The sequence below is a fragment of the Microcoleus sp. A006_D1 genome (assembly GCF_036702805.1).
Taxonomy (GTDB): Bacteria; Cyanobacteriota; Cyanobacteriia; order Cyanobacteriales; family Microcoleaceae; genus Microcoleus.
The window spans coordinates 1-42,658 of record NZ_JAUBVZ010000001.1 but is presented as its reverse complement, the minus strand read 5'-3'; the positions used below and the strand labels follow the sequence as shown (position 1 = coordinate 42,658).

General features: G+C 47.7%; 33 protein-coding genes. 14 read left to right on the top strand and 19 right to left on the bottom strand.

Annotated elements, in window-relative coordinates; translation table 11 throughout:
* Positions 1–1,018 precede the first annotated feature (1,018 nt).
* Positions 1,019–1,801 carry an SDR family oxidoreductase gene (locus QUB68_RS00165; protein ID WP_332988233.1) on the bottom strand — a complete coding sequence of 261 codons (783 nt, stop codon included), beginning with the start codon at positions 1,799–1,801 and terminating at the stop codon, positions 1,019–1,021.
* A gap of 195 nt (positions 1,802–1,996) precedes the next feature.
* Positions 1,997–2,938, bottom strand: coding sequence for a nuclear transport factor 2 family protein (locus QUB68_RS00160; RefSeq protein WP_332988231.1), 942 nt, complete (start codon positions 2,936–2,938; stop codon positions 1,997–1,999).
* A 186-nt stretch (positions 2,939–3,124) separates the two neighbouring features.
* Here QUB68_RS00160 and murG point away from each other — a divergent pair, with 186 nt between their 5' ends.
* Positions 3,125–4,216 (top strand): undecaprenyldiphospho-muramoylpentapeptide beta-N-acetylglucosaminyltransferase, encoded by a 1,092-nt coding sequence (gene murG / locus QUB68_RS00155; protein WP_442923025.1) that lies wholly within the window; start codon positions 3,125–3,127, stop codon positions 4,214–4,216.
* Between the two features lie 38 nt (positions 4,217–4,254).
* On the opposite strand, the gene QUB68_RS00150 is transcribed toward murG, so the two are convergent.
* The 6 genes from QUB68_RS00150 to QUB68_RS00125 form a co-directional block, all read right to left on the bottom strand.
* Positions 4,255–4,668: a hypothetical protein gene (locus QUB68_RS00150; protein WP_332988230.1), complete on the bottom strand. Its 414-nt coding sequence runs from the start codon at positions 4,666–4,668 to the stop codon at positions 4,255–4,257.
* Complete coding sequence (locus tag QUB68_RS00145; protein WP_332988229.1) at positions 4,652–5,101, bottom strand: Panacea domain-containing protein; 450 nt, start codon at positions 5,099–5,101, stop codon at positions 4,652–4,654. The genes QUB68_RS00150 and QUB68_RS00145 overlap by 17 nt, the downstream gene beginning before the upstream one ends.
* A 114-nt stretch (positions 5,102–5,215) precedes the next feature.
* Complete coding sequence (ureG, locus tag QUB68_RS00140) at positions 5,216–5,812, bottom strand: urease accessory protein UreG (protein WP_332988228.1); 597 nt, start codon at positions 5,810–5,812, stop codon at positions 5,216–5,218.
* A 133-nt stretch (positions 5,813–5,945) separates the two neighbouring features.
* Positions 5,946–6,635: an urease accessory protein UreF gene (locus QUB68_RS00135; protein ID WP_332988227.1), complete on the bottom strand. Its 690-nt coding sequence runs from the start codon at positions 6,633–6,635 to the stop codon at positions 5,946–5,948.
* A gap of 139 nt (positions 6,636–6,774) precedes the next feature.
* Positions 6,775–7,212: an urease accessory protein UreE gene (gene ureE, locus QUB68_RS00130; protein ID WP_332988226.1), complete on the bottom strand. Its 438-nt coding sequence runs from the start codon at positions 7,210–7,212 to the stop codon at positions 6,775–6,777.
* A 260-nt stretch (positions 7,213–7,472) separates the two neighbouring features.
* On the bottom strand, positions 7,473–7,964 hold the full coding sequence (locus QUB68_RS00125) for a DUF4168 domain-containing protein (protein ID WP_332988225.1): 492 nt from the start codon (positions 7,962–7,964) through the stop codon (positions 7,473–7,475).
* A gap of 1,160 nt (positions 7,965–9,124) precedes the next feature.
* Here QUB68_RS00125 and QUB68_RS00120 point away from each other — a divergent pair.
* Together QUB68_RS00120 and QUB68_RS00115 are read left to right on the top strand one after the other, a co-directional pair.
* Complete coding sequence (locus tag QUB68_RS00120) at positions 9,125–9,550, top strand: DoxX family protein (RefSeq protein WP_332988224.1); 426 nt, start codon at positions 9,125–9,127, stop codon at positions 9,548–9,550.
* The gene (locus QUB68_RS00115; protein ID WP_332988222.1) at positions 9,547–10,062 is read left to right on the top strand and encodes a DUF4385 domain-containing protein; all 516 of its coding nucleotides are present in this window, start codon (positions 9,547–9,549) and stop codon (positions 10,060–10,062) included. The genes QUB68_RS00120 and QUB68_RS00115 overlap by 4 nt, the downstream gene beginning before the upstream one ends.
* A 228-nt stretch (positions 10,063–10,290) precedes the next feature.
* Here the strand turns inward: QUB68_RS00115 and QUB68_RS00110 are convergent, their stop codons facing one another.
* From QUB68_RS00110 to QUB68_RS00100, 3 genes are all read right to left on the bottom strand, one after another.
* Positions 10,291–10,758, bottom strand: a complete 468-nt coding sequence (locus tag QUB68_RS00110; RefSeq protein WP_332988220.1) for a regulatory protein RecX — start codon at positions 10,756–10,758, stop codon at positions 10,291–10,293.
* A 90-nt stretch (positions 10,759–10,848) separates the two neighbouring features.
* Complete coding sequence (locus QUB68_RS00105; protein WP_332988219.1) at positions 10,849–11,259, bottom strand: AbrB family transcriptional regulator; 411 nt, start codon at positions 11,257–11,259, stop codon at positions 10,849–10,851.
* Between the two features lie 1,415 nt (positions 11,260–12,674).
* Positions 12,675–14,354, bottom strand: a complete 1,680-nt coding sequence (locus tag QUB68_RS00100; RefSeq protein WP_332988217.1) for a CHAT domain-containing protein — start codon at positions 14,352–14,354, stop codon at positions 12,675–12,677.
* Positions 14,355–16,793: 2,439 nt separating this feature from the next.
* On the opposite strand from QUB68_RS00100, the gene QUB68_RS00095 reads away from it, so the two are divergent.
* From QUB68_RS00095 to QUB68_RS00075, 5 genes are all read left to right on the top strand, one after another.
* On the top strand, positions 16,794–22,604 hold the full coding sequence (locus tag QUB68_RS00095) for a calcium-binding protein (RefSeq protein ID WP_332988215.1): 5,811 nt from the start codon (positions 16,794–16,796) through the stop codon (positions 22,602–22,604).
* A 338-nt stretch (positions 22,605–22,942) separates the two neighbouring features.
* A complete protein-coding gene (locus QUB68_RS00090) occupies positions 22,943–24,973 on the top strand; it encodes an ATP-binding protein (RefSeq protein WP_332988212.1) in 2,031 nt (676 codons plus the stop codon).
* Entirely contained in the window at positions 24,966–27,176 is a 2,211-nt protein-coding gene (locus tag QUB68_RS00085) for a beta-propeller domain-containing protein (protein WP_332988211.1), read from the top strand. Before QUB68_RS00090 ends, QUB68_RS00085 begins: the two co-directional genes overlap by 8 nt.
* Positions 27,177–27,833: 657 nt before the next feature.
* Complete coding sequence (locus QUB68_RS00080; protein ID WP_332988210.1) at positions 27,834–28,073, top strand: hypothetical protein; 240 nt, start codon at positions 27,834–27,836, stop codon at positions 28,071–28,073.
* Positions 28,070–28,417, top strand: a complete 348-nt coding sequence (locus QUB68_RS00075; protein ID WP_332988209.1) for a type II toxin-antitoxin system PemK/MazF family toxin — start codon at positions 28,070–28,072, stop codon at positions 28,415–28,417. Before QUB68_RS00080 ends, QUB68_RS00075 begins: the two co-directional genes overlap by 4 nt.
* Before the next feature lie 233 nt (positions 28,418–28,650).
* On the opposite strand, the gene phnE is transcribed toward QUB68_RS00075, so the two are convergent.
* The 3 genes from phnE to QUB68_RS00060 all read right to left on the bottom strand — a co-directional run bounded on the left by phnE (position 28,651) and on the right by QUB68_RS00060 (position 31,632).
* The gene (gene phnE, locus QUB68_RS00070; RefSeq protein WP_332988208.1) at positions 28,651–29,445 is read right to left on the bottom strand and encodes a phosphonate ABC transporter, permease protein PhnE; all 795 of its coding nucleotides are present in this window, start codon (positions 29,443–29,445) and stop codon (positions 28,651–28,653) included.
* A 72-nt stretch (positions 29,446–29,517) separates the two neighbouring features.
* The gene (locus QUB68_RS00065) at positions 29,518–30,258 is read right to left on the bottom strand and encodes a phosphonate ABC transporter ATP-binding protein (protein WP_332988206.1); all 741 of its coding nucleotides are present in this window, start codon (positions 30,256–30,258) and stop codon (positions 29,518–29,520) included.
* A 399-nt stretch (positions 30,259–30,657) separates the two neighbouring features.
* Positions 30,658–31,632 carry a phosphate/phosphite/phosphonate ABC transporter substrate-binding protein gene (locus QUB68_RS00060; protein ID WP_332988204.1) on the bottom strand — a complete coding sequence of 325 codons (975 nt, stop codon included), beginning with the start codon at positions 31,630–31,632 and terminating at the stop codon, positions 30,658–30,660.
* Between the two features lie 193 nt (positions 31,633–31,825).
* Here QUB68_RS00060 and QUB68_RS00055 point away from each other — a divergent pair, with 193 nt between their 5' ends.
* Positions 31,826–32,809: a threo-3-hydroxy-L-aspartate ammonia-lyase gene (locus tag QUB68_RS00055; RefSeq protein WP_332988202.1), complete on the top strand. Its 984-nt coding sequence runs from the start codon at positions 31,826–31,828 to the stop codon at positions 32,807–32,809.
* Between the two features lie 56 nt (positions 32,810–32,865).
* The gene (locus QUB68_RS00050; RefSeq protein WP_332988200.1) at positions 32,866–33,171 is read left to right on the top strand and encodes a small RNA NsiR4-regulated ssr1528 family protein; all 306 of its coding nucleotides are present in this window, start codon (positions 32,866–32,868) and stop codon (positions 33,169–33,171) included.
* A 163-nt stretch (positions 33,172–33,334) separates the two neighbouring features.
* Here QUB68_RS00050 and QUB68_RS00045 read toward each other — a convergent pair whose 3' ends face one another.
* Both QUB68_RS00045 and QUB68_RS00040 read right to left on the bottom strand, forming a co-directional pair.
* On the bottom strand, positions 33,335–34,249 hold the full coding sequence (locus QUB68_RS00045; RefSeq protein WP_332988198.1) for an NAD(P)H-dependent glycerol-3-phosphate dehydrogenase: 915 nt from the start codon (positions 34,247–34,249) through the stop codon (positions 33,335–33,337).
* A gap of 90 nt (positions 34,250–34,339) precedes the next feature.
* The gene (locus QUB68_RS00040) at positions 34,340–34,768 is read right to left on the bottom strand and encodes an NUDIX hydrolase (protein WP_332988196.1); all 429 of its coding nucleotides are present in this window, start codon (positions 34,766–34,768) and stop codon (positions 34,340–34,342) included.
* 134 nt (positions 34,769–34,902) lie between these two features.
* On the opposite strand from QUB68_RS00040, the gene QUB68_RS00035 reads away from it, so the two are divergent.
* The 4 genes from QUB68_RS00035 to QUB68_RS00020 all read left to right on the top strand — a co-directional run bounded on the left by QUB68_RS00035 (position 34,903) and on the right by QUB68_RS00020 (position 38,160).
* Positions 34,903–35,823: an alpha/beta hydrolase gene (locus tag QUB68_RS00035; RefSeq protein WP_332988194.1), complete on the top strand. Its 921-nt coding sequence runs from the start codon at positions 34,903–34,905 to the stop codon at positions 35,821–35,823.
* 11 nt (positions 35,824–35,834) lie between these two features.
* A complete protein-coding gene (locus tag QUB68_RS00030) occupies positions 35,835–37,535 on the top strand; it encodes a phosphatidylglycerol lysyltransferase domain-containing protein (RefSeq protein WP_332988192.1) in 1,701 nt (566 codons plus the stop codon).
* Between the two features lie 63 nt (positions 37,536–37,598).
* Complete coding sequence (locus QUB68_RS00025) at positions 37,599–37,850, top strand: hypothetical protein (protein ID WP_332988189.1); 252 nt, start codon at positions 37,599–37,601, stop codon at positions 37,848–37,850.
* A gap of 136 nt (positions 37,851–37,986) precedes the next feature.
* Positions 37,987–38,160: a hypothetical protein gene (locus tag QUB68_RS00020; RefSeq protein ID WP_332988187.1), complete on the top strand. Its 174-nt coding sequence runs from the start codon at positions 37,987–37,989 to the stop codon at positions 38,158–38,160.
* A gap of 415 nt (positions 38,161–38,575) precedes the next feature.
* Here QUB68_RS00020 and QUB68_RS00015 read toward each other — a convergent pair whose 3' ends face one another.
* From QUB68_RS00015 to recO, 3 genes are all read right to left on the bottom strand, one after another.
* On the bottom strand, positions 38,576–39,802 hold the full coding sequence (locus QUB68_RS00015; RefSeq protein ID WP_332988185.1) for a glycosyltransferase family 4 protein: 1,227 nt from the start codon (positions 39,800–39,802) through the stop codon (positions 38,576–38,578).
* 26 nt (positions 39,803–39,828) lie between these two features.
* Entirely contained in the window at positions 39,829–41,397 is a 1,569-nt protein-coding gene (locus tag QUB68_RS00010; RefSeq protein ID WP_332988183.1) for an MFS transporter, read from the bottom strand.
* A gap of 199 nt (positions 41,398–41,596) precedes the next feature.
* The gene (gene recO, locus QUB68_RS00005; RefSeq protein WP_332988181.1) at positions 41,597–42,472 is read right to left on the bottom strand and encodes a DNA repair protein RecO; all 876 of its coding nucleotides are present in this window, start codon (positions 42,470–42,472) and stop codon (positions 41,597–41,599) included.
* Positions 42,473–42,658 lie beyond the last annotated feature (186 nt).

Below are 42,658 nucleotides of genomic sequence, written 5' to 3'. Positions count from 1 at the left end.
CCAAAATTGGTCGGGAGTTAATTAATCAGGGTGCATCTACTAATTTAATCTCCGCCTCCACAGCACCACTTTCAGGACAATTTCGCAAAATCGGCGATTTGAGAAACCCGGTTTCTTGGTAGATTTCTCGGAACTTCACACCAAACTCGAAGAAACCGGGTTTCTCGGCCCCTGCGCGCGAACTCTCCAACTGTCGCTACCTGTTGTGATACGTTTGTTCTACAAAAAAAAACTCTCAACCAAAATTGGTCGGGAGTTAATTAATCAGGGTGCATCTACTAATTTAATCTCCGCCTCCACAGCACCACTTTCAGGATAGTTTCGCAAAATTTACGAGAATTTGTGGCATCAGCCTCGCTACCGCACAAAAAACCCGGCCAAAATTGGTCGGGAGTTAATTAATCAGGGTGCATCTACTAATTTAATCTCCGCCTCCACAGCACCACTTTCAGGATAGTTTCGCAAAATTTACGAGAATTTGTGGCATCAGCCTCGCTACCGCACAAAAAACCCGGCCAAAATTGGTCGGGAGTTAATTAATCAGGGTGCATCTACTAATTTAATCTCCGGCGCGACAGCACCACATTCAGGACAATTTCCCAGAATTTGCCAGAATTTATTGCTCAGCCTCGATCGCTCAAAAAAAAACTCCAAACCAAAATTGGTGGGGAGTTAATTAATCAGGGTGCATCTACTAATTTAATCTCCGCCTCGACAGCACCACATTCAGGACTGTTTCGCAAAATTTGCGATAATTTGTGGCAAAAGCTCGATCGCACACAAAAAACCCGGCCAAAATTGGTCGGGAGTTAATTAATCAGGGTGCATCTACCAATTAAGCTTCCTAAGCATTCCATCGCAATCCGGACAAACTCAAACTTTTTCAGCATCAGCCTCAATACCGCAAAAAAAAACCCGGCCAAAATTGGTCGGGAGTTAATTAATCAGGGTGCATCTACCAATTAAGCTTCCTGAGAATTTCATCGCAATCCGGAAACTTACCACTAAAAACTCAAAACTATTTTCGGTGAACCAGAGTTGCGGTAGCTTGGTCTGTCGGAACTAGCAAGACTTCGCTAATATTGACGTGGGGCGATCGCGTCGCGCAGAAATACACGACATCCGCTACATCGTCAGCCGTCAGCGGTGTCAATCCTTGATAGACATTTTTGGCTTTTTCTGCATCGCCGTGAAACCGGACATTACTAAATTCTGTTTCCACCAAACCCGGCTCTATTTCCGTCACCCGCACCGCTGTCCCCAAAAGATCTTGTTTTAACCCATCAGAAATCGCTCTCACCGCTGCTTTGGAAGCACAATAAACATTACCTTTCGGATAAGCTTGACGGCCTGCTATTGAGCCGATATTCACTACGTGGCCGCGGTTTCGGCTGACCATTCCCGGCACGATCGCGCGAGTCACGTACAGCAAGCCTTTGACATTGGTATCAATCATTTCTTCCCAATCTTCAATGTTGCCTTCGTGCAGTTTGTCTAAACCGCGGCTCAATCCGGCATTGTTAATCAGAATATCGATGTTTTTCCACGCATCGGGAAGCGCGGTTATGACAGATTCGACTTGCGGGCGATCGCGCACGTCCAATTCTAGCAAATGAATCTCGTTCGCTGAGCCGACCAATTTTGCCTCTACAAGTTCGCTTGCCAGTTGATCGAGCTTGGACAAGCGGCGGGCTGCTAAAATTAGTTTGGCTCCACCTGTGGCGAATATCTTGGCACAGGCGGCTCCGATACCGCTACTGGCGCCCGTAATCAACACAATTTGATTTTGGATAGGAATCATTTTTGGTTATTGGTTATTGGTTATTGGTTATTGGTTATTGGTTATTCGTTATTGGTTATTGGTTATTCGTTATTGGTTATTCGTTATAATAGCCAACAAGTAAAAACTAAGCAACAAACAAACAATCAATCAATCAATAACAACTAACCAATAACAAGTAACCAATAACCAATAACCAATAACAAGTAACATCTATTACTTGACAACCCGCAATCGCACACTAACCATTGCAATTCCGCCTTGTCGCATCAACACTGCTGAAATCCAGCGATTCTCAGGCGTAGCCGGAGCTTTCCCTACTTTAAAAATCCCCCCGGAATTCAGTAACTCCAGCTCGACTTCTGCGGACTTGAAAAAACTTTTTTCAGTTACGGGTTCTTCTATAATAGTTCCGATTAAAATGTCATTGCCGATCGGCTCTCGCACAATGGCATCAAAATGGTACTCTTGCCCCACCTTAACTTGCTCCGGCAAATTCACTTGAATTGTGGGAGGATTTTTGCCAGAAGTAAGCTGAGTTTGTTCTGCTAAAATCTCTTGCTTAACTATTTTTTCACCTTCAAAGCGCTGCTGAGAGCGGATGGTAGCTTTGAGATTTAAGTCTATCCCATCCTTTTTCTGAGTGCCGGTAATTGTAGTTACGGTTTCAGCGACGATCGCACTACCTTCGGTTTTCCAAGATTTGAGCTCGGTGCGGTAATTTAAACTCGGATATCGCCCCCAGAGTTGGATAAGAGCTTTTTCCATGCTTTGGCTGTTTAATCCGTCAGAATGAGTGAAATTCTGGCTGTAAAATGCCATGACTGCTTTGATATCGCGTCGGTTGCCTGCTGCATCAATTTCTGTTAGCAGTTTTGTGAGTGGGGCTGGCGCATTGGCCTTTGTTTGGGCGATCGCCGTTTGGGGAGTCGCCACCATCGCCCTGACAGCACTCGGATGCAGCACGCCAGCACTTACCACTGTTAAACATAACAACATTTGAGCGATCGACTGCCCGCAGTTCCAGCCAAAAACGATCGCCCGTTGGCGCAGCCCGCCCCTACGGGGGCTACGCCAACGAAGAGGATCGGCTTTTTCGTCCCGACGGCTGAAAAAATACTGAGATACACTTGGCACTAAATTCAAAAAATTACGCATTAGATGATACTTTGGTTATTTGTCAGGAGTCGCGGCGCGGGCAACAGTTCGCCTGCAACGAAAAACTGACAACGGAAGGAGGGACACGGCACAATCTAATTTTAGATGGCTGATTGAAAATTGGCTGAAACTGCCGGAACAATAAGCATAATAATCTAAAACCTCTAATCTAAAATCTATCGACCTGTGGAACTTCTAAAAGAGACAAATACCTTGACAAAAGCCCCCCTGCGGTTGTTGATTGCAGCTAGCGGCACGGGAGGACATTTATTTCCGGCGATCGCCACCGCTGCGGAGTTGCACGACTGTCAGATCGAATGGCTGGGAGTCCCCGACCGCATGGAAACGCAGTTAGTTTCATCCCTTTACCCCCTCCACACGATCGCCGTCGAAGGATTTCAGCAGCGATTTGGACTCGGTACAGTGCGGATTTTGGGCGGACTCCTCGGCTCGATCCTTCAGGTGCGGAAGTTGCTCAAAGCGGGAAATTTTCAGGGAGTGTTTACTACCGGCGGTTACATCGCAGCACCGGCAATTTTGGCGGCTCGCTCTTTGGGTTTGCCGGTAATTCTCCACGAATCTAATGCAATTCCGGGAAAGGTGACGCGGTGGTTTAGTCCTTTTTGCACTGCTGTGGCGATCGGATTTGCAGCAGCAGCCAAGCATTTACCCCGTGCAAAAACGGTGGTTGCGGGTACGCCAGTGCGATCGCAATTCCTCACCCGCCAGCCTCTAAAGTTACCAATTCCTGACAGCGTACCTGTAATTTTAGTGATGGGTGGCTCCCAAGGCGCTGTCGCAGTCAATCAATTAGTGCGCGAGTGTGCTCCGGCTTGGTTTGAGGCGGGTGCTTGGGTAGTTCACCTCACCGGAAATAATGACCCGGATGCTGAAAGTTTGAAGCACGAACAGTATCTGTCAATGCCATTTTATGATAATGTGGCGAGTTTGTTGCAGCGTGCAAATATAGCAATTAGTCGATCGGGCGCCAGTGCCCTAACAGAATTAGCCGTAACCGGAGTACCTTCTATTTTAATTCCATTTCCTCACGCCGCTGACGACCACCAAAGATTTAACGCCGAAGTATTTGCCGCATCCGGCGCCGCCGTGGTATTCCGTCAAAGCGAACTCACAGCAGAGGTATTGCAAAGCAAAGTGCTGTATTTGTTAAAAGATACCGAATATTTAGCAAAAATGTCTCAAGCAGCTTCTAAATTAGCAGTGACAGACAGTACAGAACGTTTGGCAAATTTGGTCAGGGAATTGTTGAGTCGGTAGCGCCAATTTGACAGCGCTGCTAATTGAACGAGATATTTTTAATGAGGGTAAAGCGTAAAATCTCTATCCAACCAAATAACATAAAACACAGCCCCATCCCGATAACCAACCATCGGAGCCATCCCGAAAAACCTAAAAGCAATAAAATTTACATCATCCTTAAGATGGCTAGGAATAGCCACTCTAATAGAACTTTTGGCAATCTTCTCATAGCCAGATCCGTGACGGGGAGAAGCATTAATCTGACTCCAGGTAAGCTGACTTAACTTGTACAATGTATCCGCAAAAGCAGCCTTTTCATCTTTAGTGCATTGAGAAAGAGAGTAATCTTTATTCATGTACCCCAAAGAAAATAGAGGTGACTGCTGCTCGGGCGGTAAATCAACAGTTTCCCTAGCTGAAATTCTTGTCCCTTTTTCTTGGCGTTGATTTGCCTTAAACTGCTTTTTCACAATTGAGTTGAGTCTTGAAGTATTCCTTCAGGGATTGATGAGTAATTCTACCGCTATTTTGAGCAGCAATTTTCCAGGGATATTCTTCTTGCGTCATGTTACGCAACTTCCATGCAGCAAACTGCCCAAACACACAGTAAACTTCATCAAGCAGGCTCTTAGTTTCTTCGTCGTAAATCGAAAAGTCTATATCTTCAGGATATGGAATTGCACCAGCACCATACTTTTTATAATGAGGGTACAAATCAGGAACAACTGGCCCGTGAGCCCATGCTTCTATCGCTTCAGGAAATAGCGGTTCATCGTACAAAGCTAAATGAAAGCCTTGAGCATAATAAAGCAATTTCTGAAGCTTGAGATTAGATATCAGATCGCCAGCATCTTCACTTGCCTGAGCCAAAAAGTATTTGGCTGCATCATCACAACTCAGCATAACTTATACCAATTCTGAAAAGTAGGGTAATATATAGATTCTACGAGATATCTGTAGGGAAACGGCATTGCCGTGTCCTGGCCGGGGGCTGCGACTTTCAATAATTCGATCGCCCTATACGACATTCAACTTCACAAAATCCACCACCGATGCTAAGCCATCCTTCGTTTTCAAATTAGTAAAAACAAAAGGTTTCTCCCCGCGCATCTTTTTCGCATCCCGTTCCATCACACCCAAATCAGCTCCCACAAAAGGCGCGAGGTCTATTTTATTAATTACCAATAAATCTGATTTAGTAATTCCCGGCCCGCCCTTGCGCGGAATTTTATCACCCGCAGCCACATCGATCACATAAATTGTCAAATCTACCAACTCCGGGCTAAAAGTTGCAGCCAAATTGTCGCCGCCACTTTCGACAAAGACTAAATCTAAATTAGTAAATTTGTGTTCCAACTCTTCTATCGCTACCAAGTTGATCGAAGCATCTTCCCGGATGGCAGTGTGGGGACAGCCGCCCGTTTCTACTCCCAAAATACGATCGCTCTCCAAAGCTTGACTCCGCACCAAAAACTGTGCATCTTCCTGAGTATAGATATCATTAGTCACCACAGCAATCTGGTACTGTTGGCGCAGCGACTTGCACAAAGCATCAAGCAAAGCAGTTTTCCCCGAACCAACCGGGCCAGCAATTCCTACACGAAAAGCACTCATAATTATTTTGGGCATGGGGCATAGGGCATGGGGCATTGAAAGCATATCCTGGAAGGTTATTAGTAACAACTGACTGCTTCCTTACATCCGTTAAATCCGTTACATAATCCGTTGCCGAACTTCCTTCAGATTTTCAACTGCGAAACAACCGAGTATACTGAGTTTCATGAGCCATACTAGCCAGTCCCAATCCCCAACTACAACTACCAAGGTCATCATCTTCTAATTGTAAAACTTCCCGCGCCGTAGAGTTAATTTGAGACTGTAAATCTAACAGCAATTGCTGGCCCGCAGTTTGACCAAGAGGAATCAGTTTTACACCCGCACTCGCCAAATTTGCAGCCCAACTGTACAAATATCCTACCACAGCCGCTTCCTCTTCAATCTGCCAGCAAGCAGCCGCAATCCCAAAGCCGATCGCAAAATTGCACTGATTGCCGCCAACTTCCACCAAATCTTTTACACTTGTGGTTAACGCAGAAACAACGGGCGATCGCAAATCCAGCAACAACCGCGTCAAAGTCCGTCCCATCTGCCAACTTTGCAACCGCAACTCTTCAGTTTCCTTAGCAGCAGTCGCCCAAGCATTCCAATAACTCAAAGCCCTCAAATCCCCAATCTTCGCCGCCCTCAAAGCCCGTACCGCCACAGCAGCTTCTACTCGCACCGCCCCAAATTCCAGGGAATTTTCCAACCAATTCCTCAAACTAATCTCGCTGTCGATCGCACCCGCTTCTACCAGACTCTCAATTCCCTCAGAATAACTATAAGCTCCCACAGGTGCAAAAGCTAACTGCAACAAGTATAAAAGTTGATTGTTCACTGTTGACGGTTGACTGTTGTCAGTTGTCAGTTGACTGTTGTTATTTGTTGGTTCCAATTCCCCATGCCCAATGCCCAATGCCCTGTTTGGCCCATGCCCCATGCCCCATGCCCCATGCCCCATGCCCCATGCCCAATTCCTAGTGACTATGCCCGTAAGCACCCATATCCGGCTGAAACGGCGCAATTTCCTCTATTACTTCCAAACCCATCTTTTCCAGCATTCCCTGCAAAACAGAGTCAGGAGAAAGCCTTAAATAATTATCATCCACTTCTAAAGCTACGTGGCGGTTTCCCAAATGATAAGCCGCGCGCATCAGCAGCAGCCCAGTCGAGGCCCGCGCTGTCAGCACCGGTTCGGGCTTTGCACTTACCAGTACCAAACAGCTACCGTCTTCCGACTGCAATAAATCTCGATCGCGCAACACCGTACCTCTAGGCAAACGCAAGTTTAGCACTTCTCCGGCATCTGTCTCGAATCTGTGGCGGCTGCGAGTGCGATCGTCCGCTGTCATCGCTAAACTAAAGCTGACAACAGCATCGGGATTTGCCGGCAAATGTTTTGTGAAAGTTAGCATTTTCCTATTCTATTGCGAGATAGTAATTCACTTTACCTCTACTTTTTGAGGAAGATCTTTCAATCTCAAATTGCGATTTACAGCGAGTTGCAAAATTGTCATCTCTCTGAACCGCTCCCGTTCTTGTTTGCACACTACATTTAGGTCATTTTGTCAAGCACTTCTTTACAGACGATCGCCCTTTTCTCAAAAATTATTGCATAACGTCCAGTAACTCGAACCATAGAACGGGAGAGGAAGAAAGACTCAAACCCTCGATTTTATTGATTCCCAGTTTGTTGCAGCCGCAGCAATTCGGCTTGAATTTGCTGTTTTACTGCCGGATTCGCTTGCTGGAGCAAAGTGAGCTCGTTGAAGCGCCTAACTGTCAAGCCATTGCTTTCTATAATCTTTTTAGCTTGGTCGCAGTAATTCACCGCCACGCCGCGCACACCTCCAGAAAGCCTGTTAATTTCCTGAGTTTCGTTGCACACTACTCTGGGAACCGAGCCTCCAGCCATTCCTTTAATTTCCTTATAAGCTTCCACCCGTCTGGGTTCTATTGACAAGACAGCGCGAGCGTAGTTAGTAATTTCGGTGTTGCTAATTGGTTGAGCTTGGGCGGCAGCTCCGAAAACGAGGCTTGGGGATTGTGCATACAAACCGGGCGCCCATCCGCTAGCCAAAGCAGCAGCGGAAATCATGCCTGCGAACAGCGATTGCCGCAGCACCCGGTTGAGGCGAAATTGAGAGTTGTTGGTTGAGATGTTCATGGGCGTCGGTGATTGCTTGCGTGTAGAAAAAAATGACACAGCACTGAGCGGCTTAATCTTTTTGAATAATGTGGCGGCAAGAAAGTTCCTGCCCTTGGTAACAATCTTTCTATTCAAGCAGGAAGATTTGCTAGTTGTTACGGCGATTCATGCTCGTGATAGCTGCTACAGCGCGCACTTTTTAGCAAATTCCCTAATCAGATCCATCGTAACATCTTTGATAAGTTGACCTGTGACAGTTGACCTGTGACAGTTGACAGTTGCATAACGGGACTCAAACCATTGATGCAGTACGGGTATCGGCTCTATTCATTCCGGTTATTTATGTTTTCACCGATGTGGCGGTTGACATAACACAAAACTTAGACAGTAACTTTCTTTACAGAACGTTCCCGAATTGCCTCTACAAATAATTTTTAAACCCAAAATATTAAAACATTCTAAAATTACTTGACAAATTACTCGCATTTAGGTGAGTCGCGTGCAAGTAAAAATCCGATTATTTGAGATTTTCGCATTGAAGATTTGAGAGTAAAAAATTGGGAATTACTTACTAACTAAGGGTTTGAACCGCGGGCTGGCAGTTGGATTCTTTTTTTCGGGTTTCAAATTTAGCAGCAATCGCACTCATCAATTCCCTTGATGATTTAATGTTAAGCTGCGACGCAGAATGTCGATCGAGAAAACCTCCGGCCCGTTTGTCTGCTGAGTGCGCCAGCACCCGAACCAACCCCAATTTTACTACCCGAAGACAGATGCAGCATTCGGGAATTAGACATTAAAATCTGGGTATCAAAAGAGCCACTATCTGTTGGCAGCAATCAACGCACCAGCCTGCGATTCCAGTCCGACTTCCTCAAGTCTGGGACTGCAAAAACTGGTTCGGGACTTATAGCGCATTGAAGATTGAATAATTGGGAATGACTGATGACTGCCAGAGTTTCGAGCGCCAACCTCCAAAGGGATGCTTTTGGAAACTGGTATTACTGAGAAACCTGATTTTTACACGAAAAATGTATCCTTACAAGCACCAGTAAGACAAGAAAAACCCGGAAGGCAGGAATTTTTATGCCTCAGTCCTCTTGTCATCAAGATCGCATATCGCGAATTTTAGCAAGGGTTTTCGCAGCAACTTAACAATTATTAATTACCGATTGCCCATGAAAGCTCAAAAAGAAATTTGGCGGGTTATCCTCGCAGTAGCTATTAGTATTGTAGGCGTGCTGCACTTTGTAGTACCCGTACCCTTTATCAGAATCGTGCCGCCTCAGCTTCCTTACCCGGAAGCATTGGTTTATATCAGCGGTTTTTTCGAGATTTTGGGGGGAATTGGGCTGTTAATTCCTGCCGTTAGCAGAGCCGCGGCGTGGGGCTTAATTGCCCTGTTTATTGCCGTGTTTCCAGCTAATATCAATCAAGCCGTCAACAGCATTGCGATCGAAGGGATTCCGCACAACCCATTATTGTATTGGTTCAGGCTGCCTTTTCAAGCTGTCTTGATTGCTTGGGCCTGGGTTTATACCCAACCAGACGAAGGTAAACCGCGGGCTTCTCTAGTTTCAGATACAACCGAAAACGCCCAATGAAGCAGTTTGACTACTCTTTGGATTTTAAGAATATTGACTTTCGAGAGCACCCGGAATTTTATCGGGTGGGAAAAGGAGAACAGGGAGTGCTGTTGGTGGAACCGTATAAAGGTGAAATTCTGCCTTTTTGGAGATTTAAGACTCCTGAAATTGCCAGGGAGTCCAGCAGCAAAATTTACTCCTTGTTTTTAGAGTATCTCGATGCCGATGATTTTGTGGGAGCCGACATGGCCCGCAAGTTCTTGCAGATGGGGTATACTCGATCGCGCCGCTACGCCAACCACAAAAGCGGCAGAAAATACCAGCAGAATCCTCAGAAGCTGGAGTCTGTTGCAGAGCAAACCGCAGCTCGAAAAGATATTTTGCCGCTAGAAGCAGATCCCCAGAAAGCAGAATCCGCTGCTATTTTTCAAGAGAAATGGATGCTGGCTAAAATCAACGATAAATATCTCCAGCTTTTAGCCAGACACCGACAGATGTACGAATCTTCTTCAAGCAAGTCTGAGGCTTGACAGACAGTTATAGCAGTTGACCTGGGACAGTGGACAGTTGACAGTTGCATAACCCGAATCAAACCATTGATTCCGTACGGGTATCGGCTCTATTCATGAAGTTATTTATGTCCTCACCGATGTGGCGGTTGCTATACAACAACTCAGAAGTGACAATTTAGCCCCCGGGTAGGAATGCAGTTGTGCTTGCCTATCTGGGGGCCGAATTGATTTGACAGCTCCTACAATTTACTCATCATCTTCTTCTGTTTGCCACTGCTGCCAAATTTCAAAGCCATTAAAGCCCCTGTATTGCAGGTAATTCAAGACTTTACCCTTGGTTGTCCGATCTGCATTAGCCCAAGCATCGATCTTGTATTTCCGCATGACTTTGGCTTTTAATTCTGCCAGTTTTTCGGCTTCCGAGTCCTGATTTTCGGCAAATTCTTCTTCCCAGACTTGCTCGAACAAATCGCTGCTAATTCCTTTTTGCAGGCACTTGCGCTTGATGGCCGACTTCCCGTATTTGCCCGCAGCGCTGGCGATCGAGTTTGCCACCAAGCGAGTGTCAGACTGATAGCCCCGGTCTTGAATTTGCGCGATCGCCTCCAATATTTCCTCATTGCCAAAACCTTTCTCCTGCCCCTTTTTGCGAAGTTCAGAGGCACTGTAGTCTTTGCGGGACAAGAGAAAATAGAAATAGTCAAGACAGTTCATCGGTTAAATCGAAGGGTGACGCGCAAATATTCGTGTAGCGAATGCCAAATCCAGTCGCCTTGCCAGAGGCTGACTGCACCGCGATCGCCTCTATTCTTCTGTATCCTCCTCTTGATCTTCCACTTCCACATCCGGTCTGTCCACATCGATCTGAATCAAGCGAATGTGCTTGTATCCGAGTTTAATTTCAAACTCGTCTCCCGGCTTTAATCCCATTTCTTGGGTATAATTTGCCCCGATCACGATCGAGCCATTCTTGTGAACGCTAGCGCGATAACTCGCTTCTCGTCCGCGTCCGTCTGCCTTCGACTTCTCTAGCTCAATTCCCTTAGCAGCTAATACTGCATCGTAAAACTCAGCCAAGTTAATCCGCGTTTCTCCACTTTTGCTGACGGTGAAGTAGCCGCAAAGCTTTGCAAGTTCTCTGCGCGGCAAATCGCTGCCTTTGATTTTTTGAAGGAGACCTTTTCCTGTTAAGGGTGCTGTAGCTGTTTCTGCCATTGACCTTACCTCGGTTATTGGAGTTTACGTATATCAATTACAACACATTAGATGAACTTTGTTTCACTGTCAATACTAAGAATTAGGAATATTAAGATTCTGGATAAATTTCTGCGGTCTCAAAACCGGGGGTGCAAGTAAGAAGGATGCTCAAAGCGATCGATTTGCTACTCCGGGCCAAAATGCTTCGCTCGCCCTTCGAGCGATCGCCCGGGGAATTATTGCCGCAAATTAAATGCTTTACTTTTTTACAGTAAAGTCTGTTCCCTACATTCACCAATCCCCGCTCCTGTCTGCGGTCAACGTAAAAATCAAGACAGCCATGAATGGAAATACCTAGAGCGCAACCGCTGCAAATCTGCCGAAAGCATTTACCCGCGGTGGGTGAAATTTTACCTCAACAACGCGAGGCAGCACTTGTTCTAGATGCCGCTGCCAGCTACTTGTAAACCCAGTTTACAAAAAGAATCCAACTGTAGGCCCGTGTTCCAAACCCTTATGGAATAAGTCATTCCCAATTCTTGAATCAAAAATATAAAATCTCAAATCTAAAATAGTATAAACCCTGTTTTTCGGGCTGCCAATCCCCTCAAAACGCCAAACACCCAGGCGCAATCTTCTATTAAGGTGCTCGGCATATATAGCAGTTGACAGTTGACAGTTGACCGCTCGACAGTTGCATAACCCGAATCAAACCATTGATTCCGTACGGGTATCGGCTCTATTCATTCCGGTTATTTATGTCCTCACCGATGTGGCGGTTGCTATAACTGGCACAGAACGCAGTTCCCGGAGGGCAATCCGGTAAAAATTGCAGCAAATTTCACCTGTTCGTTGAACGGGTGTTATAGCAGTGGACAGTTGACAGTGGACAGTTGACAGTTGCAGAATCAGGAAATCAAACCGTTTAGGCTATGGGTTAGGAGGCTCTATTCATGAGGTTATTTATGTCCTCACCGCTGTGGCGATTGCTATAGCTTAAATCCGACAAGCACCCGCACCGCAGCAGAAACATCCTGCCGCCGCATTCAGGGGCATAAGCTGCGGCGCCAGCCAAAGATTGTCTGTGATGTTCTGCCGATGGGACGCTCCGATGCTCAGAAGAAGTGAGGGGGATTAACAGTTGACAGTTGACAGTTGACAGTTGGCAGTTGGCAGTTGACAGTTGACAGTTGACCTGTGACAGTTGACAGCTTGCCCCCCAAGCCGGTCGTTGGGTTGACAGCTTGCCCCCCAAGCCGATCGTTGGGTTGACTGCTTGAGGGCGACCTCTACCTGGAAGTCCGAGGATTGGAGCAATGAATAGTCTGCTTTTAATTTCTCCCTACAAGGGACAGGCTTTAAACCAATTCTTTCTCGTAAGTCCTCCTGGCGATCGAGCAACATACTTTTGATAACTTTTTGGGCGATCGCTTTTAGTGGCGCTGTTGCAAGTAATTTTGCGACAGGGGAGTGCGTACCGCCGGCAGTAACTCTTCCGGTTTCGTGCCTCGGTGTTGCCAGTGCCGCCACCCAAAAAAGCCAGCACTAGCAACAGGTAACAAGCAAAGCGTCAGGGCTAGATATTTTTTTAATCCCGGTTTTGTTAACGATTTCTGAGTCGGTGCAGCGGCGCGAGTTGCTTGGATCGCCGAAGACTGACTATCGGGAATAGAGTTCGGTGAATTAGCAGTACAAGGTCGATCGCTCTGGTTCACCCAATCCCTGCGATTTTTTAATTGGTCGGGAAAATATTCCCAGACTTCGCCGTCATCGCTGTCTGACTCCTGGGGTCGATTGGCCCGGATGGGCGGGTAGGGGGCGATCGCCGAGAGCGAAGACGGCGCCTTCCATTCTGTACCCGAGCCTGTAGGCGGCGTTCCCGGCACGATTAAATTTTGCACCCCTAGCCCGGATGGCGCGCTTTGAGCTGGGGCGCCAGTCAGATAGCCGTCAAAGTCCGGGTGCTGGTAGAGAATGGGCAAAGCCCAGTACAACTGGTGAGAACCGTAGGCAGAAATTAGTCCGGCCCTGGCGCGACTCAGGCTGAGATCGACTGGATAGCCTTGATTCAGGTTGCGGTAAAACAGTCGCGTCAGAGTTAGGGCTACATCGTCGGGAATGCTTTCTGCCATTGCCAGCACTACCGGAATGCCCCGCTTGACTAGAGCTTCGGTTAAGTTGCGTTCCGCGCTGTCGTCCCCGATGTCTGAGGGGTCGCCGTAGGCGCCGCGGCAGGAGTTGAACACTGCCATCTGAATGCCGTTGTTGACCAGCAATCCTGCTAAATCGTCACCGCTCAAGGTTTCGGTTAAGCCGGTGCGCCTGCTGACTAGGTAGAGCTCGCCGCCTCTGGAACCTAAGTTGCTGTGGCCTGCGTAGTGCAGGACTTGGTAGTGTCCTTGTTCTAGGGCTTGGGTAAGCTGTTCTCGATCGGGCTGTTCGAGAATTGTCAGTTGAATTTCTGGAGCATGGGGGCTGTTTTTGAGGGGGTTGGCGGTGCGGTTTTGCAGTTCTTGTTGCAGGTGCAGCACTTCTCGCGAAAGCTGCAAGCTATCTCGATCGCTCGGAGAGGCGATCGCCATTAAAATTTTTAGTGGGCCACCGCTGGGCAGTATCCGGGTTTGTTTGAACAAACTTGTACCTGGTTGGTAGCGGGAAAACACGACATCGGTGCCGGTTGCCAAAGGGCGATCGCCCGCGTGCAGAACTTCCCACGGCAGCCGCGGCAAGCGCCGACCTTTGAGCCCGATGCGAAGTTGCAGCACTTCTCGGCGGTGCTGGGCAATGCCTTGAGCGCAAGTCCAGCTATCGCGCAAGTTTCCTTGAAACAGTCCGCCGTACAATTGTTGTCCGAGAGCTACTAAAGAAGGCGCACAATTGTTTCGAGAGCGCGAGAGTCCGCCACCTGCTGCATTGGTTCCCTGTAATGCTTTTCCCTGGATCGCGCCCACCAGCGGGTCGTTCATCAGTTGAGCAGACAGTGCCAGCCATTCATCGATCGGCCAGCGGACTTGTTGTTCTGCTAGGGGTACACCGGGTGCAACCCTTTCTGTCCGCACTAGATATTCGTCGTCCCCAACTGGGGTGACTGAGAGTTTAAATTCCTGGCTCACCGATTTAGCGCCCTCCCGCTTCAATTCTGAATTTGCCTGCGTTTTTGCAGCTAGCAATAGCGACCGACAAACTGTTTTTTACTCTTTGAATGAAAGTTTCTGAATGCGCTTCCCCCGATCGGGCGAGCGCCGGACTCAAATATATTAGTTCAAACACTTTGAGGGTATAAAAATTGTACTTTAATAACAGTTTATTAGTTTTGATTGCTCTCTGGCTTAGTGAAAGCCGAATTTTGTCCAATCTTGCTATGTTTAACATTTTGCACCTCTACCGCAGACCCCTTTACGTTCATCGCGAACTTGAGTTGATCGTTGCTGAGTAAAGTTTAATAGGAGGCACTTTACCAGGCGGATCTCTAGTTCTTATTAAAATTACTTCGGCTCTCCCCAAGCGATTTCAGGGCAATATCGAAAGCAAAGTTGAGTAAAATTTTTCCGAGGCCGATCCGTAGCTCTCTCCTGGCGCTTATCCTTTACCACCACCCCCCCCAACAGCAATCTGGAGTTTGTGTCAATTAATTAATTGGTCAGGGCCCGCTCCTCATCCGTAAGCCATCTACCCTGATCAGTCAGTCGATTTGGCATTTTTGATTTTCAATTTTCGATTTACTCCACAGATCTAAACTGGGAACTCCAACCAGACTCTAAAATTTTTAGATATCCACTCTCTGAGTCTCGGAAACTTGTATCCGTTTTTGGGCGGGGTCATCCGTCAGCGGCGATCGGCAATCATCGTTGTATAGCAGTTGACAGTTGACAGTGGACAGTGGACAGTGGACAGCTCGCCCTGAGCGCAGTCGAAGGGTTGACAGTTGCATAACCCGAATCAAACCATTGATGCAGTACGGGTATTGACCGCTCGACAGTTGACCGCTCGACAGTTGACCGCTCGACAGTTACATAACCCGAATCAAACCATTGATGCTTGACCATAAAGAATTGGTTTAAAGCCGGAACCCTGATCGGGATAAATTAAAAAAAAACTATTCATTACTCCAATCCTCCGACTTCTAGGTCAAGTGCTGTCAACTGTCCACTGTCGAGCGGTCAACTGAATGAAGGGTATCGGCTCTATTAATTCCGGTTATTTATAGCAATCGCCACAGCGTTGAGGACATAAATAACCTCATGAATAGAGCTTCCTAACCCATAGCCTAAACGGTTTAATTTCCTGATTCTGCAACTGTCAACTGTCCACTGGTCAACTGTCCACTGCTATATGTCCTCACCGATGTTGCGGTTGCTATATTTTTGATAAATACTCTGATTCGCGACTAAACCTAACCTTTATTGTGTCTGCTAGACCAACATAAAATCATCAGGATATTTCTCTAGTTTCTGGGTGTAAATTTAGTTCAAATTCCGCCCGAATAATCGAGTGAATCTGCCAATATTGGCGACAATACAACGGCAAGCGCGCCAGTTCTTATAGTGAGACATTTTAAGCTTGCTATTCAGTAAAAAATGCTTTTTACACTCCCAAAGAGATGCTCCCCAATACAGCGGATCTAAAATATTTCATTTCTCTGACGCAGGATTACTTTTTATTCTCTAAAAGACTAAGCCGGGTCGAGCCAGTTGCTCCCAGAAATATGGGGAAAGGCAACCAGACACCTACAAAGAAACCGCCTTTCTCTGGCTAGCCGTGAGTCATTCCCGCTCAAAATGCCGATCGAGCTGCCAACTTTAAGCAAACACAAATTCTGCGTTGATTTCTGTTCGTTGCTAAATTTTATAATCTGTCTTGAGATAGATTCATTTTTGCATAATTAGTGGTAAAAGCTAAAAAAAATATTTTTGCTCAGTTCGATCGCCTGGTCGATCGGCGAATTAAAATTATGTAAATAAAAAATAAGCCAAATATTTGCCCGGGCGAAAAATCTAAAATTCTAATTAATCATCGGGAACTAAAATTAACAGCGTGCAGTCGTTTACAGAAAGAATTCTAATCCTAAGTCAGGGAAGGATTTGGCGAATCTGGGAGTGTTAAAAAACTTCAATGCACCCAGGCTCGATCGCAGAAAAAGCAAGGGTAAAATTTTGGGGATAAAGGTTTTGGGTAGTTATGTGGAAGTTGTCAGTGGCGAGTTTAGATTCTGCTAATACACTGTAGAAATTACGTAGAAAATCTACAACTGTCGCACTTCGGTGCAGGATACTGTAGAAATTACGTAGAACATCAAAAGCGAGGTGCGCTTCGGCGCAGCGCTTGCAGTATAAGTAGCGGCTCAGTTATATTGAGTGCGCAATAGCCGAATATCGAACTCGCAAGACCAGCGAAATAACCCCTTGCAGTTTAAATAGCATCTATAACAGAAAGGTGAATAGTATCCCATCTAGCAGGCGCAAGTACGAAGTGATAATTTTCATCTTCTGCTGCCGGATGCTAGGTGATAAACTGAATCTAAGAAACTCAGCCGTTTTTGGAAAAAATCAAAGATGGCAGAAGAAATGTTGTTAGGAAATGTATTGGGAACAATTTTTCCCGATCGCCCTCAAACTGCAATTCCTGAGATGACAAAAACCACTTCGTCTACCGGGTCAAATATGCCGAATTCAAATGCAAACTTAACAAGTCCTGTGCCCGCCGCCCTCGAAGACGGCGAAGCAGAGCTCGGACTATCAGCCAGCGATCTCGATCGACTCACGAATTTCCGCAGCGCCACCGCGCTCAATTCCGACAGCGGGTTAGTCAAGTTAATTGACAATGCGATCGCCGAAAACAGCGGCAGCAACACCCCTAAGAGCCCAGTTGTCAATCCGTCTAACGGCGCATCCGGAAACAGCAGCAACACCCCTAAGATCCCAGTTGTCAGCCCGTCTAACGACACATCCGTGAAACCTGTTGAAGATAGCAGCAAAATCGCTGAAGTTAACGTCGTACCCGAAGAAGGTGCTAACAAAAGAACTGACAACAGTGGCATCGATGGCAATACGATCGAAGGCACTGATGGCGATGACTTAATTGTCGCCACAGGTGATAACCAGTCGCTCTACGGCAAAAAAGGCAAAGACAAAATCAAAGGAAAGGGCGGCAAAAAAAATAAAATCTACGGAGGTAAAGATGACGACGATTGTGAGGGCGGCGATGACGACGACGAAGTAAGAGGCGATCGCGGTAACGACATCTGCGACGGCGGCAGCGGCGACGACAAGGTTTATGGCGGTAAAGACAACGATACTATTTCTGGCGGCACCGGCAACGATACCTGCAACGGCGATGACGGCGATGACGTAGTGTACGGTAACGACGGAAATGATGACGTTGACGGCGGCGCCGGCAAGGATACCGTCTACGGCGGCAAAGGCGACGACAAAGCCAAGGGCGGCGAAGGCAACGATATCGTCAGGGGCGATCGGGGTAACGACACCGTTAGCGGCGGCGACGGCGACGACACCGTTAGCGGCGGCAAAGATAACGATACCGTGATGGGCGATGCCGGCAACGACGTTTGCATGGGCGACGACGGCGACGACAGCGTAATGGGCGGTGCCGGCGACGATACCGTGATGGGCGGTGCCGGCAACGACGTTTGCATGGGCGACGACGGCGACGACAGCGTGATGGGCGGCGACGGCAACGATACGCTCATGGGCGGTGCTGGCAACGACGTTTGCATGGGCGACGACGGCAACGACAGCGTGATGGGCGGCGACGGCAACGATACGCTGATGGGCGGTGCCGGCAACGATACTCTTGTTACTGGCGACGGCAATGACATGGCAGACGGCGGCGACGGCGACGACAGCGTTGTCGGCGGCGGCGACGGCAACGATACGCTGATGGGCAATACCGGCAACGATACGATCGTCGGCGGTACTGGCAACCATACCTGTGTTGGCGGTGCTGGAAATGACGTTTTTGTCATGAGCAACCGTACAACTCCAAACAGTTCAGTTATCAGTGACTACACAGACGGTAGCGACAAGTTTCTGCTGTTTGGCGACTTGAACTTTAGCAGCTTGTCCTTTGTACAAGTCGGACTCAATACCGAAATTCGCGGCAGCAACAGCTTTGTGCTGGCGCTATTGTTGAATGTCAGCGCCACGATTCTCGATGCTAGCGACTTTTTGGGAGCTAATGGTTCCTCTCCATCTCCAACTCCAACTCCAACTCCAACTCCAGTTGCAGCCCCGAGGCCGATTCCCCCGCGAGTGGAAGCTAATAATCCCCTAACTGTCGGCTCCGACGGCAAGCAGCAAACTATTACTTCTGACTTGTTGCGGTTTGGAGGCGGGCAACAAGGTGCTAGCGGCACAGTCTTCAAGCTAACCGAGATCCCTGATACTAAAACTGGGCAACTATTCTTTAAGGGAGTCGCAGTAACAGCAATCGGTGTTACCTTCACTCAAGCAGACATTGACCTCGGTTTGTTAACTTTCCAAGCAACAACAGGTTTTATCGGTGCGGCTAATTTTGGTTTTGAAGTTAGCCAAGGCACAAGCGTCATCACCGGCCAGCGTTTTAGCTTGAAAATCGAGCAAAATGTCTTTAAGTTTGCTGGCAATACAGGGCCTCAAGTTATTGTCGGTTCGGCCGCGCTGGATAACGACATCGAAGGCGGCGACGGCGACGATGACATTACAGGCGGTAACAAGAAAAACCAAATTAAAGGAGGCAAAGGCAACGACAAAATTAAAGGCGGCGACGGTGGCGATAACGATATCGACGGCGGCGATGACGATGACGATATCGTCGGTGGTAAGGGCAAAAACAAAGTCATCGGCGGCAAAGGCAAGGACAAAATTAAAGGCGGCGACGGCGACAACGATATCGACGGCGGCGATGACGATGACGATATCGTCGGTGGTAAGGGCAAAAACAAAATCATCGGCGGCAAAGGCAAGGACAAAATTAAAGGTGGCGACGGCGATAACGATATCGACGGCGGCGATGACGATGACGATATCGAAGGTGGTAAGGGCAAAAACAAAATCATCGGCGGCAAAGGCAAGGACAAAATTAAAGGCGGCGAAGGCGATAACGATCTCGACGGTGGCGAAGACGATGACGAGATCGTCGGGGGTAAGGCTAAAGACAAAATCACCGGCGGTATTGGCAATGACAAATTAACCGGAGATGACGGCGATGACTCGCTCGAAGGTGGCATTGGAACCAATACTCTAACTGGGGGTGCCGGGAAAGATAGCTTTATTTACCGCACTTCTCGCCAAGAGATTACAACTGTTGCAGAAGCTGACTTAATTACTGACTTTAATGTCGATGACGATGTTTTAGAGTTGTCTGCGGCTGCTTTTGCTAATCTCAGCGTTTCTAGCTTGAGCCGACTGGAGATTACTGCTACTTCTGTTGTTGGGTCGATCGGCAGCGCTAACTTGCTCGACTTCAGCGCTGATATCACCGTTACCAGCATCGCCACTTTGCAAGCGCGGTTTGCAGCTTTGGGCGGCAACATGGACGCGCCTGTTTTCTGTCAGTTTACAGATGCCGCTACGGGCCGTTCCGTAGTGGTATTTTCTGTTGGGGCGCGCTTTGAAATTGTCACCAGTTTCTCGGTGAAAATTAGCCTGCAAGTCAAGAACTTTGTCTTCACCGGCCCATCGCTAAATGTTCCTGTCGGTACTGCCGGCCCTGACAACTTTAATTTCGGCACTTATCCGGCCGCCGTTAATTTCGATGGTTTAGGAGGCGATGACAACATTGTCGGCAGCAATTTTAACGATACCATCAAGGGCGGCGACGGCAACGATACCATCACCGGCGGCCTCGGTGCCGATGTCCTCAGCGGTGGCAGCGGTACGGATCTGTTTGTTTACACGACAACTAAAGAAGGCGGCGATAAAATTACCGACTTTAAGTCGGGAACTGATAAATTGCAGTTTAGCGCGAGCGAATTCGGCAATTTGACTTCTACTAATTTTGTCAGTGTTAGCGGTTCAACTCCTGACATTACTGGCAAACAGTTGGTGATTTTCACCGGTGGAACTTATGCCTCTCTAGAAGCGGCGCAAGCTAAGGCTCTGGGCAATTCTACCAGTGCTGGTTTCTTCGCATTTACTAATGCGTCGAACGAAACAGTGTTGGTGTTTGACTCGAACGGTACGACTGCGGGCGGTTCGACACTGATTGCGAATCTGGGTACTGCTGCTGGGACTTTGGGAACGGCAGACTTTGTATTTACAGGTGCGCTAGGCTCGGCTCCGGCTGCTGCAACTACTACTAACTTAGGTAGCATTGTCGATTTAAATGCTGCAAATGCGGGTACTTTCGCGACAGCCGCGGTTAACAATTTCGGTTCTGGTGTTGGCGGTTACAACTTCACTACACCTGTGTTGTTCACCGGAAAAGCCAGCGGTAATAACGTCACTGGTACTGAATTTGCTGACATCATCAGCGGCGGTGCTGGTAACGATACGATCAACGGTGCTGGCGGTGCAGATATCCTGACAGGCGGCAGCGGTTCAGATATTCTAACTGGCGGTGCTGGTGCGGATATCTTTGTTTACAATGCTCCCGGCGAAGGCACGGATAGCATTACTGACTTTACCTTCGGAACTGACAAATTCCAGTTTAGCGCCAAGGATTTCGGCAATTTTACTGCTACTAATTTTGTCAGTGTCAGCGGTTCAAATCCTGACATTACTGGCAAACAGTTGGTGATTTTCACCGGCGGAACTTATGCGAGTGTGGAATTGGCGCAAACTAAGGCTCTGGGCAGTTCTACAACTCCTGGTTTCTTTGCATTTACTAATGCGTCCAACGAAACAGTGTTGGTGTTTGACTCGAATGGTACGATCGCAGACGGTTCGACAATTATTGCCAACTTGGGTACTGCTGCTAGCAATCTGGGAACTGCGGACTTTGTATTTACAGGTGCGCTAGGCTCGGCTCCGGCTGCTGCAACTACTACTAACTTAGGTAGCATTGTCGATTTAAATGCTGCAAATGCGGGTACTTTCGCGACAGCCGCGGTTAACAACTTCGGTTCTGGTGTTGGGGGTTACAACTTCAGCACACCTGTCTTATTCACCGGAAATGGCAGCGCTAATAACGTCATCGGTACTGAATTTGCTGACACCATCAGCGGTGGCGCTGGTAACGATACGATCGACGGTGCTGGCGGTGCAGATATTCTCACAGGCGGCAGCGGTTCAGATGTTCTGACTGGCGGTGCTGGTGCGGATATCTTTGTTTACAATGCTCCCGGCGAAGGCACGGATAGCATTACTGACTTTACCTTCGGAACTGACAAATTCCAGTTCGTAGCTAACGCTTTCGGCAATTTGACTTCTACTAACTTTGACGGTATTACGGGTTCAACTCCTGACATTACTGGGAAAGAGTTGGTGATTTTCACTGGCGGAACTTATGCGAGTGTGCAAGCGGCGCAAACTAAGGCTCTGGGCAATTCAACCAGTGCTGGTTTCTTCGCATTTACGAATGCGTCGAACGAAACAGTGTTGGTGTTTGACTCGAATGGTACGCTGCCGGACGGTTCGACACTGATTGCGAATCTGGGTACTGCTGCTCTTAATTTGGGAACTGCGGACTTTGTATTTACAGGGACGATCGCAAATTCTCCGGCTGGTACTTCTACCAACTCAGGTAGCACTGTCAATTTAATCACTAATCCGGGTACTTTCCCGACAAGCGGAGTTAACAATTTCGGTTCTGGTGTTGGCGGTTACAACTTTACCACTCCTGTCTTATTTACCGGAAATTCAACTGCTAATAACGTCACTGGCACTGAGTTCTCCGATATTTTGAACGGGGGCTCGGGTGCTGATATCTTCGACGGTGGCGCTGGTAATGACAGCATCTCCGGCGACGTTGGTAATGACAGTCTCTTCGGCGGCGCGGGTAGCGATACTCTCAACGGTGGCGCAGGGAATGACACTTTAATCGGCGGTTTGGGAACGAATGTTCTCAGCGGCGGGCTTGGTGCTGATGTGTTTGTGTTCACCGGAACTACTGCTGGTGGCGGCGATATCATTACGGATTACAGCATTGTCGATGATGTAATTAACCTTGACAAGGCTGGTTTTGCCGGGTTGGGAGCTGGGGTTTTGACTTCGAGTTTCTACCGGTACAGCAGCACTGTTGCTACTGTCAGTGCGATCGAGTCAAGCTTGACTTCGCCGTCGATTATTGCTCTCTTCGATAGTGTAGCTAATACTACTAAGCTGTATTACGATAGCAACGGTTCTACGGTTGGTGGCAACAGTTTGTTTGCTACTGTCAATGTCAATTTGGGAGTTTCTGGTAATTCTGAATTGTTCTTGTTCTAAAGAGCAAGAATTCTAATCTGAATATCGAGGGTATGGTTAGGGACACAGCAATGCTGTGTCCCTACAAAATACGGGTAGGGACACAGCGATGCTGTGTCCTTTTTTTTGTAGATGAAGACGGCGGTTGAAACCGCATCTACACAAACAATGTCCGCCTGCGCGGACGGAAGAGAATTACATCGCCCTTTTAAGCAATTTCACGATGCAGGGTTGATTTTACCCGTTACCCGAAATTAGGATACGGCAGTGCCGTTTCCCTACCGGGGATTTTGTTGGTTCCTAGTTGTGGCAATCCTTTCGCCGCGCTAAACTACGGCAAAGTGAGAAATATTTAATTTATGCCGATCGCCAATTTAGCTAATGTTAAAACTCGGGTTCTCGGATGCACTGCGGTGTTGGGAGTCGGGCAAGCTATTACTAATGCCCTTGCCGCCACGGGGCCTGCATCGCTGACGGCAATAGTGGGCAATCCGATCGCACTTTTGGGAATTTCGGTTGTGGGTGCCCTCGCGACTGGCATTACTGGTAATATCATCGCTACTGAAGCGGGAAGCAAAATGGATCGATGGGCTAATAATCCCAAGATTCTCGATAACCACGATTTGACTAGGGCTGCGGGTGAGGCGATTGCTCATGTTTTGAGAAATGAGGTTGCCAAGTCTCCTGAGTTTAAGGCGATCGCCCTTAGCAAAAATTTGTCTGTCAGGGCGATCGATCAATTAGCCGATCGCACTTCTGAATATTGGTTGACTATTAACACAGTTGGTGCTGATTCGTCAAGTGTTTTTCAGATTTCTGAAGACGAACTTACTAAGATTTTTTCCGGCAATGCTGAGGAGTTCGATCGGGCGACTGGATTGACACCGGAAGATTGGGGGATTTTTTGCAACGGACTCGCAGCCAGTGAGGGCAAATCCTTGGATGCAGAAATCGTGGAATTTATGGCGAACAAACTGCACGCAACTTTCCCGAAAGCGTTTCGCGAAGTGCTGAAACACGATGCAGAGACAGGTGGGAAAAAGTTTGCGGCGATGCTGTTGAAGCTGCACGAAACTGCTTTGGGGGAACTCAAAAGTTTAGGGCTGCAAAATGTGGAAATTCTGCAAAAACTGGAGGCTGTGGCAACTCAAGAACAAATGTGTCAAGTGATGGCGCGGCTGGATGAATTGGCGCAGGTTCGGGAATTGCTGCAAAGATTTATCGATGCTGCTGCGCCGAGTTTGCCGATTTCTTTGAAGTCCGAGACGATTATTCAGGACAGAATTCAAGACTTTACCGGCCGCAAATTTGTGTTTGAGGCAATTAACGAATTTTTGCGGAAAAATCCGAAGGGCTATTTTGTTTTAGAAGCGGAACCGGGTGTCGGGAAAAGCGCAATTATGGCAAAGTGCGTGGTGGAGATGTTTAAGCGACGCTGCGTTACCCACTTCAATTCGCAACCTGACGGCATTGTCAGCGCCAAAACTTTTCTGGAAAATGCCTGCCTTCAGTTAATTGAAGGCTTTCATCTGAAACAAAAGTACCCGCAACTGCCGGAAAATGCGCTGGAAAATGGCAACTTTCTGGGCAGGTTGCTGGAGGAAGTTAGCGCTAATTTGGGCGATCGCAAAAAGTTGATTTTTGTGGTGGATGCGCTGGATGAAGCTGATTTGAAGTTGCAAAGTAGCGGCAGCAATGTGCTTTATTTGCCGAATAATTTGCCGGATAATGTTTATTTTATTGTCTCGAAGCGACCGGAATCTCTGCCGATGCCGGAAGATGACAATTACGTTTTGTTTGATTTGATGCAGCACAATGCTGAAAGTGTGGAAGATGTCAAGGCTTACATTCACAAAGTGGCTAGGAATTCGGCGGGGATTGAGAATTGGATTCAACCTCAAAATTTAAGTCTGGAACAGTTTGTGAGGGTGCTTGCTGAAAGAAGCAAGAACAATTTTATGTATTTGCGCTACGTGTTGAAGGAGATTAACAGCGGCACGTATCGGGATGTGAATTTGAACGATTTACCTGCGGGTTTGGAGAAATATTATTACAAGCACTTGGATCGGATGGATGTAAAGGATAAAGAGTCGCGCCGTCGCAAGCTGAAAGTCATCTATGTGTTGAGCAGAACTCGCAAGCCTGTATCCTGCGAGTTGTTGGCGGATTTTGCTAAGGAAGATCAATTAGATGTACAGGATGTGTTGGATGGGTGGGAGGGATTTGTGCGGCCCAGCATTGAGAAGCCGCCGAAATACAGTATTTATCATGCTAGTTTTCAGAAGTTTCTCCACAGTCAGGAGGCTGTCAAAAAAGCTGGGGTGTCTCTGTCAGATATAGACGACGATTTGGAAGATGATATGTGGAGAGATTTGTACGGCGATGGGTAAGTTAAAAGATGGATTGGCGAGAATATCGGCGGAAAAGCATCGTTATATGCTGGAAACTCTGCCAAGTTGGCTAGCAGAGAGAAGTAAAGGGCAACGCTTCCACGAGTTGTTAACTGATTTCGATTTCATTGAGGCGAAACTGGAATTGTTGGGGGTGCAAGCGCTGATTGAGGATTACGATTTAGCGAGAATTTCTGATGTGTTGCTGTCGGATGAGCAGAGTCAAAGTCTGAGATTGATTCAAGGGGCAATTCGCAAGTCAGCGCACGTTTTGGAGAAGGATAAAACGCAACTGGTAGAGCATTTATGGGGGAGGTTGTTAGATTTTGAAATGCCCCTGATTCAGGCGATGCTGGGACAAGCAAAGCAGTCGAAATATCGTCCTTGGTTGCGACCTTTGAAGGCTAATTTAGAGCGGGCAAATGAAGGTGCGCTGCGGACGCTTGCCGGTCATAGTGGCTGGGTAAAGGCAGTGGCGATCGCACGCGACGGAAAAACCGCGATTTCTGCTTCATGGGATGATACCCTGAAAATCTGGGACACCGAAACAGGCCGGGAACTGAAAACTCTTACTGGTCATAGTTCCGGGGTAGAAGCAGTGGCGATCGCACGCGACGGAAAAACCGCGATTTCAGCTTCACAGGATCGTACCCTGAAAATCTGGGACACCGAGACAGGCTGTGAACTGAAAACTCTCAGGGGTCATAGTTCCACGGTAAAAGCAGTGGCGATCGCACGCGACGGAAAAACCGCGATTTCGGCTTCACAGGATAATACGCTGAAAATCTGGGACACCGAGACAGGTCAGGAACTGAAAACTCTCACCGGTCATAGTTCCTCGGTAAATGCAGTGGCGATCACAGCCGACGGAAAAATAGCAATTTCGGCTTCTAGAGATAATACTCTCAAAATCTGGGATACTGAGACAGGTTCAGAACTGAAAACTCTCACGGGTCATAGTTCTATGGTAAAAGCAGTGGCGATCGCACGGGACGGAAAAACAGCGATTTCGGCTTCCAATGATAAAACCCTGAAAATCTGGGACACCGAGACAGGTTTTGAATTGAAAACTCTCACGGGTCATAGTAGCTGGGTAAATGCAGTGGTGATCGCACGGGACGGAAAAACCGCGATTTCAGCTTCAGAGGATAATACTCTCAAAATCTGGGACACCGAGACAGGTTTTGAATTGAAAACTCTCACGGGTCATAGTTCCGGGGTAGAAGCAGTGGCGATCGCACTCCTCGGCAAAACCGCGATTTCCGCTTCATGGGATCATACCCTGAAAATCTGGGACACCGAGACAGGTCGGGAACTCAAAAGTCTCACGGGTCATAGTGACGGGGTACGTGCAGTGGCGATCGCATCCGACGGAAAAACAGCGATTTCGGGTTCCGATGATGAAACCCTGAAAATCTGGGACACCGAGACAGGTCGGGAACTCAAAACTCTCACTGGTCATACTAACTCGGTACTAGCAGTGGCGATCGCACCGGACGGAAAAACTGCGATTTCCGCTTCATATAAAACCCTGAAAATCTGGGACACCGAGACAGGTCGGGAACTGAAAACTCTCACGGGTCATAGTCACTGGGTAAGTGCTGTGGCGATCGCACCCGACGGAAAAATAGCGATTTCAGCTTCAGAGGATTCTACCCTGAAAATCTGGGACACCGAGACAGGCTGGGAACTGAAAACTCTCACGGGTCATAGTAGAGTATTTGCAGTAGCGATCGCACCGGACGGCAAAACAGCGATTTCCGCTTCCCAGGATAGAACCCTGAAAATCTGGGATACCGAGACAGGCCGGGAACTGAAAACTCTCACGGGTCATAGTTCCGTGGTACTAGCAGTGGCGATCGCACCCGACGGCAAAACAGCGATTTCCGCTTCATGGGATAATACCCTGAAAATCTGGGACACCGAGACAGGGCGGGAACTGAAAACTCTCAGGGGTCATAGTGACAGGGTACTAGCAGTGGCGATCGCACCAGACGGTAAAACAGCGATTTCCGCTTCCGATGATAGAACCCTGAAAATCTGGGATTTGCTCACAGGTAAAGAGGTTGCTAGTTTCAGCGGAGATGGTGCGTTTAATGGCTGTGCTTTTGCGCCTGATGGAGTGACCGTTGTAGCGGGGGATGCGTTGGGTCGGGTGCATTTCCTGCGTTTGGAGGGAATGGGGGATTTGGGCGATGTTTGAGACAAATTTGCGATGATTTTTTGCGGTAGGGATACGGCACTGCCGTCTCCTATTCTGCCGTGTCGCCGATGATTATATCCTCAGAGGGCGATTCGACTTTTGGGGTGGTGGTTATGTGCTCAGCGCGAAGAAATGCGGACACGGCAGTGCCGTTTCCCTACAAGGAATTGGGTTGTGGTTATGCGATCGGGCGATGGATGGAGCCCCGCTACGCTACGACATTTTGCGGTAGGGACACGGCACTGCCGTCTCCTCTTTTTCTGCCGTGTCGCCGATGATTATGTGCGATTTGTGCGATGGATGGAGCCCCGCTACGCTACAACTTTTGGGGTGGTGGTTATGTGCCAATCGCGAAGAAATTCGGACACGGCAGTGCCGTTTCCCTACAATGAATTGGGTGGTGGTTATGCGTGGGTGCGATGGATGGAGCCCCGCTACGCTACGACATTTTGCGGTAGGGACACGGCACTGCCGTCTCCTCTTCTGCCGTGTCGCCGATGACTATGTGCGATGGATGGAGCCCCGCTACGCTACGACTTTTGGGGATTTGGGCGAAGCGGAGGGGATCGACTTTTGTGGATTTGGGCGATGGCTTACGCCCCGCTACGCTACGGGTAGAACTGAAAATGTTAAAATTTAAAGAAGGAGCGAATAATCATGAATGCCATAAAAGATTTAATCCAACAAGACTTAGAAAAGCTCGATCTAGAACAACTGAAACAAGTATTTGAATTTATTGCATTTCTGAAATTCCGTGCCAGATTAGTTACCATCCCAGCAATCGATGAAACTAACTTAGCTGCACTCTACAGCGAATTTGCCGAAGAAGACCGACAACTTGCAGAACTTGGAATCAGCGAATATGCAGAACTTCTCAAACATGAGGATTTGGCATGACAACCAGACGAGGTGAAATCTGGATTGCCAATTTCGATCCGACACAAGGTTCTGAACAGGCTGGTGTACGTCCCACGATTATTTTTCAGAACGATACTATTTCGAGGTACACGACTACTATTATCAGTATTCCTCTGACAACAAATCTGCGCCGTGCCCCTCTTCCTTCCTGCGTTTTGATTCCCGGCGGTGAGGGAGGATTAGCTCAAGATTCTGTTGCATTGTGCCATCAAATGCGAGTATTGGATAAAACAAGATTGCGAAATAAAATTGGTGAAGTTAATCCAGAAATACTGGTACAATTAGAAAACATTGTATTATTTACCTTGGGTTACTTACCTTGAAAAAACCTTGCCCTGATTTTTTCGAGGGCGATGGATGGAGCCCGCTACGCTACGACATTTTGGGCGGTGATTATGTGTTCAGAAGAAATTCGGACACGGCAGTGCCGTTTCCCTACAATGAATTGGATGGTGGTTATGTGATCGGGCGATGGATGGAGCCCGCTACGCTACGACATTTTGAGGTAGGGAAACAGCACTGCCGTCTCCTCTTTTGGTTATTAATAAACCCATCCTTACCTCGTTTCCAATCGCTGCCGCCACTTACTGCTAATAACATCGATCGCAGTAACGACAACTAACAACACCAACATCATCGTAGTAGCCTTATTGTACTCAAAAGAGCGGATGTAATTCACCAACTCAAAGCCAATACCCCCAGCGCCCACAACTCCCAACACCGAAGCCGCCCGAATATTGTACTCAAACATCCACAGTGTGTAACCCAGCGCCAGCGGCAACACCTGCGGAAAAATGCCGTATTGCGCCACTTGCAGCCAAGATGCACCCGCAACTTGCAAGGATTCGATCGATCGCGCTTCCACAGACTCGATCGCCTCCTGATAAAATTTAGCAAGATAACCTATAGTATAAATTCCCAGCGCCAAAGTACCAGCCGGCGCACCCAAACCAGTCGCCGCCACAAACAGCAACCCCAGCACAATTGAAGGAACTGATCGCACCGCATTTTGCAATAAGTTAGCTAACCATTGCAACCATTTTGGTGCTATATTATGGGAGCTGCAAATAGCGATTGGTACAGAGAGAATTGCCCCGATTGTCGTTCCCCAAAGTGACATCTGAACTGTTTCGATTAAGGCCTTAATTGCGACATCAATAATTTCTAGATTCGGCGGCCACAAGCGCGAGATAAAATCAGTCATGTAAGGCCAACTGCTTACCAGAGTTGCGGCATCAATTTCTAATCCTCGCAGCGCCCAACCGTAAAGTAGAATTAAACCTGCTGCAATACCGAGATTTTTGAGCCAGTTATAGGTTTTTGATAAGTTACTTGAGTTTTTTTCGGTCATTTGGGTTGATTTTTGGATTAACGAACCGCGAAGACGCAAAGGGCGCGAAGGAAGAGGGGAGAAGTGAGGGGTTCATGCTTCTAGTTTGGGAGGTGTTAGTTTGCTGAATTTCTCGGACAGGTTGTGGCATTTGCCATCATAGACTATCTGACCGGCATCGAGGACGATCGCCCTTTCGGGATAAACACTCGCCATTCCCAAATCGTGCAATACTACAACTACGGTCATTCCTTGTTCTCGGTGCAGTTGGGCGAGGATTTGCATTACTTGCTGGGCGGCAATTACGTCTAATCCGGTGGTGGGCTCGTCTGCGAGTAAAATCTGCGGTGATTGGATTAAGGCGCGGGCGATGGCGACTTTTTGCTGTTGTCCGCCGCTGAGCTGTCCGGTTTTTTGGTATGCTAGGTCTTTGAGTCCGAAGTTTGCTAGTAGGTCAAAAGCTCGATCGCGCTGTTGCTTCGGAAAACCCCACAGAGTCTCCCAAGTATTCAATCCTCCCAAGCAACCACAAAGCACATTGTCGATCGCCGGTGACGGTTTTACCAAGCCGCCGCCTTGAAAAATTAAGCCAATATCGCGCCGAATTCGCCTCAGAGTGCGCGGAGTTATCACAGTATCGTTAATCCTAATTTCTCCTGTTTTGACGGGGACTAATCCGACAAATGAACGCAGAAGCGTAGATTTTCCCGCACCGTTTAAACCTAGCAGCGCTACAAATTCGCCTTGTTTAATTTTGCAGTCAATCCCGTTCAAAATCGGGCGTTTGAGTGAGTTTGAATAAGCGGTTTCTAATTTACTGCATTCGATAGTCATGGTGGATATTTATTGACAAATTTAGTATTATATTGGGCCTTTGAATTGCAGATTCGGCGCGGGCTAGAAGCCCACCCCACAAGAAAAAAAACCAAGTTCATTTCCCAAGGATTCGTGACCTCAGAAACCCGGTTTCTTTGTATATTTCTCGTCATTCAACGCAAAACTCGTAGAAACCGGGTTTCTCGCTACCTATCGGTGCGTTCCAAAGCTTGTTAATCTGTTGCGGAATTGAAATTTTTGTTCAAGAATTAATTAAAATTATTGTGGGATGGGCTTCTAGCCCGTCCCGAATATACAATTTAATTCGCAACAGCTTATCTCAGAAACCCGGTTTCTTTATATATTTCTCGTCATTCAACGCCAAAATCGTAGAAACCGGGTTTCTCGCTAGAGATTTTACGGTTCGAGTTTAGCGCGCTGCAAAGCTTGGCGCAAGGTTGCTAAATGGCGCGTATGATCGACTTTCACTAATTTCTGGGAATTGTACAAACTGCGGAACAATTGATTGTTTGCAGGTTCGTTCATTTTCATGAAAGCATTGATAAGTCTTTCGCGCATCGGTGCAGGAATGCGATCGTCAATCACAATTCCGTGGGCTGGAACTCCGGGAACTTGTTGCAAAACTCGCAATGTCTTGCCTTCTTCTGCTGTGATCCAAGGCGGCAGCAAAGCGTATTCGGAGACTGCTGCAACTTCAGATTGACCTTTTAAAACTGATTGCAAAGCGCTGCTGTAACCGTCGCCATACGTGACATTTCCGAAGAAAGTCTCCAGTCTATCCGGCCCTGAAACTAATCCTTGACCTACCAATTCTGAGACGGGAAAAATGAATCCCGAACCGGAAGTTCGAGAGGTAAAAGCCATTTTTTTACCTTTCAATTGTTCGAGGGTTTGTTTTGCCGAACCTTTGGGGCGCAGGGGACTGTCTTGTCGCACTACAAACACTGAATCGTAGGTATTTCCGCCGGAATAATCGCTGCGAACTTCTGCTAAATACATCCGCGCTTTGGCTAATTGTTCTGCTTTTAATGCCGCGCGCCCTGCTACAAATGCCACATCTGCCCTGTCGGCTCTCAAAGCTTCTACAGCGGCGGTTTCGTCGCCGATGACTGCTTCGACGGGCATTCCGATTTCTTTGGATAGTATTTGCGCTACTTGATTGGCTTTATTTTGCAAATCTGTAGCATCTCTGCGGTTGGCAAATACGATTCTAATGCGACTTATAGCTGCTTGTGCTCTTAAATCTCGATCGCCCTTTGGTGTTGTTTGCGCGATCGCCAGCGGCCCGTTCCCAACTGTATTCGCCGTCAAACCCGCTAGCAGCAATAATCCTGCGCTAGCGCTTGCTATAACTTTTAACTTGACATTCATTAATCGCTCTCCTGCCTAACTGCCACTTTTGATAACAAATCGCAATAACCTTAATTTTATTTTAGAGCTTTTTTGGTAATTAGTTGCAATAGTCAAATGATAATAATTTCCAATATGTCATATCATTAAAAGTGATAATGCTTTGACACTATATATGGTATAGTGCGGCACAAGCACCCGATGCAGAAAAAATATGACAGCCAACCTTGCTGATGAAAATCCCTTTCCCGTCAGTTTTGCCGATGTGGAGGCGGCGGCAAAGCGCTTGCAGGGTAAAGCTTTCAAGACGCCGGTACTGACTTCGGAGACTTTCAACAAACAAACCAATTCTCAAGTATTTTTCAAGTGCGAGAATTTTCAGCGGACGGGTTCGTTTAAATTTCGGGGTGCTTGCAATGCTTTGATGCAGCTATCTGAAACTGAAAAACAGCAGGGAGTGGTGACTTTTTCTTCGGGAAATCACGCGCAGGCGATCGCCCTTGCCGCACAGTTGCTCGCAATCTCTGCTACTATCGTGATGCCTACAGATGCGCCAAAAGTCAAGCAGGAAGCGACTCGCGGCTACGGTGCTGAAATTATTTTGTACGATCGAACTCAAGTTTCCCGCTCCGAGCTCACCGCCCAAATTGCCGTCGAGCGACAATTAACAATTATTCCTCCTTATGATGACGCGCGGGTGATTGCAGGACAAGGTACGGCGGCGCTGGAATTAATCGCAGAAGTTGGGGAGTTGGATTTGCTGCTAGTTTGCTGCGGTGGCGGGGGTTTATTGTCGGGATGCGCGATCGCAGCTAAAACTTTGTCGCCGAAGTGTAAAGTAATAGGGGTAGAACCCGAGCAAGCAGATGATGCCGCGCGATCGTTCCGCACCAAAACGCTGCAAACTGTTAGTAACCCGGATACTATTGCTGATGGCGCGCGCACGCCATCTTTAGGGAAATTAACTTTTCCTTTGGTGCTGCATTATGTGGATGATATGGCAACAGTTTCCGAAGCGGAAATTCGCACTACAATGTTTTTTATGTGGGAACGGATGAAGATAGTTGTTGAGCCGACGGGAGTGTTAGCGGCGGCGGCTTTGCTGTCAGGAGTTGTGAAAGCTGAAAATAAGAGAGTTGGTGTGATTGTCAGCGGGGGAAATGTGGATATTAAGGAAGTCGATCGATTTTTTTCGTAGATGGGGATACTTCTCTGATAAAATGCTTTCACAGCAAACTTTGATATCACAGCACAATGTCTTTAGAAACAAACTCAGCGCCTGCATCTACAACTGGTGCAGATGCGATCGATGTGGCGATCGCCTCAGGAATCGATTTTGACGGGACTCCGATTCCGAAAGCAAAATTAGACCTGTACGAGCAAGTAATGGGATTAGAAGCCGGGAGACAGCGCAGTGGCGTGTCAAACACCATGCGATCGCGCATTGTCCGCATCGGTGTCAAACATCTGCCTCAAGCAGAACTCGATCCAATGTTAATTGCTGCCGACTTTGCACCGCTAAAAGACAAAGAAATCGCCTTTTATTACGGCGCAAAATAAAGAATATCTCATATCTCTTTTCTCTTCAACCCACGGAGGTGGGTTTCGTCTGTGTAGACGCGGTTTCAACCGCCGTCTCTTTTCTTCTCTTCAACCCACGGAGGTGGGTTTCGTCTGTGTAGACGCGGTTTCAACCGCCGTCTCTTTTCTGTATCCTACAATTTTAAATCTCCGGTTTTAAAGCACGTTCCATCAGCGACAAAACAGCTTGTTCAGGAGTAATTTCACCGTTCAGCAACCGATAAACTTGACGAGAAACAGGCACTTCAATCTCGCGCCTATCTGCCAAATCAATCAACACATTAGTAGTATTAACACCCTCAGCAGTGCTCTGCAATTCCTGCAAAATTTGCTCCAAAGATTTACCCTCAGCCAATCCAAAACCAACCCGATAATTGCGCGATAAAGAACTATTGCAAGTAGCGAGTAAATCTCCCAAACCAGACAAACCATAAAAAGTTTCGGCGCGAGCTCCCAAACGAACTCCCACCCGAATCATTTCCGGCAAAGCGCGAGTCAGCAAAGCAGATTTAGCATTAGTTCCTAATTGTAAACCATCGCAAACACCAGCGGCGATCGCAAAAACATTCTTTAAAGTGCCGCCCAACTCAGTCCCCAAGGGATCTTGATTGACATAAACCCGAAAAATATCGGAACTATAAATGGTTTGTACTTGCTTGGCTGCGGCTAAATCTAAACTCGCCGCTACCGTCGCAGCCGGCAATCCCTGCTGAATTTCTGCTGAAAGATTGGGGCCAGAAAGTACGACAATTGCATTGTCAGGGAAGGCATTTTGCCAAATTTGAGACGGAGTGCGCGTCGTCGCGGGGTCTAAACCTTTGGTGACAGTAACTATAATTGTACTGGGATTTAGATTTAAGGCAAGCAGCCGATCGACTGTTTCGCCAACTCCTGTCATCGAAACCGCCGAAACCACAACATCCGCGCCACTTATAACCGATTCTAGACTAAAAAAACTGCGGCGCGACCACAAATTAACGCGATCGCCTTTTTTGCTTCCCAGATTTGCCAAGGCTGATCCCCATGCACCTCCACCCAATATTGTCAAGCTTGCCATAAAATTTAGTTTATTAATAACATCAATCCGTTAGATCCGTTACATCCGTTACATCCGTTAAAAAATCCGCTGCCGAACTTCCTTCTGCAATTACAAATGCGGGCGCAATCCGTAATGACGATAACGCCAATAATCGCGTAAAATGCGATCGTGATCGAAACACAATTGATCGGGAATCTGCCAAGATTCAAAAACTTGTAAATTTTTAGCATCATCGGCGGCTTGAGGTTCCCCCGTTGCCGCAGCCAAGAATACAATACTAATAGTATGTTGTCGCGCGTCGCGATTTGGATCGGAATAAACGTAAAATTGCTCAATTAATTCTACATTTAAGCAAGTTTCTTCTAAAGCTTCGCGTTTTGCCGCCGTTTCTACCGATTCCCCGTAATCGACAAAGCCGCCGGGAATCGCCCAGCCGTAGGGAATATGGCGACGTTCTATGAGAACTATTGGTCGGTGCGGGCGATCGACCAATTCGATGATAATATCAACTGTAGGAGCAGGATTTCTATAAGTCATTTTGTTTGGGAATGGGGCATCGGGCATCGGGCATCGGGCATCGGGGATTAATGATTTTATATTTAACAAACAACAAATAACAAATAACACATAACAGTCAACAGTCAACCGTCAACAGTCAACTAACAAACATTATGCCTAAATGGCTGGGAAAAGTTTTAGGTATCGGCGCGGGTACAATCCTCCTACTAGGTGCGACTGGATACTGGTACGTGTTTATTGCCGGCGCACCTCAATTAGACCCTCCGAAAATCATCGCCGATGCCAACATAAAATTTGAACTCAAAACATATAAAAGTGCAGCTATGAATTCAGAGCGCACCTACGGCTTAATTTTACCACCAGGGTACGCAAAAAATCCCAAACAGCGCTATCCCGTGATTTTTTTGCTGCACGGCGGGCATGGAGACGCGCGCGCTTATCAAGACAAAGCTGCGGTTACTTCCGTACTCCATTATTTATATAAAAGCAAAAGATTGCCACCGTCAATTATCATTACTCCTGACGGGAATGACAAGCGGGGTACGAGCCCTTTATGGGACCCGCAATATTTTGACGGGCCGAATGGTCAGGTAGGAAGTGCGATCGGCTCCGAGTTGGTTTCTGAGATCAAATCGCGCTACAGAACGCTGGAAGACCCCAAATTCTGGGCAATGGGAGGACAATCTTCGGGGGGTTGGGGAGCTTTTAATATCGGTTTGCGCTACTTGAATAATTTTAATATTCTGTTCAGCCACAGCGGTTATTTTATCGATCAAAGCGGCAAGGCTAACAGTCCTAAATATTTAGTGCCGAAACTTTCTGCAAAAGACAAACAGCAACTCCGCGCTTATTTGGATGCGGGGGAAGGAGACGAGAAATTTCTGACATCTACGCAACAGTTTCACGAACAATTAAACAGTTTGGGTATTGCCAACGAGTTTAACAAATTTCCTGGCGGACACGGGATTGTCGGCCCCGATGTCGGTTGGAATTATTGGCACAAGCATTTAGAAGATTCATTGAGTTATGTTGGAAAACAGTTTAAGATATCACTGGCCGCACAGCAAAATTAGAAAGGTGAACTGTGTTACCCCAAAAAACTAGGATTGGACTCTGGACTGCATCATTTTTAACCGGATTGGTAGGAGTTATTAACCTGCTGTCTGCTGTAACTCCCAGTTTACCCGATCGCCGAAGTTGGCTAGAACCATTTTTTCCTTTCCCCGTGCGTGCGGGCGGGCATTTCTTTGCAGCCGTGATCGGATTTATGCTGCTAACTCTGGCAACTAATTTGTTGCGACGAAAGCGCATTGCTTGGTTGCTGACGGTGGGATTGTTAATTGCTTCTATTGTAACTCATTTAGTCAAGGGATTAGATGTTGAAGAAAGTTTGATTTCTGGGGTGCTGCTGTTTCAGTTGCTGGTGATGCGGAAGACGTTTACTGCTCAATCCGATAGCCCTTCAATTGCTCAAGGAATCCGAGTTTTGCTCGGGGCTTTGCTGTTTACCCTCGCTTACGGTACGGCTGGTTTTTACATTCTTGACGGGCGTTTTGAAGTTAACGAACGAGCAATTAATTTCGATTGGGACGATGCTTTGTTCCAGACTTTTGCGATGTTTTTCACGGCGGACAATGCGGGTTTGGTTCCGAAAACTCGGTTTGCTAATTTTTTCGCAGATTCGATTTATGCTGTGGGTGCAGTAACGATTGGTTATGCACTTTTGATGCTATTGCGTCCAGTGTTGCTGCGAGATTCTGGAAGTGTTTCGGAACGGAATAAAGCTCAACAAGTTGTAGCAGAACACGGGCGGACAGCGTTAGCGAGACTGGCGTTACTTGAGGATAAATCTTATTATTTTAGTGCTTCGGGTAAAAGTACGATCGCCTACGTGTCCAAAGGTAGAGGTGCGATCGCCCTGGGAGACCCCATCGGGCCCGCAGAAGACCGCAAAGAGGCAATTCTGGGGTTTCAAGAATTTTGCGATCGCAATGACTGGTATCCAGCATTTTATCAAACTTTGCCCGACGATCTAGAAATGTATTCTAATCTCGGTTTTCGAGTGGTGCAAATTGGCGAAGAAGCTATTGTTGACCTCAAAAGTTTTAGTCTCAAAGGCAAGGCTAATCAAAACTTGAGAACTGCTATCAACCGACTGAAAAAAGCCGGGCATCAAGTCGAATTTTACGAACCTCCTTTAGCTTTGGAAGTGATGCGGCAAATGAAATTCGCGAGCGATGAGTGGCTACAAATGGTTCAGGGTGCAGAAAAAAAGTTTTCTGTGGGTTGGTTTGATGAGGCATATTTGAAGAAAACTCGCGCTGTAGTCATCTATACTCCCGACGGTAAAATCAGTGCTTTTGCTAATATGATATCGGTGGGCGATAGAGTAGTTGGAGTTGATTTAATGCGCCGCCGCACTGAGGTAGAAAATGGCACGATGGAGTGTTTGTTTGCTTCAATGTTGCAACACTGTCAAGAATTGGGATATGCAGAATTTGATTTAGGTTTGTCAGCTTTAGCGGGAGTCGGAGAACCTGGGAAATCCGGGCGGTTGGAAAAGGTTTTAATTTATCTTTCGGATCACTTGAGTAAGTTTTATAATTTTAAGGGATTGCATAGTTTTAAAGATAAGTTTGGGCCGCGCTGGGAACCGCGTTATTTTGTTTATCCGAGTTTGGGAAGTTTGCCGGATGTTGTGGTTGCTTTGATTCGGGCCGATTCTGACGATGGCTTACGCCCCGCTACGCTACGGCTTTTGGATTATTTGCGCCCAGGAGGATGATGCGATTTTGGATTTTAGATTGAAGGTTTTAACGCAGCAATTACCAACAAATAGGAGGAGTTTATGAATTTGACGCTGAATCTATCACCTGAATTGGAGCAGTACCTCTTACAGTCTGCTGAGTGGCGCGGTCTTTCTGTGGAGGAAGTGACGTTGCAAATACTCATAGGATGTATGAAGAGTCAGGAACAGGATTTGATCGCATCTGGGGCGGTGTGTGATGTTTGGTCGCCCTATGATGCGTTTGATGCTGCACAGACGATGCTGGAAGTTTTAAAGCAATCGAAAGCCCAAGAGGATGATTCATTCAGTTGACAGTTGACAGTTGACAGTTGGCAGTTGAGAGTTGAGAGCGACATCTACCTGGAAGTCCGAGGATTGGAGTAATGAATAGTCTTCTTTTAATTTCTCCTTACAAGGGAGAGGCTTTCAACCAATTCTTTCTGGTAATGTGGAACGTTTTTCTTTTGTATCTGTTAATAATGCTTTAGGGGAAGTTGGATTTCGCCCTATTTTGCCGATTAATTTTAACTGGTTCCGAGGCTCTGCCTGGGAACGAGTAAATGGTATAAATTATTTAATTCGCGATCCTAACGATCGCGAATTAAATAACTTACAATTTTAATTGTTATTGTGGGATGGGCGTCCCGCCCGTCCTTTTTCGACGGGCGGGACGCCCATCCCACAAACTTGTGGAAGTTATTTAATTCTCATTCCTAAGAGGAGACGGCAGTGCCCATAGGTGTCAACTTAAGGTCAAACCCAGTCAGAGACTGCTGTTTACCGCTGAGGTCTGATCCCCCCTAACCCCCCGGATAGTCGGGGGGGACAAGAACTTACTCAAAGTCCCCCTTGCTTTCGGGGGATTTAGGGGGATCTGGACTCAGGTAAAAACGAGATTTATCAAGGCTTTCAGGCTTAAGTTGACACCTATGGGCAGTGCCGTTTCCCTACCAATATCGAAGAGGACACGGAAAAACCTTCCTTCAGACATCCGTTACATCCGTTACATCCGCTACACAATCCGCTGCCGAACTTCCCTATGCCAAGCCCCGCAGCGGTACGCGCTGCTTCAGCAAAATCTGTGAGTACAGCTTTTCCAACTCAGTAATATTCTGACTGAGAGTGTACCGCTCGATCGCCCGCTGGCGTGCTTTTTGACCCAACAGCATTCCAAACTCAGGATGATCGCAAAACAGCGGCAGCAACGTTTGCAACTGACTCCGCACCCGCTGAGTGTTCAAAACTACTCCCGCGCCTTCCTCCAAAGCCTCGCCATCAGCACCCGCATCCGTTGCCAAACAAGCTAAACCGCAGGCCATCGCTTCCAGCAGCGATAGCGACAATCCCTCCACCAAAGAAGGCAAAATAAATACGTCTGCACCCCGCAGAATTTCGATCCGGCGTTCCTCCTCGGCGACAAATCCCAGCCACACAATGCCGTCCTCTGCGCCGTAGGACAGTTGCAGCGAGGCGGCGAGGGGCCCGTCGCCCACGATCGCCAACACGTTGCCAGGGCCAAAATTACATTGTTTCCAGGCTTTCAGCAAAGCCTCGACATTTTTCTCCGGGGCAATGCGACCTTGGTACACAAAAAGTCGATCGGCCTTTAACTCCGACTTCAACCCCGAAGGCCCGGGCGAATACTTCACCGCGTCTACTCCGTTGGGAATCACCGCTACCCGTTCTTCCGGCACTCCCAACTTCACCAAAATATCTCGCTGAATGTAAGAAAAGACGATCGTGGAGTCGTAGTGAGCCAAAAACGGAGCGTACAGTTGATACATCAGGTGCTGAGTTCCTGATGTCAAATTCCGCAATTTGCGATCGAACGGCGGGTGAAAAGTCGCCACCAAAGGCAAATTCAATTCCTGACAAATTTCCGGCAGCAAAAAGTCTAGAGGCGAAAGCGTCAGGGAAGCGTGAACAACATCCGGTTTCAGCCGCCGCAGAGACTTCATCAACACTGTGCGGGATTTGAGAGTCGGAATCGTATAAATTTGCGATTTGTAGTGACAGGGTAAAGAAACTTCGTTGCAACTCGCGGGCGGAAGCGAATTAGTAAATGAGGTTGGAGCCATGGACGCTCCCCATTTCCCGTTTGCCACGCCCCACGCCGTATTGTTCCTGTCGAGTTGGCCCGCTTCTTGGGCAAAATGCAGGAAACTGACCTGGTATCCCCGGTCTAACAGTGCGTTGGTGACTTCCCTGGAGTAAGTTACGTTACCGCAAAAAGGTGATTTTTTTCCTAGCCAAGCGATGTGCATTCGAGTAAATCAGAGTTTGTTATTTTTTAGATTCGATCGACTTTGCTATTAGTGCTACGGGAAATATACCAGGTTAAGACACCGCCGGCGATCGCCAATCCTGCCAAAGCCAAAAATACTGTAGGTAAACCCAGAAAGGTTTCGGCTACTCCTGCCAAAGCCAATGGTAAACTCAAAGCGATATTAGTGGCATTGTTTTGCAGCCCGAAGACTTTTCCCCGCATTTCTTCTGGGGTTTCTGCTTGAATTGTCGTCTGCATCGGCACTCCCACCAAGGAGGCAAACAAACCCAACAGAGTAATGAACAGCACCGAGATCCACAAATGGTGTGTAAATGCAGAAAGGCCCATCAGAGCCACTGCCATGCCAACAGATCCGATTAAACTAAGTTGGGAATGAGAAAATTTGTGACCGAGATAGCCGACAGTCGTCGCCCCAGCAGCCATCCCGACGCCGACTGCCGCCAGCAAAAAGCCAAATTGCGACGCTCTCATACCCGGGAGGATTTCCGCCAGCCGCACCGCTAGAACTGCCAAGGCTGCAAAAATGGAAAATAAAATAATTAATTGAATTAAAGCATTGCGGACTTTCGGTTGATCGTTGATGTAGCGCAGGCCGTCTTTTAAATCTGCTAGGGGGTGTGGCGGTTCGTGTTCGACTTCGTTTTTTTCGCCTGTTTGCATCGACAGCAACAGCACTCCAGCGAAGGCGTAACTTCCGCCTACTACTAATTCTTTACCGATGCCGAGTCCGCCGCCGAGGTTGCTAAATAGGTTGTCGGCTAAGGCTAGTAAGGGTTCTCCGACAGCAAAGCCCAGAATCACCGAACCCATCATGGTTGTGGTGTAGAGCGAGTTTGCCGATAGCAGGTGGCGGCGTTCCACAATTAGGGGAATCACGGACTGTTCTGCTGGCGCGAAAAATTGAGTTAGGGTGGAAACTAGGAATGTGACTAGCAGCAGCAAGCAGAATCCCAGCGGTAGTTGACCGAGTTCCCACCCGTCGGAGAGCCACAGCAGTAAAGGTAATGTTAATACGAAGCCTCCGCGCAGCAGGTTTGTGGCTACGAGCACTGCTTTTTTCGACCAGCGATCGACATATACGCCCGCAGCAGCCCCAAATAACACCGCAGGAATGGTAAAGGCGATCATAATTGCCGATACCCATCTGCTGATGGTTTGATCTGGCGCTTGAAACCGGCTGGCGACGAGGGCGATCGTCAGTACGAGATAAACTTTATCTGCTAGTTGGGAGAAAATCTGCCCGCTCCACAATGCTAGAAAATTGCGGTTTTTCAGAACTGGCAGAAATCCTGTTTCTTTTTCGGGAGTTTCTGCTGCTGCTTCCGATAGTTCTGCTGCGGTTGCTGTTGTTGGTAGCGGGGGGATGGCTTCGGGTTGGCTTTTGCCGTTGCTTGACTCTGTTTCTGGATTTGTGGGATATTTGTCCATTTCTGGGTCTTGGGCGTTGCTCCATTGTCGATCGGTCAAAACGGGCTCAGACTGAAAATCTGGAAAATTTTCTCTTTCTTCCATCTTGTGGTGGGTCACAGCTAAAACAGATATTCTCAAATCAGTATCGGACAGTCGCATCATAGGATTAGGGGTGGATCGCCTGGGATGGTTGAGGTTGGGGGAATGGGATTTTCCAATTGAGGCGTTAACCTCTAAGTTAAATAACTCGTAACTTTATTTATTATCTAGTGTTGCCAGAATCTTGAGCATTTACCTGAAACTGCTTACAGGTTCGGATATCCCGCAGGCTGGGGTGAGATTTTCACTCAACATTCAAAATTTAAAACTCAAAACTCTCCAAATAGGTGTCGATCGAGCTTCCCGATCGAATCGTGCAACCTAAATGATACTGGGCATATTGCCGCAAAATATTTTCTACTGACATCCAAGCCGTGCGATCGGCAATCCCCTCTCCTAGTTCTGCACTACCCAACTGTTGCAGCGCCGCCAATTCTTTAGCATTGATATGGAAATTTGTCAAGTGTTTGCTATCGCTCGTTTGCGGGGAACGGGAAGCGGATCTGTACAAGCTACCGGTTTGCGAAGAGAGTTCTGCCTCTAGGTTAGCTAGCTCGGACAGGCTGAAGGTTCCCCCAGAGGGTATACTAAACCCGGTTTTCCAGTTTGGATCGCTAAAATTTGGGACAATCGGCTGTCTGGTGGCGCAGCAGACTTGGACTTGAGGCGCGAGGCCTGCTAGGGCTAACAAGTGAAAAATTCCCTGGGTGAGGTGGGCGACAAGCACGGCTGCGGATTGGATTTCTGTGCGATCGGACAAACGCTCCAAACGGCTCAAATGTTCGCCCAGCAACAAGAATAGTTCTTCTTGCGGTTCGTCGGAAAGGGCGCTGGCGATCGCCAATTCGGCGAGATATTGCGCGGCTGATAGTTTTCCGAGGTTGCGGCTCAAACCCGGATGGGATTCGACGGTGCTGGCTTGGGTAATCTTGTCGAGCGATCGACCTTTGGCAATGAGCAATTCGTTGACGACAAATAACTCGCTCCTACCGCCGATGCTCGATCGTTGTTTGCGAACACCCGGTGCTACGGCTTTAATTAAGCCGAATTCCCGTGTCAAAACTGTCAGCAGGCGATCGGATTCGCCGATCGGCGCACTCTTGAGATTGATTCCAGTTGCTTTGTAAGTTCGAGTCATTTGCGAAGTAAAAAGTTCGGCAACGGATTATATAACGGATTTAACGGATGGATTTTGAACTCAAGCGTGAATCAGGAACACCAATTCCCATTACCCATTACCAATGACTACTGCCAACTGCCAACTGCCAACTGCCAACTGCCAACTGCCAACTGCCAACTGCCAACTGCCAACTGCCAACTGCCA

Coding starts and splice junctions, on each gene's coding strand:
- QUB68_RS00165 (WP_332988233.1), bottom strand. CDS start 1,801: ATGATTCCTATCCAAAATCAAATTGTGTTGATTACGGGCGCCAGTAGC.
- QUB68_RS00160 (WP_332988231.1), bottom strand. CDS start 2,938: ATGCGTAATTTTTTGAATTTAGTGCCAAGTGTATCTCAGTATTTTTTC.
- QUB68_RS00145 (WP_332988229.1), bottom strand. CDS start 5,101: ATGCTGAGTTGTGATGATGCAGCCAAATACTTTTTGGCTCAGGCAAGT.
- ureG (WP_332988228.1), bottom strand. CDS start 5,812: ATGAGTGCTTTTCGTGTAGGAATTGCTGGCCCGGTTGGTTCGGGGAAA.
- ureE (WP_332988226.1), bottom strand. CDS start 7,212: ATGCTAACTTTCACAAAACATTTGCCGGCAAATCCCGATGCTGTTGTC.
- QUB68_RS00125 (WP_332988225.1), bottom strand. CDS start 7,964: ATGAACATCTCAACCAACAACTCTCAATTTCGCCTCAACCGGGTGCTG.
- QUB68_RS00120 (WP_332988224.1), top strand. CDS start 9,125: ATGAAAGCTCAAAAAGAAATTTGGCGGGTTATCCTCGCAGTAGCTATT.
- QUB68_RS00115 (WP_332988222.1), top strand. CDS start 9,547: ATGAAGCAGTTTGACTACTCTTTGGATTTTAAGAATATTGACTTTCGA.
- QUB68_RS00110 (WP_332988220.1), bottom strand. CDS start 10,758: ATGAACTGTCTTGACTATTTCTATTTTCTCTTGTCCCGCAAAGACTAC.
- QUB68_RS00105 (WP_332988219.1), bottom strand. CDS start 11,259: ATGGCAGAAACAGCTACAGCACCCTTAACAGGAAAAGGTCTCCTTCAA.
- QUB68_RS00095 (WP_332988215.1), top strand. CDS start 16,794: ATGGCAGAAGAAATGTTGTTAGGAAATGTATTGGGAACAATTTTTCCC.
- QUB68_RS00090 (WP_332988212.1), top strand. CDS start 22,943: ATGCCGATCGCCAATTTAGCTAATGTTAAAACTCGGGTTCTCGGATGC.
- QUB68_RS00085 (WP_332988211.1), top strand. CDS start 24,966: ATGGGTAAGTTAAAAGATGGATTGGCGAGAATATCGGCGGAAAAGCAT.
- QUB68_RS00080 (WP_332988210.1), top strand. CDS start 27,834: ATGAATGCCATAAAAGATTTAATCCAACAAGACTTAGAAAAGCTCGAT.
- QUB68_RS00075 (WP_332988209.1), top strand. CDS start 28,070: ATGACAACCAGACGAGGTGAAATCTGGATTGCCAATTTCGATCCGACA.
- phnE (WP_332988208.1), bottom strand. CDS start 29,445: ATGACCGAAAAAAACTCAAGTAACTTATCAAAAACCTATAACTGGCTC.
- QUB68_RS00065 (WP_332988206.1), bottom strand. CDS start 30,258: ATGACTATCGAATGCAGTAAATTAGAAACCGCTTATTCAAACTCACTC.
- QUB68_RS00060 (WP_332988204.1), bottom strand. CDS start 31,632: ATGAATGTCAAGTTAAAAGTTATAGCAAGCGCTAGCGCAGGATTATTG.
- QUB68_RS00055 (WP_332988202.1), top strand. CDS start 31,826: ATGACAGCCAACCTTGCTGATGAAAATCCCTTTCCCGTCAGTTTTGCC.
- QUB68_RS00050 (WP_332988200.1), top strand. CDS start 32,866: ATGTCTTTAGAAACAAACTCAGCGCCTGCATCTACAACTGGTGCAGAT.
- QUB68_RS00045 (WP_332988198.1), bottom strand. CDS start 34,249: ATGGCAAGCTTGACAATATTGGGTGGAGGTGCATGGGGATCAGCCTTG.
- QUB68_RS00040 (WP_332988196.1), bottom strand. CDS start 34,768: ATGACTTATAGAAATCCTGCTCCTACAGTTGATATTATCATCGAATTG.
- QUB68_RS00035 (WP_332988194.1), top strand. CDS start 34,903: ATGCCTAAATGGCTGGGAAAAGTTTTAGGTATCGGCGCGGGTACAATC.
- QUB68_RS00025 (WP_332988189.1), top strand. CDS start 37,599: ATGAATTTGACGCTGAATCTATCACCTGAATTGGAGCAGTACCTCTTA.
- QUB68_RS00015 (WP_332988185.1), bottom strand. CDS start 39,802: ATGCACATCGCTTGGCTAGGAAAAAAATCACCTTTTTGCGGTAACGTA.
- QUB68_RS00010 (WP_332988183.1), bottom strand. CDS start 41,397: ATGATGCGACTGTCCGATACTGATTTGAGAATATCTGTTTTAGCTGTG.
- recO (WP_332988181.1), bottom strand. CDS start 42,472: ATGACTCGAACTTACAAAGCAACTGGAATCAATCTCAAGAGTGCGCCG.